This is a genomic window from Kribbella speibonae, from assembly GCF_004331375.1.
In the GTDB taxonomy this organism is placed as follows: domain Bacteria; phylum Actinomycetota; class Actinomycetes; order Propionibacteriales; family Kribbellaceae; genus Kribbella; species Kribbella sindirgiensis.
In genome coordinates, this window is record NZ_SJKC01000004.1 from 571,651 (window position 1) to 625,744 (window position 54,094).

Annotated in this window: 61 protein-coding genes (2 of these 61 running past the window's edge); 40 read left to right on the forward strand and 21 right to left on the reverse strand. The window is 68.5% G+C overall.

Features of this window, described 5'->3' with window-relative positions:
- Positions 1-82, forward strand: the final stretch of a protein-coding gene (gene dprA / locus E0H92_RS30765; RefSeq protein WP_131498708.1) for a DNA-processing protein DprA. Its footprint begins 1,145 nt before the window's first position; the window shows 82 of its 1,227 coding nt (coding positions 1,146-1,227); its start codon lies beyond the left edge, outside the window; its stop codon occupies positions 80-82.
- Between the two features lie 4 nt (positions 83-86).
- Here dprA and E0H92_RS30770 read toward each other — a convergent pair whose 3' ends face one another.
- A complete protein-coding gene (locus tag E0H92_RS30770; protein ID WP_131498709.1) occupies positions 87-428 on the reverse strand; it encodes a DUF2200 domain-containing protein in 342 nt (113 codons plus the stop codon).
- Positions 429-461: 33 nt separating this feature from the next.
- Positions 462-830, reverse strand: coding sequence for a hypothetical protein (locus E0H92_RS30775; RefSeq protein WP_131464036.1), 369 nt, complete (start codon positions 828-830; stop codon positions 462-464).
- A gap of 52 nt (positions 831-882) precedes the next feature.
- Here E0H92_RS30775 and E0H92_RS30780 point away from each other — a divergent pair, with 52 nt between their 5' ends.
- Entirely contained in the window at positions 883-1,779 is an 897-nt protein-coding gene (locus E0H92_RS30780) for a TetR/AcrR family transcriptional regulator (RefSeq protein ID WP_131498710.1), read from the forward strand.
- A gap of 22 nt (positions 1,780-1,801) precedes the next feature.
- On the opposite strand, the gene E0H92_RS30785 is transcribed toward E0H92_RS30780, so the two are convergent.
- Positions 1,802-2,383, reverse strand: a complete 582-nt coding sequence (locus tag E0H92_RS30785) for a dihydrofolate reductase family protein (RefSeq protein ID WP_131498711.1) — start codon at positions 2,381-2,383, stop codon at positions 1,802-1,804.
- A gap of 66 nt (positions 2,384-2,449) precedes the next feature.
- The gene (locus E0H92_RS30790; RefSeq protein WP_238173669.1) at positions 2,450-3,289 is read right to left on the reverse strand and encodes a helix-turn-helix domain-containing protein; all 840 of its coding nucleotides are present in this window, start codon (positions 3,287-3,289) and stop codon (positions 2,450-2,452) included.
- Positions 3,290-3,409: 120 nt separating this feature from the next.
- Between E0H92_RS30790 and E0H92_RS30795 the strand changes: the two genes are divergently transcribed.
- Complete coding sequence (locus E0H92_RS30795; RefSeq protein WP_131498712.1) at positions 3,410-4,045, forward strand: VOC family protein; 636 nt, start codon at positions 3,410-3,412, stop codon at positions 4,043-4,045.
- Between the two features lie 56 nt (positions 4,046-4,101).
- On the opposite strand, the gene E0H92_RS30800 is transcribed toward E0H92_RS30795, so the two are convergent.
- Positions 4,102-5,736, reverse strand: a complete 1,635-nt coding sequence (locus E0H92_RS30800; RefSeq protein ID WP_131464044.1) for an APC family permease — start codon at positions 5,734-5,736, stop codon at positions 4,102-4,104.
- Positions 5,737-5,872: 136 nt separating this feature from the next.
- On the opposite strand from E0H92_RS30800, the gene E0H92_RS30805 reads away from it, so the two are divergent.
- The 3 genes from E0H92_RS30805 to E0H92_RS30815 all read left to right on the forward strand — a co-directional run bounded on the left by E0H92_RS30805 (position 5,873) and on the right by E0H92_RS30815 (position 7,808).
- A complete protein-coding gene (locus E0H92_RS30805) occupies positions 5,873-6,814 on the forward strand; it encodes a tyrosine recombinase XerC (protein ID WP_131464046.1) in 942 nt (313 codons plus the stop codon).
- Positions 6,815-6,878: 64 nt separating this feature from the next.
- Positions 6,879-7,358, forward strand: a complete 480-nt coding sequence (locus E0H92_RS30810; RefSeq protein ID WP_131291929.1) for an RrF2 family transcriptional regulator — start codon at positions 6,879-6,881, stop codon at positions 7,356-7,358.
- Between the two features lie 51 nt (positions 7,359-7,409).
- A complete protein-coding gene (locus E0H92_RS30815; protein ID WP_131498713.1) occupies positions 7,410-7,808 on the forward strand; it encodes a VOC family protein in 399 nt (132 codons plus the stop codon).
- Between the two features lie 3 nt (positions 7,809-7,811).
- Here the strand turns inward: E0H92_RS30815 and E0H92_RS30820 are convergent, their stop codons facing one another.
- Complete coding sequence (locus tag E0H92_RS30820) at positions 7,812-8,429, reverse strand: murein hydrolase activator EnvC family protein (RefSeq protein ID WP_131498714.1); 618 nt, start codon at positions 8,427-8,429, stop codon at positions 7,812-7,814.
- 300 nt (positions 8,430-8,729) lie between these two features.
- Here E0H92_RS30820 and rpsB point away from each other — a divergent pair, with 300 nt between their 5' ends.
- From rpsB to E0H92_RS30850, 6 genes are all read left to right on the forward strand, one after another.
- Positions 8,730-9,707, forward strand: a complete 978-nt coding sequence (gene rpsB / locus E0H92_RS30825; RefSeq protein ID WP_131498715.1) for a 30S ribosomal protein S2 — start codon at positions 8,730-8,732, stop codon at positions 9,705-9,707.
- Between the two features lie 156 nt (positions 9,708-9,863).
- Positions 9,864-10,682: a translation elongation factor Ts gene (gene tsf / locus E0H92_RS30830; RefSeq protein WP_131464054.1), complete on the forward strand. Its 819-nt coding sequence runs from the start codon at positions 9,864-9,866 to the stop codon at positions 10,680-10,682.
- 49 nt (positions 10,683-10,731) lie between these two features.
- On the forward strand, positions 10,732-11,484 hold the full coding sequence (gene pyrH, locus E0H92_RS30835; protein ID WP_131291939.1) for a UMP kinase: 753 nt from the start codon (positions 10,732-10,734) through the stop codon (positions 11,482-11,484).
- A gap of 96 nt (positions 11,485-11,580) precedes the next feature.
- Positions 11,581-12,135, forward strand: a complete 555-nt coding sequence (frr, locus tag E0H92_RS30840; RefSeq protein ID WP_202868295.1) for a ribosome recycling factor — start codon at positions 11,581-11,583, stop codon at positions 12,133-12,135.
- Entirely contained in the window at positions 12,135-12,983 is an 849-nt protein-coding gene (locus E0H92_RS30845; RefSeq protein ID WP_131464056.1) for a phosphatidate cytidylyltransferase, read from the forward strand. The genes frr and E0H92_RS30845 overlap by 1 nt, the downstream gene beginning before the upstream one ends.
- Positions 12,980-13,570 (forward strand): GNAT family N-acetyltransferase, encoded by a 591-nt coding sequence (locus E0H92_RS30850; RefSeq protein WP_131498716.1) that lies wholly within the window; start codon positions 12,980-12,982, stop codon positions 13,568-13,570. The genes E0H92_RS30845 and E0H92_RS30850 overlap by 4 nt, the downstream gene beginning before the upstream one ends.
- On the opposite strand, the gene E0H92_RS30855 is transcribed toward E0H92_RS30850, so the two are convergent.
- Both E0H92_RS30855 and E0H92_RS30860 read right to left on the reverse strand, forming a co-directional pair.
- The gene (locus E0H92_RS30855; protein WP_131498717.1) at positions 13,560-14,525 is read right to left on the reverse strand and encodes an LLM class flavin-dependent oxidoreductase; all 966 of its coding nucleotides are present in this window, start codon (positions 14,523-14,525) and stop codon (positions 13,560-13,562) included. The genes E0H92_RS30850 and E0H92_RS30855 overlap by 11 nt on opposite strands.
- Before the next feature lie 28 nt (positions 14,526-14,553).
- Entirely contained in the window at positions 14,554-14,955 is a 402-nt protein-coding gene (locus E0H92_RS30860; protein ID WP_131291950.1) for a MarR family winged helix-turn-helix transcriptional regulator, read from the reverse strand.
- A gap of 61 nt (positions 14,956-15,016) precedes the next feature.
- Between E0H92_RS30860 and E0H92_RS30865 the strand changes: the two genes are divergently transcribed.
- The 5 genes from E0H92_RS30865 to E0H92_RS45595 all read left to right on the forward strand — a co-directional run bounded on the left by E0H92_RS30865 (position 15,017) and on the right by E0H92_RS45595 (position 18,753).
- A complete protein-coding gene (locus E0H92_RS30865) occupies positions 15,017-15,913 on the forward strand; it encodes an LLM class flavin-dependent oxidoreductase (RefSeq protein ID WP_238173670.1) in 897 nt (298 codons plus the stop codon).
- 97 nt (positions 15,914-16,010) lie between these two features.
- Positions 16,011-16,679, forward strand: a complete 669-nt coding sequence (locus E0H92_RS30870; protein ID WP_131498718.1) for a C39 family peptidase — start codon at positions 16,011-16,013, stop codon at positions 16,677-16,679.
- A gap of 92 nt (positions 16,680-16,771) precedes the next feature.
- Positions 16,772-17,089, forward strand: a complete 318-nt coding sequence (locus E0H92_RS30875) for an Rdx family protein (RefSeq protein ID WP_131498719.1) — start codon at positions 16,772-16,774, stop codon at positions 17,087-17,089.
- Positions 17,090-17,122: 33 nt separating this feature from the next.
- Positions 17,123-18,244, forward strand: coding sequence for a dual-specificity RNA methyltransferase RlmN (gene rlmN, locus E0H92_RS30880; protein WP_131464066.1), 1,122 nt, complete (start codon positions 17,123-17,125; stop codon positions 18,242-18,244).
- Positions 18,244-18,753, forward strand: a complete 510-nt coding sequence (locus E0H92_RS45595; protein ID WP_131498720.1) for a DivIVA domain-containing protein — start codon at positions 18,244-18,246, stop codon at positions 18,751-18,753. Before rlmN ends, E0H92_RS45595 begins: the two co-directional genes overlap by 1 nt.
- On the opposite strand, the gene E0H92_RS30890 is transcribed toward E0H92_RS45595, so the two are convergent.
- Positions 18,750-19,442: an alpha/beta fold hydrolase gene (locus E0H92_RS30890; protein ID WP_131498721.1), complete on the reverse strand. Its 693-nt coding sequence runs from the start codon at positions 19,440-19,442 to the stop codon at positions 18,750-18,752. The two genes, E0H92_RS45595 and E0H92_RS30890, sit on opposite strands and share 4 nt — an antisense overlap.
- 40 nt (positions 19,443-19,482) lie before the next feature.
- On the opposite strand from E0H92_RS30890, the gene E0H92_RS30895 reads away from it, so the two are divergent.
- Together E0H92_RS30895 and pdxY are read left to right on the forward strand one after the other, a co-directional pair.
- A complete protein-coding gene (locus tag E0H92_RS30895; protein WP_165550111.1) occupies positions 19,483-19,938 on the forward strand; it encodes a GNAT family N-acetyltransferase in 456 nt (151 codons plus the stop codon).
- Positions 19,939-19,980: 42 nt separating this feature from the next.
- On the forward strand, positions 19,981-20,832 hold the full coding sequence (pdxY, locus tag E0H92_RS30900; protein WP_131498723.1) for a pyridoxal kinase PdxY: 852 nt from the start codon (positions 19,981-19,983) through the stop codon (positions 20,830-20,832).
- Here pdxY and E0H92_RS30905 read toward each other — a convergent pair.
- A complete protein-coding gene (locus E0H92_RS30905) occupies positions 20,825-21,919 on the reverse strand; it encodes an LOG family protein (RefSeq protein ID WP_420843842.1) in 1,095 nt (364 codons plus the stop codon). The genes pdxY and E0H92_RS30905 overlap by 8 nt on opposite strands.
- A 50-nt stretch (positions 21,920-21,969) precedes the next feature.
- Here E0H92_RS30905 and E0H92_RS30910 point away from each other — a divergent pair, with 50 nt between their 5' ends.
- Positions 21,970-23,259: an aspartate aminotransferase family protein gene (locus E0H92_RS30910; RefSeq protein ID WP_131498724.1), complete on the forward strand. Its 1,290-nt coding sequence runs from the start codon at positions 21,970-21,972 to the stop codon at positions 23,257-23,259.
- A gap of 59 nt (positions 23,260-23,318) precedes the next feature.
- Here E0H92_RS30910 and E0H92_RS30915 read toward each other — a convergent pair whose 3' ends face one another.
- The 5 genes from E0H92_RS30915 to E0H92_RS30935 all read right to left on the reverse strand — a co-directional run bounded on the left by E0H92_RS30915 (position 23,319) and on the right by E0H92_RS30935 (position 28,487).
- Positions 23,319-24,236 carry an amino acid ABC transporter permease gene (locus E0H92_RS30915; RefSeq protein ID WP_131498725.1) on the reverse strand — a complete coding sequence of 306 codons (918 nt, stop codon included), beginning with the start codon at positions 24,234-24,236 and terminating at the stop codon, positions 23,319-23,321.
- Positions 24,233-24,922, reverse strand: a complete 690-nt coding sequence (locus tag E0H92_RS30920) for an amino acid ABC transporter permease (RefSeq protein ID WP_131296536.1) — start codon at positions 24,920-24,922, stop codon at positions 24,233-24,235. The genes E0H92_RS30915 and E0H92_RS30920 overlap by 4 nt, the downstream gene beginning before the upstream one ends.
- A 78-nt stretch (positions 24,923-25,000) precedes the next feature.
- Positions 25,001-25,843, reverse strand: a complete 843-nt coding sequence (locus tag E0H92_RS30925; RefSeq protein WP_131498726.1) for a glutamate ABC transporter substrate-binding protein — start codon at positions 25,841-25,843, stop codon at positions 25,001-25,003.
- A 49-nt stretch (positions 25,844-25,892) separates the two neighbouring features.
- On the reverse strand, positions 25,893-26,654 hold the full coding sequence (locus E0H92_RS30930) for an amino acid ABC transporter ATP-binding protein (RefSeq protein ID WP_131464087.1): 762 nt from the start codon (positions 26,652-26,654) through the stop codon (positions 25,893-25,895).
- 141 nt (positions 26,655-26,795) lie between these two features.
- A complete protein-coding gene (locus E0H92_RS30935) occupies positions 26,796-28,487 on the reverse strand; it encodes a sigma-54-dependent Fis family transcriptional regulator (RefSeq protein WP_131498727.1) in 1,692 nt (563 codons plus the stop codon).
- A gap of 141 nt (positions 28,488-28,628) precedes the next feature.
- On the opposite strand from E0H92_RS30935, the gene E0H92_RS30940 reads away from it, so the two are divergent.
- From E0H92_RS30940 to E0H92_RS30985, 10 genes are read left to right on the forward strand one after another with little or no spacing between them, the layout of a single operon-like run.
- Positions 28,629-30,266, forward strand: coding sequence for a ferritin family protein (locus E0H92_RS30940; RefSeq protein ID WP_131464091.1), 1,638 nt, complete (start codon positions 28,629-28,631; stop codon positions 30,264-30,266).
- A gap of 10 nt (positions 30,267-30,276) precedes the next feature.
- Complete coding sequence (locus E0H92_RS30945) at positions 30,277-31,305, forward strand: FAD-binding oxidoreductase (protein WP_131498728.1); 1,029 nt, start codon at positions 30,277-30,279, stop codon at positions 31,303-31,305.
- A 1-nt stretch (position 31,306) separates the two neighbouring features.
- Positions 31,307-32,404 carry an aromatic/alkene monooxygenase hydroxylase subunit beta gene (locus E0H92_RS30950; RefSeq protein WP_131464095.1) on the forward strand — a complete coding sequence of 366 codons (1,098 nt, stop codon included), beginning with the start codon at positions 31,307-31,309 and terminating at the stop codon, positions 32,402-32,404.
- Positions 32,405-32,406: 2 nt separating this feature from the next.
- Entirely contained in the window at positions 32,407-32,742 is a 336-nt protein-coding gene (gene mimD / locus E0H92_RS30955) for a propane 2-monooxygenase effector subunit MimD (protein ID WP_130387800.1), read from the forward strand.
- A gap of 7 nt (positions 32,743-32,749) precedes the next feature.
- Complete coding sequence (locus E0H92_RS30960; protein WP_131498729.1) at positions 32,750-33,763, forward strand: amidohydrolase family protein; 1,014 nt, start codon at positions 32,750-32,752, stop codon at positions 33,761-33,763.
- A complete protein-coding gene (locus E0H92_RS30965) occupies positions 33,760-34,485 on the forward strand; it encodes an iron-sulfur cluster assembly protein (protein WP_131498730.1) in 726 nt (241 codons plus the stop codon). Before E0H92_RS30960 ends, E0H92_RS30965 begins: the two co-directional genes overlap by 4 nt.
- The gene (locus E0H92_RS30970; RefSeq protein WP_131498731.1) at positions 34,482-35,507 is read left to right on the forward strand and encodes an NAD(P)-dependent alcohol dehydrogenase; all 1,026 of its coding nucleotides are present in this window, start codon (positions 34,482-34,484) and stop codon (positions 35,505-35,507) included. Before E0H92_RS30965 ends, E0H92_RS30970 begins: the two co-directional genes overlap by 4 nt.
- Before the next feature lie 12 nt (positions 35,508-35,519).
- The gene (groL, locus tag E0H92_RS30975) at positions 35,520-37,169 is read left to right on the forward strand and encodes a chaperonin GroEL (protein ID WP_131498732.1); all 1,650 of its coding nucleotides are present in this window, start codon (positions 35,520-35,522) and stop codon (positions 37,167-37,169) included.
- 10 nt (positions 37,170-37,179) lie between these two features.
- A complete protein-coding gene (locus tag E0H92_RS30980; protein ID WP_131464105.1) occupies positions 37,180-37,374 on the forward strand; it encodes an iron dependent repressor, metal binding and dimerization domain protein in 195 nt (64 codons plus the stop codon).
- Positions 37,371-37,757 carry an ArsR/SmtB family transcription factor gene (locus E0H92_RS30985; protein WP_131464107.1) on the forward strand — a complete coding sequence of 129 codons (387 nt, stop codon included), beginning with the start codon at positions 37,371-37,373 and terminating at the stop codon, positions 37,755-37,757. Before E0H92_RS30980 ends, E0H92_RS30985 begins: the two co-directional genes overlap by 4 nt.
- Here the strand turns inward: E0H92_RS30985 and E0H92_RS30990 are convergent.
- Positions 37,694-39,211, reverse strand: a complete 1,518-nt coding sequence (locus E0H92_RS30990; protein ID WP_131498733.1) for an amidohydrolase family protein — start codon at positions 39,209-39,211, stop codon at positions 37,694-37,696. The two genes, E0H92_RS30985 and E0H92_RS30990, sit on opposite strands and share 64 nt — an antisense overlap.
- Before the next feature lie 101 nt (positions 39,212-39,312).
- On the opposite strand from E0H92_RS30990, the gene miaB reads away from it, so the two are divergent.
- Complete coding sequence (miaB, locus tag E0H92_RS30995; protein WP_131498734.1) at positions 39,313-40,785, forward strand: tRNA (N6-isopentenyl adenosine(37)-C2)-methylthiotransferase MiaB; 1,473 nt, start codon at positions 39,313-39,315, stop codon at positions 40,783-40,785.
- A complete protein-coding gene (locus tag E0H92_RS31000; protein WP_131498735.1) occupies positions 40,782-41,471 on the forward strand; it encodes a phosphotransferase in 690 nt (229 codons plus the stop codon). Before miaB ends, E0H92_RS31000 begins: the two co-directional genes overlap by 4 nt.
- Here E0H92_RS31000 and E0H92_RS31005 read toward each other — a convergent pair.
- From E0H92_RS31005 to E0H92_RS31020, 4 genes are all read right to left on the reverse strand, one after another.
- Complete coding sequence (locus tag E0H92_RS31005; protein ID WP_165550113.1) at positions 41,468-43,309, reverse strand: LamG-like jellyroll fold domain-containing protein; 1,842 nt, start codon at positions 43,307-43,309, stop codon at positions 41,468-41,470. The genes E0H92_RS31000 and E0H92_RS31005 overlap by 4 nt on opposite strands.
- A 70-nt stretch (positions 43,310-43,379) precedes the next feature.
- Positions 43,380-43,835: an NUDIX hydrolase gene (locus tag E0H92_RS31010; RefSeq protein WP_131464115.1), complete on the reverse strand. Its 456-nt coding sequence runs from the start codon at positions 43,833-43,835 to the stop codon at positions 43,380-43,382.
- A gap of 405 nt (positions 43,836-44,240) precedes the next feature.
- Positions 44,241-44,483, reverse strand: a complete 243-nt coding sequence (locus tag E0H92_RS31015; protein WP_131464117.1) for an antitoxin — start codon at positions 44,481-44,483, stop codon at positions 44,241-44,243.
- Between the two features lie 122 nt (positions 44,484-44,605).
- Complete coding sequence (locus E0H92_RS31020; RefSeq protein WP_131464119.1) at positions 44,606-44,848, reverse strand: hypothetical protein; 243 nt, start codon at positions 44,846-44,848, stop codon at positions 44,606-44,608.
- Positions 44,849-44,970: 122 nt separating this feature from the next.
- Between E0H92_RS31020 and miaA the strand changes: the two genes are divergently transcribed.
- The 4 genes from miaA to ggt all read left to right on the forward strand — a co-directional run bounded on the left by miaA (position 44,971) and on the right by ggt (position 49,079).
- Positions 44,971-45,975, forward strand: coding sequence for a tRNA (adenosine(37)-N6)-dimethylallyltransferase MiaA (gene miaA / locus E0H92_RS31025; RefSeq protein WP_131498736.1), 1,005 nt, complete (start codon positions 44,971-44,973; stop codon positions 45,973-45,975).
- Complete coding sequence (locus tag E0H92_RS31030; protein WP_131464123.1) at positions 45,962-46,465, forward strand: SigE family RNA polymerase sigma factor; 504 nt, start codon at positions 45,962-45,964, stop codon at positions 46,463-46,465. Before miaA ends, E0H92_RS31030 begins: the two co-directional genes overlap by 14 nt.
- 42 nt (positions 46,466-46,507) lie before the next feature.
- Complete coding sequence (locus tag E0H92_RS44380) at positions 46,508-47,197, forward strand: hypothetical protein (RefSeq protein WP_165550114.1); 690 nt, start codon at positions 46,508-46,510, stop codon at positions 47,195-47,197.
- Between the two features lie 79 nt (positions 47,198-47,276).
- Positions 47,277-49,079, forward strand: a complete 1,803-nt coding sequence (gene ggt / locus E0H92_RS31045; protein ID WP_131498738.1) for a gamma-glutamyltransferase — start codon at positions 47,277-47,279, stop codon at positions 49,077-49,079.
- On the opposite strand, the gene E0H92_RS31050 is transcribed toward ggt, so the two are convergent.
- Entirely contained in the window at positions 49,071-50,153 is a 1,083-nt protein-coding gene (locus E0H92_RS31050) for a M20/M25/M40 family metallo-hydrolase (RefSeq protein ID WP_131498739.1), read from the reverse strand. The genes ggt and E0H92_RS31050 overlap by 9 nt on opposite strands.
- Positions 50,154-50,222: 69 nt before the next feature.
- Between E0H92_RS31050 and E0H92_RS31055 the strand changes: the two genes are divergently transcribed.
- The 4 genes in view from E0H92_RS31055 to E0H92_RS31070 are tightly spaced (at most 31 nt apart) and all read left to right on the forward strand, a layout consistent with a single transcriptional unit that may run on beyond the window.
- Positions 50,223-50,885, forward strand: a complete 663-nt coding sequence (locus tag E0H92_RS31055) for a GNAT family N-acetyltransferase (protein ID WP_131498740.1) — start codon at positions 50,223-50,225, stop codon at positions 50,883-50,885.
- Positions 50,878-51,522: a MurR/RpiR family transcriptional regulator gene (locus tag E0H92_RS31060; RefSeq protein WP_131464135.1), complete on the forward strand. Its 645-nt coding sequence runs from the start codon at positions 50,878-50,880 to the stop codon at positions 51,520-51,522. Before E0H92_RS31055 ends, E0H92_RS31060 begins: the two co-directional genes overlap by 8 nt.
- Positions 51,512-52,648, forward strand: a complete 1,137-nt coding sequence (gene menC, locus E0H92_RS31065; RefSeq protein ID WP_131498741.1) for an o-succinylbenzoate synthase — start codon at positions 51,512-51,514, stop codon at positions 52,646-52,648. Before E0H92_RS31060 ends, menC begins: the two co-directional genes overlap by 11 nt.
- A 31-nt stretch (positions 52,649-52,679) precedes the next feature.
- Positions 52,680-54,094: the 5' portion of an N-acyl-D-amino-acid deacylase family protein gene (locus E0H92_RS31070; protein ID WP_131498742.1), read on the forward strand. The gene runs 121 nt beyond the window's last position; 1,415 of the gene's 1,536 nt are visible here — the first part of the coding sequence; its start codon is at positions 52,680-52,682; its stop codon lies off the right edge, out of view.

Genomic DNA, 54,094 nt, shown 5'->3' on the forward strand with positions numbered 1-54,094 from the left:
CCTGACCCTCATCACCCAAACCCCCACTGGCTGGCGCCTAGCAACACCGAGTAGCAACCAGGAACCTGGTGATCGCCACTGATCCACTACGCGCGCAGGATCTTGTCCATCGGCTTGCCCTTCGCGAGTTCGTCGACCAGCTTGTCCAGGTAGCGGATCTTCTGCATCAGCGGGTCGTCGATGTTCTCGACGCGTACGCCGCAGACGACTCCCGTGATCGCCGACGCCTGCGGATTGAGCTCTGCCTCGGCGAAGAAGTCCTCGAAGGTCGTGCCCGCCGCGAGGTGATCCTTCAACGCCGCTGCGCCGAAGCCGGTCAGCCACTCGATGACCTGGTCGAGTTCGGCCTTCGTGCGTCCCTTCTTTTCGACCTTGGTCACGTACAGCGGATACACGGACGCGAAAGTGACGGTGAAGATTCGGCTCATCCCACAAACGTAAGGCTCGCCGGACCTGGTTGCTCAGAGGCCCGCTGGCTCGCGGCGGGTGCTGGCGGCCGCGGCGGCGGCTGCGAGGACCGCTGGGAGGACGAGGGCCAGGTGACCGAGACCGCGGCCCACTTCGCCGTCGACCAGCCAGTGGGCCAGCGAGGTCGCCCAGACGGCGGCGGACCAGGCAAGGGAGAAGATCAACGCCGGTGCGGCGATGCGGCGGGGGAGCGCGGCCGAACTGCCCAGCAACACGACGATCAGAAGGTCCGGCACCAGAAACGGATTGTCCAACCGACGGACCGAGCCGCCGCCGAAGTTGTCGGTCGCGAAGTACGCGGCCATAAACAGCGCAAGAAACCCGGCAACCAGCCGAGCAACAAGAACACCATGCCGACTCATGTCTACACCGTAGACATCAGATCCCACCTTGTCTACAGCGTAGATTTACACCATGACCGACGAGCGGACGGATGACGTGCGAAGGGGTGACGGGCGGGCGGGCGACGTGCGGGCGGGCGACGTGCCGGCGGGTGACGTGCCGGCGGGTGACGAGCGGAAGGGTGACGTGCCGGCGGGTGAGGTGCGGGCGGGCGACGTGCGAGAGGGCGACGAGTGGGTGGGCGACGAGCGGGCGCGTGACGTGCGGAAGCGTGACGAGCGGACGAGTGATGAGCGGGCGGGTCATTTGCGGAAGGGTGATGTGCGGAAGGGCCGGGTGGTTCGGGGGACCTTGTCACCCGGTTCGATCGCGGCGAGCGCGTTGGCGCTTGGTGACCAGGAGGGCCCGGAGGCGATGACGGCGCGGCGCATCGCGGCGTACGTCGGGTGCGACCCGATGACGCTGTACCGGCACTTCGCCAATCTCGTCGCGCTGCTCGACGCTGTCGCTGATCTCGCCGTGGGGGGTGTCGTCCTCCCCGACGACCGAGCGCCGTGGGTGGTGCGACTGCGGGAGACGCTCGCCAACTCGCGGGAGGTGGCCCTTGCGCATCCAGGCATCGCACCCCATATCGCGTCCCGTCCACCGCTCGGGCCGCATGGTCAGCAAATCGGCCGGATCCTGCTCGGCGCGTTGCGGGACGCCGGGCTCAGTGACGAAGACACGGTGGCGACGAGCCAGGTGCTGATCGCGTACCTCTCCAGCTCGCTCGCCATGGCAGTAGCGACCCAGGGGCAACGTGACGATCGCTGGACGGAGGCCGCACACGCCCTTAGAAGCATCGGTCAGAACTCCACCGAACAAATGCCGGCAGCCGGCTCGATCGAACAGTTCACCCTAGGACTCGACCTCCTGGTCGACGGCCTACGCATGCGAACGAACACAGCCCACCTCCCTTCTGCGCCTTGACGAGTTCGGGTGCGCGGAGCGGTTAGCGGCGGATCTGGTAGCGCAGGTGAAGGACTCGGTTGCCCTGGATTACTTCGTCTGGGTCTTCCAGCAGGTGCTGTGCGTCGACTGATCCGAAGTAGCGCTTGCCGGCCCCGAATACGACAGGTACGACGTCCATGCGCACTTCGTCGACCAGCCCGGCGGCCAGCGCCTGGCCGCCGACGTCGCCGGCGGCGATCTCGACGATGCGGTCACCGGCGAGCTCCTGCGCTTTGGCCACGGCTGCCTCGACACCGTCGACGAAGTGGAACGGCGCCTCGGGATCCCAGCCCTCGGGCGCCGGTCGGTGCGTCACGACGACCACGTGGTCGACCCCGGCTGGAGGCGTCCCGTCCCAGCCGTCGGTCAGATCGAAGACGTGGCGGCCGGCGATCGTCACGCCGATCTGGTCCCAGTACGCCCGGGTGTAATCGAAGGACACCTGCGCCACCTTCAGCACGCCGCTCTCGTCCAAGGGGACGTCACCGCTGGTCAACCAGTCGAACAGCGGTCCTGGCTGGTCGTTCTCGTCCGCGAGGAAGCCATCCACCGACACCGAGCTGTACATCACCACCTTGCCCACGGGGCTCTCCTTTGCTTTGGGGTGTCCTCAAATTAGCGTCTCGTGGGCTGTCGCTCTTGTAAGAAATCAATCGGCCGGCAGCGGCCAGTTGTCCAGCGTGTGGCCGGGATGTTCGCGCAGGAACCGCCGCCGGACTTCGACGTACTGGGTCGGCGTGAGCCCGGTGAACTCCCGGAACTCGTGACCGAAGTGGGCCTGGTCGAAGTAGCCCGCGCGAGCGGCGAGGTCGCCCCAGTCGATCGGTCCGGTGGGGTCGATGGCGAGCACGGTGGTGGTGAAACGGTAGGAGCGGGCCAGCCGCTTCGGGGTGACGCCGATGAGCTGCTTGAACCGGTGTGTCAGATGAGTGCTGCTGACACCGGCGGCCGCGGTCAGGTCGCCGACCGCCACCGCTCCACTGGTCGCCGCGATGACGCTGCTCGCGTGGCGAACGAGGCCCAATCCAGCGGTCTCGCGCAGCCGTCGCATCAGCTCCTCTTCGAGCAGCGTCAGCATCTCGCGCGGTCCGGCCGCCATGGCCAGCCGGTCTCCCAGCTCGGCGATGGCGGGCCGGCCCCAGACCTGCTCGATCGTCACTGGCCGATCACACAGCTCGGTCGCGGGCATCCGCACGAACGGCGCCAGCCCCCACGGTTTGAAGTGCACGCCGACGGACCGGGTCCAGGGTGGGTAGCCGAACTCCATTGCGCGCGTGGGTACGGTGACCACGCAACCGTCGGCGTACTCGGCCCTCTCGACGTCGGTGCCGCCGCGGATGCGGAACGGCGCCCCGAGGTTGACGATGAGCAACGCCGACGGACTCGGCGGCAGCATCAGCCAGGCGTACGGCGACGCGCCCTCCAGGTAGTAGAGATCGTCGATCAGCCCGTCCAGCGGCGGCCGCGGCACTCTGGACACGTACTCCATGCCCACAGCATCGCCGATACCAAGCCACTTCCGCAGCGGGGCGGATCAGTTTGAGCGGTCGGGTGGAGGTGGTCAGGAATCGAGAAGCGGAGGGCGGGCCGGCTGCATAGCTTTGTGGGCATGACAACTCTTCACTGTGTGGTTCTCGAAGTGGCCGACGGTGCGTCGGCGGAGCGGTTTCTGGCGGAGGCTTTCGGGCTGACCGAGCAGGTGCGGGTGCGTGAGTCCAGCGAGGAGACGGCCGGGTTCCGTGACTTCACGTTGTCCCTGACGGTGGCTCAGCCGAGTACGGTGAGCAGCCTGTTCGAGACGGCGGTCGACGCCGGCGCGACGGTGGTGAAGCCGGTGACCAAGTCGCTCTGGGGGTACGGCGGCGTTGTGCAGGCACCCGACGGCACGATCTGGAAGGTGGCCACCTCCGCGAAGAAGGACACCGGTCCGGCGACCCGCGAGATCGAGTCCGTCGTTCTGCTGCTCGGATGCGCTGATGTTGCCGTGAGCAAGAAGTTCTACGTGGACCACGGGCTGTCCGTTGCGCGGAGCTTCGGGCGCAAGTACGTCGAGTTCGCCACGACGGGCCCGATCAAGCTGGGTCTGTACGGGCGGAAGGCGCTGGCCAAGGACGCCGGTGTACCGGTCGACGGCAGCGGCTCGCACCGGATCGCCGTGAGCGCGGACGCAGGCACCTTCGTCGACCCGGACGGATTCGTCTGGGAACCGGTGCCGGCAGCGGTTGACGAGGGTCTCCGGGCCTAGCGCCGGCTGTCCCGAAGGGGCGATACAAGTGGTCGCCCCGGGGGTCTTGGGTGGGGTCAGTTGCGCATGTGTTTGCCGCGGGTGGGTTTTTGCGGTTGCTGCTCGGGTGGGGTGCGGATGGCGCGGAGTTCGGTCGGGCGGTCGTGCTCGGCGCGGATGGCCTGGAGGCCGCCGGTGCCAGGGTCGGTGTCGCCGAGGTCGAAGTCCCAGCTGTCCTCGTTGGCGAGGCGGCTGTGCCAGCGGCCGTAGAGGCCGTAGATCGCGATACCGATTACCATCCAGATGCCGAACTTGGTCCAGGTGCTCGTCTTCAGGTTGAGCATCAGCCAGACCGTCGCGGCGAGTGAGAGCAGCGGGATCAGCGGGACCATCGGCACCCGGAAGCCGCGCTCCAGGTTGGGCTCGGAGCGGCGCAGTGTGAGGACGCCGATCGCGCAGAACGCGAAGCAGAACAGGGCTCCGATGACGAGCAGTTCCTCGAGCTCCAGAACCTTCGGGTAGAGCGTGAGGGCCAGCGCGGCGATACCGGCGGCGGCTGCGGCGCGGGCGGGGGAGGAGTACACGCGGCTGACCCGGCCGAGGCTCTTCGGCAGCAGGCCGTCACGACCCATGTTGAACAGCACCCGGCTCTGCGCGATGAGGACCACCATGATCACTGTCATCAACGCCAGCAACGCACCTAGGTTGACCACCTTCGCGGCCCACCCGACCCCGACCGCGGCCAGCGCTTCCGAGACCGGCGCGCCGCCGCCCAGCTGGCCGTACGGGCGCATGCCGACCAGGACGACCGCCATCGCGATGTAGAGGATCGTCACCGCGCCGACGCCGAGCAGCATGCCCTGCGGGACGGTCTTCCGCGGGCTGCGGGCGTCCTCGGACGCGGTCGCGATCAGGTCGAAGCCGATGTAGGCGAACACGATCGTGCTCGCGGCGGTGAAGATGCCCATCGTCCCGAACGAGCCGAACGAGGAGTCCAGGATCCAGCCCAGCAACGTCGGGCTCGCGGTGGCGGGCGCGGCCCGGGCCGGCGGCACGAACGGGTGGTAGTTGTCCATGTTGATGTGCGCGGCGCCGACGATCACCACCAGCAGGATCACCGCGACCTTCGCGATCACGACGACGGTCAGCACGCGGGAGGAGAGCTTGGTGCCGGTCACGATCAGCGCGGTCAGGACGAGCAGCAGCAGCGGGGCCACCAGGTTCAGCTTGGCTTCGGGGCCGAAGAACTGCGCCACCCCGGCGGGCAGCGTCACGCCGAACCCGTCGAGCGTGGCCAGGAAGTACGCCGACCAGACCCGGGCGACGATCGCCGCCGCGGTGACGAGTTCGAGCACGAGCGCCCAGCCGACCAGCCACGCCCACGCTTCGCCGAAGGTGACGTAGCTGAACGTGTACGCGCTACCGGAAACCGGAATGGTCGACGACAGTTCGGCATAACAGGCCGCGGCCAGCAGACAGACGATCGCGGCGATGACGAACGACAGGATCACTGCCGGTCCGGCGACATTCGCCGCCTGGACGCCGCTGATGCTGAAAATGCCGGAGCCGATCATCACGCCCAGGCCGAGTACAACCAGGTCGCGACGACCGAACAAACGCGGCAGACGGTGCCGCGCGTCCTCGACTCGAGTGAACGCCGACTCGACCGGCAGGCGCCGGCCTACGGTCTGTCCGTTCGCTGAGGGGGCCATGGTCAGGGGTGCCTCCGTTGCTACTAGGGCAATCGGGCCGAACAGTAGTCGACCGTTGGGCTATCGACCAGCCCTCCTCTCGTCGGTCCCCGCGCGGTGGCTTGCGATGCAGGGCCACCTCACGCATCGTCGACCTATGACGCCGGACGAAGTCACCGGAAACCGTTCCTGGCCGGAAGGTTTCGCTGTGTTACTGGCTGACTACGAAAGGCATCTGACGGCGGAAAGAGACCTCAGCACTCACTCGGTGAGAGCCTACATCGGAGATGTCGCGGATTTACTCGAACATTTGATTCGGCTTGGTCACGATGATCTGGGGCAGCTGGATATCCGGAGCCTGCGATCGTGGCTGGCGAAACAGCAAAGTCTGGGGAAATCCCGCAGCACGATGGCTCGCCGGGCGACGGCCGCAAGGGTGTTCACGGCCTGGGCGCAGCGGACCGGGCGGATCAGTACTGATCCCGGAGCGTTGCTGGCCAGCCCGAAGGCGCACAAGAGCCTCCCGGGGGTGCTCGGTCAGGCAGACACCCGCGCGGTCCTCGACGCCGCCGCGGTCGCGGCGGACGACGGCAGTCCGGTCGGGCTGCGTGATCTCGCGATCATGGAGTTGCTCTACGCAACCGGAATCCGGGTCGGCGAGCTGTGCGCCCTGGATGTGGACGACGTCGACGACTCGCGACGCGTCGTCAGGGTCTTCGGCAAGGGACGGAAGGAGCGGTCGGTCCCGTACGGCGTACCGGCCGGGCAGGCGCTCGAGCGGTGGCTGGTCGAGGCGCGGCCGAAGCTGGCGCGTGAGGGGAGCGGGCCGGCGGCCTTTCTCGGAGCGCGAGGCGGCCGGATCGACCAGCGGGCCGTACGGCGGATGGTGCACGAGCGGATCGCTGTCGTCGACGCACCGGACCTCGCGCCGCACGGCCTGCGCCATACGGCGGCCACGCATCTACTGGAGGGCGGAGCAGACCTGCGGAGCGTGCAGGAACTCCTGGGGCACGCGTCGCTCGCGACGACCCAGATCTACACCCATGTCTCCACCGACCGTCTCCGCCAGGCCTATCAGCAGGCGCACCCCAGGGCATGATCCAGGGCATGACATGTGCCGGGGATGCGGCGCGTGAGTGCCGGGATGCGGCAGACTGCGGGACATGCGGGTTTCGGCGAAGTCTGACTATGCGTTGCGAGCTCTGATCGAGATCACCCAGCGGTGGGTGGCCGGCGATGCCGCGGTGGTATCGGCCGAGGAACTGAGCCGGGCGCAGGGCATTCCGCACGGGTTCCTGCAGGGCATCCTGGCCGATCTGCGGCGCGCCGGCGTCCTGTCCAGCCAGCGTGGGCAGTCGGGTGGCTGGCGGCTGGCCGTCGACCCGAACGAGATCTCCGTCGCCGACGTGATGCGCGCGGTCGACGGCCCGATCGTCAGCATCTCGGGCGTCCGGCCGGAGAGCGTCAGCTACAACGAGCACGCGGTCGTCCTGCAGCGGGTCTGGATCGCCGCCCGCGCGAGCCTGCGGGACGTCCTCGAGAACACCACGCTGATCGACCTCGCCAAGAACAAGCTCCCAGCCGGTGTCGAGCGCCGCTCCCGCGACGAGGACGCCTGGCAGGCCCGGGTCCCGGGCAGCTGACCGCGTGTTACAGTCGTGGCTTATATAAGCCGCGACTGTAGGAGATGAGCGATGCAGCAGATCAAGACGTTCCTCATGTTCGAGGGCGGCGCCGAGCAGGCGATGACCTTCTACCTGTCGCTGTTCGAGGACGCCGAGGTCGTGTCGATGGTCAAGTACGGCGCCGAGGGGCCGGGCCCCGAGGGATCCGTGATGGTGGCCGTGTTCCAGCTGGCCGGGCAGCAGTTCATGTGCAGCGACAGCTATCAGCGCCATGGCTTCACCTTCACTCCTTCGATGTCGTTGTTCGTGGACTGTGCGGATGAGGCGGAGCTCGACCGGCTGTACGGCGCTCTGGTCGAGGGCGGGGGTGCGTTGATGCCATTGGGTGACTACGGCTTCAGCAAGAAGTTCGGGTGGGTCAACGACCGGTACGGGGTGTCGTGGCAGCTGAACCTGCCGCACGCGTGAGCCCTATTCGCGTCTGATCAGCAGGCCGGCGGTGAGGGTCAGCGCCGCGGTGGCCGCGATGACGAGCTTGGCTGCGCGCCGGTTGCTGTCCGGTGGAACGTCAGGTGCCGAGGCAGGTGGATCGGCCGACCTGACGCGGGGTGCGGCCGCGGTCGGCTGGGTCTGTCCTTCGGTCAGTGGGAGCAGGCGGACGGGGCGGTTGGGGAGCAGGCTCAGGGGGTTGAGGTACTGCTTGCCCTGAAGTAGGCCCCAGTGCAGACAAGATCTGGGCAGGCAGTGCGAGCCCGCGGCGGACAGGCGGCCGATGACGGCGCCGGTCGTGACCGTGGCCCCGACCGAGACCGCGGGGACGACAGGTTCATACGTCGTACGGCGGGGGCCGGTGGTGATCGTGATGACGCCGCGGCCGGCGAGCGCACCGGCGTACGTGATCGTGCCGGGGGTGGCAGCGAGGACGGGTTGGCCGGGGCGGCCGGCGAGGTCGACGCCGCGATGGGCGGGTAGCCAGGGTTTCGTGGGTGGCTCGAAGCCGCGCACGATCTCCGGGCGGGGCTGGAGCGGCCAGGCCGCGGCGGCGGGTGGCGGGGGTGGGGCGGCGAGGGGGAGCAGGGCGAGGTTCATGCCAGGGAAGATGCCGGTTTCGGGGTGGTCGCGGACCGGCGATCCGGGAATTGTGGACAACCTGGCCCGGTTCGCGTTGGGCGCGGGTGGTCCCGTACACTTCCGGTGGCGCCACACCTAGGTGGGGCGACTACGCATGCCCGCACAAGTGTGCGACTCCAGCGGTCCCGGGGCGATCCGGGCGGAGCCGTACGACGGGCATCAGGCACGGTGCGCCATCCCGGCGCGCCGCGAGACAACCGAGAGACGCGCGGACCCGGAAGAGCACCCGGGGAAGCGTGACAGGAGACCTACACAGTCATGGCCGTAGTAACCATGAAGCAGCTGCTCGAGAGCGGCGTGCACTTCGGGCACCAGACCCGGCGCTGGAACCCGAAGATGAAGCGCTACATCCTCACCGAGCGCAACGGCATCTACATCATCGACCTGCAGCAGTCGCTGTCCTACATCGACCGCGCGTACGAGTTCGTCCGCAGCACGGTCGCGTCGGGCGGGGCGATCCTGTTCGTCGGCACCAAGAAGCAGGCCCAGGAAGCGATCGCCGAGCAGGCGACCCGCGTCGGGATGCCGTACGTGAACCAGCGCTGGCTGGGCGGCATGCTGACCAACTTCCAGACGGTGAACAAGCGGCTGCAGCGGCTCAAGGAGCTCGAGCTCATCGACTTCGACGACGTCGCCGCCTCCGGTGTCACCAAGAAGGAGCTGCTGCAGAAGCGTCGCGAGCACGACAAGCTGCTCAAGACCCTCGGCGGTATCCGCGACATGGCCCGGGTTCCGGCCGCCGTGTGGATCGTGGACACCAAGAAAGAGCACCTCGCCGTCGACGAGGCGCGCAAGCTGAAGCTGCCGATCATCGGCATCCTGGACACCAACTGCGACCCGGACGAGGTCGACTACCCGATTCCGGGGAACGACGACGCGATCCGCTCGGTCGGCCTGCTCACGCGGGTCGTCGCCGACGCCGTCGCCGACGGCCTGATGGGCCGCTCCGGCCAGGGCTCCGCCGCCGCCGGCGAGGAGCTGGGCCAGGAAGAGCCGCTGGCCGCCTGGGAGCGCGAGCTGCTGGAGAGCCAGAACGGCGCCGCCGAGGCCAAGACCGCCGAGACCCCTGCCGCTGCTGAGGCTCCGGCTGCCGCTGAGGCTCCGGCTGCCGAGGCGCCGGTTGCTGAGGCTCCGGCTGCTGAGGCTCCGGCCGCCGAGGCGACCGACGCCGCGACCGAGCCGGTCGCGACCGAGGCCGAGGCGAAGGACGACGCCCCGAAGGCCGACGAGGCCTGACAGCCACGGGTGCCGCCCGGTTCATCGCCGGGCGGCACCACCGCTGCGGACGTCCCGGCGAGCCCGGCCAGGCCACTGGCCGCCCGGCCGCCCGGTCCGCGGGTACCGAACAAGCCCCGCCCATCCAGCCGCATCGACAAGACGAGAGAACGAGGAATGGCGAACTACACCGCCGCTGACGTGAAGAAGCTCCGCGACGCCACCGGCGCGGGCATGATGGACGCGAAGAAGGCGCTCGAGACCACCGACGGCGACTTCGAGAAGGCGATCGAGGAGCTGCGCATCCACGGCGCGGCCAAGGCGGCCAAGCGCGGCGCCGAGCGGTCCGCCACCAACGGCCTGGTGGCCGCGGCGGAGAACGCTCTGGTCCAGCTGAACTGCGAGACCGACTTCGTCGCCAAGAACGAGCAGTTCCAGCAGCTCGCCGCCGACATCGTCGCGCACGCCGCGGCGAGCAAGGTCGGCGACGTCGAGGGTCTGCTCAGCGAGAAGCTGACCGACGGCAAGTCGGTCGCCGAGAACATCGAGGCCCTGGCCTCGGTCATCGGCGAGAAGCTGGAGCTCGGCAAGGTGGCCGTCTTCGACGGCAAGGTCACGGCGTACATGCACAAGCGTGCCGCGGACCTGCCGGCCCAGGTCGGCGTCCTGGTCGAGTTCGAGGGCGATGACGTGGAGGCCGCCCGTGGCGCCGCCATGCAGGCCGCCGCGATGCGCCCGCTGTACACCACCCGCGACGAGGTCCCGGCCGAGACGGTCGAGAACGAGAAGCGGATCGCCGAGGCGACCGCCCGCGAGGAGGGCAAGCCGGAAGGCGCCCTGCCGAAGATCGTCGAGGGCCGGGTGAACGGCTTCTTCAAGGACGTCGTGCTGCTCGAGCAGCCGTCGGTCACGGAGAACAAGAAGTCCGTGAAGGCTGTGCTCGACGCCGCCGGCGTCACCGTGAAGCGGTTCGCCCGCTTCGAGGTCGGCGCCTGATCCCGTAGCGGATCTGAGCGCACACGAAGCTAACGAGGAGGCCGGAATCGTGACGGAAACCCTGGGTGCCGAGACGAGTCCGGCCTCTTCGCCTGCCTATCACCGGGTGCTGCTGAAGCTGTCCGGTGAGGTGTTCGGCGGCGGCAAACTCGGCGTCGACCCCGATGTGGTGAACTCGATCGCCAAGCAGATCGCGGATGTGGCGCGGGCCGGCGTCCAGGTCGCCGTGGTGGTCGGCGGCGGGAACTTCTTCCGCGGCGCCGAGCTCCAGCAGCGCGGCATGGAGCGGAACCGGGCCGACTACATGGGCATGCTCGGCACCGTGATGAACTGCCTGGCGCTGCAGGACTTCCTGGAGAAGCTCGGCATCGAGACGCGGGTGCAGACCGCGATCACGATGGGCCAGGTCGCCGAGCCCTACATCCCGCGCAAGGCCGAGCGGCACCTGGAGAAGGGTCGTGTGGTCATCTTCGGCGCCGGCTCCGGTATGCCGTACTTCTCCACCGACACGGTCGCCGCCCAGCGCGCGCTGGAGGTCGGCGCCGAGGCGCTGCTGATGGGCAAGCAGGGTGTTGACGGTGTCTACGACTCCGACCCGAAGAAGAACCCGGACGCGGTGAAGTTCGACCAGTTGTCGTACGACGACTTCCTGGCCCGCGGGCTCCGGGTCGCCGACGCGACCGCGATCAGCCTGGCCCGAGACAACGCGCTGCCGATCGTGATCTTCGGTCTCGACGAGGGCAACATCGCCCGGGTGATCCACGGCGAGAAGATCGGTACGGTCGTCTCCCGGGGGCAATAACCGGCGGTGGAGCGGCGTACCACTAGGATCGGTTGTCACAAGGCGCAGTAGGAGTGGCCGCATCGGCGCGGCCCAGAGGAAGCGAGGAATGTCGTGATCGACGAAGCTCTCCGCGATGCCGAGCAGAAGATGTCGAAGGCCGTGGAGGTTGCGAAGGACGACTTCGCCGCGATCCGCACCGGCCGGGCGCACCCGCAGATGTTCGCCGGCATTCTGGCCGACTACTACGGCAGCCCGACTCCCCTGCAGCAGCTGGCCGGTTTCCAGGTGCCGGAGCCGCGCACCGTGCTGATCTCGCCGTACGACAAGGGCGCGATGGCGGCGATCGAGAAGGCGATCCGCGACTCGGACCTGGGTGTGAACCCGGGTAACGACGGCGCCGTGATCCGCGTGGTGATGCCGCAGCTGACCGAGGAACGCCGCAAGGAGTACATCAAGCTTGCGAAGACCAAGGCCGAGGAGGCCAAGGTCTCGATGCGGAACATCCGCCGGCACGCGATGGACCAGGTGCACAAGACCGTCAAGGACGGCGAGGCGGGCGAGGACGAGGGCAAGAGTGCTGAGAAGCGGCTCGACGGGTTGACGAAGAAGTACGTCGATTCCGTCGATGACCTGCTCAAGCACAAGGAAGCCGAACTGCTCGAGGTGTGATGGGCGTCGAAAGCACGCCCGCGGCGAGTCCCAGCCCGAGCCGCGCCGGGCGCAATCTGCCCGCGGCGATCGCGGTCGGGGTCGGGCTCGGCGCGCTGATCCTCGGATCGCTGTACTGGCAGAAGGTCCTGTTCACCGTCCTGGTGCTGGCCGTCGTGCTGGTCGCCGTCGACGAGATGATCAAGGCGCTGCGCACCGGCGGGGCGGTGATCCCGAGGATCCCGCTGTTCGCCGGTACGACGGCGATGCTGGTGGCGGCGTACTTCGGTGGGCCGATGGCGTTGCTGGTCGCGCTCGGGGTCACCGTGCTCGGCACGATCTTCTGGCGGATGCCGGGCGGGTCGATCGGGTTCGTCCGGGACGTGAGCGCCGGGGTGTTCCTGATCGGCTACGTGCCGCTGCTGGCCGGGTTCGCGATCCTGCTGGTGCAGCCGGACGCGGACGGTCCCGGGCGAGTGGTCACGTTCTTCGTGGTCGTGGTCGCCAGTGACGTCGGCGGGTATGCGGCCGGTGTGCTGTTCGGCAAGCACCCGATGGCGCCGACGATCAGCCCGAAGAAGTCCTGGGAGGGCTTCGCCGGCTCGACGCTCGCGTGTATCGGCGCCGGGATCGCCGCGGTCGTGTTCCTGCTGGACGGGAACTGGTGGGTCGGAGCGATCGTCGGTGCCGTCGCCGTGCTGACCGCGACGGTCGGTGACCTCGGCGAGTCGATGATCAAGCGCGACCTGGGGATCAAGGACATGTCGAACCTGCTACCTGGTCACGGCGGTGTCATGGACCGCCTCGACTCACTGCTCGCGACTGCGCCGATCGTCTGGCTCCTCCTGCACCTGTTGGTGAAGGCATGACGGTCGCACCGGACGGACGCTCCATGGTCGGCGATGTCGTGCGCCTGGACCGGCTGCAGGCGTCCGATATCGACGAGCTGTACGCCGCGATCGGCAACGAGCAGGTGTACGCCGGCGGCTTCGGTGGCGGCCCCGCGGCGATGCCGGCCAGCGCGGAGGACATGCGCGCGAAGTGGATTCCGGCCGCGGCCAAGCGGTTCGCGTACGTCGTCCGACTGGTGGCCGACGGCACCGTCGTCGGTACGTCGAGCCTCGCGGACGTTGACGTGGCCAACGAGCGGATCCACCTCGGCTACACCGGCTACGCGCCCGCGGTGTGGGGGACCGCGGTCAATCCGGCGACCAAGCTGCTCCTGCTCGAGCATGCCTTCGAGGTGTGCGGGTTCGGCCGGGTGAAGATCCAGACCGGCTCGAAGAACACTCGGTCGCAGGCCGCGATCGCGAAGCTCGGGGCGACCCGCGAGGGCGTGCTGCGACGGCACATGCGGACGGCTGACGGCTCGTTCCGGGACACGGTGGTGTTCTCGATCCTGGCCGACGAGTGGCCCGATGTCCGGAAGCGGCTCGAGGACCGAATCAGCCGGTGAGCTTCGCCAGCGCCGCGTAGGTCGTCAGGAGCGCGGCGCGGTCGTACGTGTTCGTGGTGATCAGGAGTTCGTCGGCCGCGGTACGGCGTACCAGGCTGTCGAGCTCATGGTCGACCTCGGCGGGCGTGCCGTAGATCTGGCCGCGGAGCGCGTTCTCGAAGAACTCCTGCTCGCGGGCGGTCATCTCATCCGGTACGTCGGGCTGCAGCGGCGGGAACACGCCCCGCGTCCGCGAGTACGCACTGGCCCATGCCTCCGGCAACAAGAGCTCGCGCGCTGCCTCGGTGGAGTCGGCTACCGCGGCGGTGACCGCGAGGATGACGTAGGGCTCCGATGCCCACGCAGACGGCCGGAACGTGCTCCGGTAGTCCTCGAGCAGGTCGGCCGAGTCCGGGCGAGCCGCCAGCACCACGGGCAGGCCCAGCGCCGCCGCGATCGTCGCGCCTTCGCCGACCGCGAGGATGAACGGCGGGATTCGCAGTCCCTCGCCCGGTCGCGCATGAACCTGGTCAGTAGAAGTGCCCGCGAGATAGTCCAAGAGCTCGCGAACCTGTGTGGCGAACTCGTCGGCGGCATCCTTCGAGACACCGAGCGCCCGCCGTACGCCGTTGGTGAAGCCGACCGATCGGCCGAGGCCCATGTCGATACGGCCGGGGTACAACGACTCCAGTACGCCGAACTGCTCCGCCACGACCAATGGCCTGTGGTTCGGCAGCATGACCCCGCCCGTGCCGACGCGGATCCGATCGGTGCGGGCGGCAACAGCCGCAGCCAGCACCGTCGGCGCGGAGCCGACCACTCCTGGCACGCTGTGGTGCTCCGAGACCCAGAAACGCTTGTAGCCAAGCTCTTCCACCTGCTGCGCCAGCTCCACGGTCGCGCGCAGTGTCTCCGCCTCTGACTCGCCTACTCGCGTCCGGGAGCGGTCCAGGACTGACAGCGGGACGGAAAGCATGCAGAGTCCAACGGCCCTGCCGGAGCGCTCATTCCCCGAGCAGCAGCCTCAGGTCGTCCCGGAAACGGTCAGCCGAGGGCAGGGGAGCGAGGAACTCCCGCTCGACCTCCAGCCGGATCCGCTCCGCGGTCTCGAAGGTGGACTCGCCCAGCGACGTCAGGACGACGACGTTCCGGCGGCGGTCCTCCGGGCTGCGCCGGCGTTCGACGAAGCCGCGTTCCTCGAGCCCGTCCAGCAGGTCGCCGATCGATGTCCGGTCGACTCGCAGCCGCGCGGCGACCTCGAGCTGCGACAGCGGCTCACCGGACACGATCGCGGCCAGCACCGCCAGGTCGCGCCCGTTCAGGCCGTGCGGCGCCAAGGCGGTCGTCTGCGCCTCGGTGAGCTGCGCGAGGACGTGTTTGAGCAGGTACCCGAGCCGGTCAGACATACCGTAAATCTACCGGCTGGCTGATCGTCAGGAGAGCTGATCATCAGTTACCCTGATGATTATGGAACCGACCTTCGGTCTGAAGACCACTCCGATGCACGTCCCGTACGCCGAGATCCGCCGCGTCTGGCTCGAGGCCGACGAAGAGCCGCAGATCCGCGACGCCTGGCTCTGGGACCACTTCCTCCCGCTCGCCGGCCCGAAGGACGGCGACGTACTCGAGGGCTGGACCCTGCTCACCGCGCTCGCCGCCCAAACGGCGAGACTCCGCCTCGGTCTGCTCGTCACCAGCAACCGGATCCGCCCGCCGGCCGTGCTCGGCAAGATCGCCAGCACCCTCGATGTGATCTCCGGCGGCCGCCTGATCATGGGCCTCGGCGCCGGCGGCACCCATCAACCGGCCGGCCTGAGTGGCATCCCGGGCCCGAATCCGGCGATCGAGGAGTACGCCGCCTACGGGCTGACGCTCGTCCCGCCGGGGGAGGGGGTCGACCGGCTGCGCGAGACGATTGAGATCCTGCGCCGGATGTGGACCGAGGACGAGTTCGACTTCCACGGCAAGTACTGCACGCTCGAACGCACCCGCAACGCGCCGAAGCCGGTCCAGAAAGGCGGCCCACCGCTGCTGATCGGCGGCTGGGGCAACCGCATGCTGCGGCTCGTCGCGGAGCACGCCGACACCTGGAACATCAGCGGACCGCCGCATGTCGACCTCGACACCCTCGCGGATCGAGTACGCCGCCTGGACGCGGAATGCGAGCTGATCGGGCGGGACCCGTCGACGATCAGCCGCTCACTGCAGCAGATCGTCTCGTACGACGACCCGGCCGGGACCCGTGAGATCGTCCGGAAGGCCGTTGCGCTCGGCTTCGATCACATCGTGCTGTCGCTGCCCCGCCCGTACCCGGAGCACGCCGTGCGCTGGCTGGTCCGCGAAATCATCGACCCTTTCCACTGAGATGGAAACGGGTGGTGATTTTTTCACCACGACTCAGCGCATTGTGTCAGGATCAAACACAGGACGACCCGCCCCGGTCGTCGAGTGAGGAGCTGACATGACCCTTACGACGAAGTTCAAGGCCGCTCTGAGCGGTCTCGCCCTCATCACGGCCGCAGTCCTCCCGGTGGGCGCGGCCACCGCCGTACCGCAGACCGTGTCCGCGGAAGCGGTCGCAGCGGCCAAGCCGGTCCCGACGCTCGGCTACTCGACGCAGACCGTCAAGACGCTGAACATCGACTTCCAGTACCAGCAGACCGGCTACTGGTGCGGCCCGGCAGCGACCCGGATCGCGCTCTCGGCCCGGATCTCGCCGCCGAGCCAGCAGCAACTCGCCAACGAGTTGCCGACCACAACGAACGGCACCGACTGGATCGGTCAGGTCACCCGGGTGCTCAACAACCACCTCGGCACCGGCTGGTACGAGACCAAGGAGATGCCGAACGACCCACCCACCCAGGCGCAGCGGGACCTGCTCTGGCGGGACGTCGTTCTCGACATCAACAACAACTACCCGATCGTCGCCAACATCGTCGCCCCGGCCAGCAACCACCCGCCGGGCTACCCGAACTACACGATCTACCACTACTTCACGGTGATCGGGTACGACGACAGCGACCAGACCGTCCTGATCGCGGACCCAGCCGGCTTCGCCCCCACAGCGACGTACTGGCTCACCTTCAACCAGCTGGCCACCCTGATCCCACCCAAGGGCTACTCGGCCTGAGCACTTTGAGAAGCCACCGATCATTTTGCCGCCCCGAGAATGGTCGGTGGCTTCTCAAAGTTGGGAGTGGCGGGTCAGCGATACTGGTGCGTGTGAGTCGAGCGCCGCGGTTGGAGATCGAGTACTGCACGCAGTGCCGGTGGTTGATGCGGGCGGCGTGGACCGCCCAGGAGTTGCTGACCACGTTCCCGAAGGAGCTGGGCGAGGTGGCGCTCGTTCCGGGCACCGGGGGAGTGTTCGACGTCAGCCTCGACGGGGAGCTGCTGTGGTCGCGGAAGGCGGAGGGCGGATTCGCCGAGGTTCCGTTGCTGAAGCAGATGGTCCGCGACCGGATCGCGCCGGACCGCAAGCTCGGCCACTCGGACCGCAAGGAGAGTGATCCGCAGCACGCCGGGGATGTGAATTTGTGAAGCGCCGTACCGGCGGGCGACAATAGGGCGGTTATGGCTACCTCCCTTCCCCTTGTGTTCGATGAGCCGCGCCGTGCCAAGAAGCCGCCGCGGCACCTGGCCGATCTCTCCGGGGAGGAACGGCGTACGGCGGTCGAGGCGCTGGGCGAGCCTGCGTTCCGGGCCAAGCAGCTGTCCAACCACTACTTCTCCCGGCTGGTGTCCGACCCGGCCGAGATGACCGACCTGCCGGCCGCGACCCGCGACAAGCTCGTCGCGGACCTGATGCCGCCGCTGCTGACCCGGGTCCGGGACCTGGAGTGCGACAACGGCGAGACCCGCAAGACGCTGTGGAAGCTGCTCGACGGTTCGCTCGTCGAATCGGTCCTGATGCGGTACCCGGGCCGCGTGACGATGTGCGTGTCCTCGCAGGCCGGCTGCGGGATGGCGTGCCCGTTCTGCGCGACCGGCCAGGGCGGTCTGACGCGGAACATGACGACCGCGGAGATCGTCGAGCAGGTCGTCGACGGTGCGCGGGCGCTCGCGCGCGGCGAGGTCGCCGGCGGGCCGGGACGCGTCTCGAACATCGTGTTCATGGGTATGGGCGAGCCGATGGCCAACTACAAGGCCGTCATGGGCGCCGTCCGGCGGTTCACGGACCCGTCGCCCGAAGGTCTCGGGATCTCCGCGCGCGGTGTGACCGTGTCGACGGTCGGTCTGGTGCCACGGATCAACCAGCTGGCGACCGAGGGGATCCCGGTCACGCTCGCGCTGTCGCTGCACGCGCCGGACGACGAGCTGCGCGACGAGCTGGTGCCGATCAACAACCGCTGGAAGGTCGACGAGGTCCTGGACGCGGCCTGGGGCTACGCGCAGCAGACCAAGCGGCGGGTCTCGATCGAGTACGCGATGATCCGCGACATCAACGACCACGCCTGGCGGGCCGACCTGCTCGCCGAGAAGCTGAACGCCCGCGGCGACTGGGGCTGGGTGCACGTCAACCTGATCCCGCTGAACCCGACTCCGGGCTCGAAGTGGACCGCGTCCGACCCGGCCGACGAGCGCGAGTTCGTCCGCCGTCTCGAGGCCGGCGGCATCCCGGTCACGGTCCGCGACACCCGCGGTCAGGAGATCGACGGCGCCTGCGGCCAGCTCGCCGCCGCGAGCAAGTCCTGATGCTGAAGCCCGCCTTCGGCGTACGGCGGCTCGGGCAGCGGTACGACCGCGGCGAGGTCGACGCGTTCGTCGACCGCATCATCGCGACGGCCGAACGCCGCTCGGTCGGCCCGGACGTCACCGGCGACGACGTCCGCAACGCCGCGTTCAGTACGCCGCTGTTCGGCCCGGGCTATCCGGTCGAGGAAGTCGACACCTTCCTCGCCGAGGCGGAGCGCTGGCTGCCCGGCGGTCCGAGCACCACTGGTACGCCGGATGCGCGCGGAGGTACCGCTGGCGTGTCGGCGCCGCAGTTCTCCACGGTCCGGTGGCGTGAGGGCTACGCGATCGAAGAGGTGGACGAGTTCGTCGAGCGGGTGCTGGCGACCGCGAACGGCCTTCCGGTCAGTCGGCCGGTGACCACTGCGGAGATCCGCAACGTCCAGTTCAGCCCCGTCCGCCTCGCCGAGGGCTACGACATCGAGGAAGTCGATATGTTCCTCGACACAGCCGAAGGCTGGCTCGCCTAGAGCGTGGTGAGGATCTTCGCGAGGGCGGCTGGCTGGGAGAACATCGGCCAGTGTCCGGTGTTGAGCTCGACGAGCTCCCAGGACGGCGACTCGAGTTGCTCGGCGACCGCGGATGAGGGTGTCGCGCCGTCCATCAGACACTTGATGTACGTCGTCGGCAGCTCGCCGATCGGCCTGGTCAGCTGAGCCGGTTCGGAGATCGCGCGCCCGGGATGCGGCGTACCGCGCTCGAGGATCAGTGCGACAGCTTCCTCGGACAGATCCTGGTCGACATAGTCCTCGGCGCTCAGCGGCGGCCAGTACCCGCCTGAGGTCGCCAGTTGGTCCCGCACCCACGCCTGGCCCTCCTCGGACCAGCTGTCCACGAACGACTCCCCGTCGGCCGGAATATTCGAGTCGACGTACACCACACGCCGCAACCGGTCCCCGATCCGTCCCGCCGCCTGTCCCACCGGGACACCGGAGTAGCTGTGCCCCGCGAGCACCACGTCCCGCAGGTCGTTCTCCTCGACCACAGCCACGACGTCGTCGACGTGCTGCTGCTGACCGGCATCCACACCCTGCCGCTCGGCGAGTCCACTGAGCGTCACCGGGTAGACGTCATGCCCCTCACTCCGCAGCACCTCTGCGACCTCATCCCAAGCCCAAGCCCCCAACCAGGCCCCCGGCACCAACACGAAGTTCGTCATGCCCCGCACGGTAAACCACCCCACCGACAAACTGAGCCCCATGCACCTACGCCGGTACGAAGAGGCAGACCGCCCAGCCGTCCTCGCCCTCGCCCCACGCCTGACCGAAGGCGTAGCGCCCTGGCGCTCCTCCGAGAAAGTCCTGACAGCCGTCACCGAATGGGTCGCCGACGCCCTCGAACGCTCCGGCGACCCGGCCAGCTTCGTGTATGTCGCTGAGGACAGCGACGGCATTGCAGGCTTCGTCTCCGGCGAGCAGCGCACGCACTGGTCCGGTGATCCGGAGCTGTACGTCGGTGAGTTGGTGGTCGCTCCGGCGTATGAGGGTCGTGGTGTCGGGCGGGCGCTGATGGATGCCGTCACCGCTCACGCCAGACGATGTGGTCTGAGCACGATCTCGCTCGAGACCGGGGCTGCCAACGCCAACGCCCGTGCCTTCTACGGCCGGCTCGGGTTCGCGGAGGAGGACGTGAAGCTTACGAAGACCCTCAGCTGACCGGGGCGGCAGCTGCTGCTGGAGCAATGGGATGATCGGGGGGTGAAGATCCTCTCGGTTCAGTCGGCGGTGGCGCTTGGGCATGTGGGTAATTCGGCGGCTGTGTTTCCGCTTCAGCGGATTGGGGTGGAGGTGTTGCCGGTGTACACGGTGAACTTCTCCAATCACACCGGGTACGGGGCGTGGCGGGGGCCGATGATCAGTCCGGAGGACGTGCGAGAGGTTCTGCTCGGGATCGAGGATCGTGGGGTGCTTCCGCAGATCGACGTGGTGCTTTCGGGCTACCAGGGCGGTGACGGGATCGCTGACGTGATTCTTGAGACGGTGGAACGGGTGAAGGCGGCCAACCCCGCTGCGGTGTACTCCTGTGACCCGGTGATGGGCAACGCGAAGTCCGGGTGCTTCGTCGCTCCGGCGATCCCGGTGCTGCTGCGCGACCGGGTGGTTCCGGCTGCCGACATCATCACGCCCAACCAGTTCGAGCTGGGCTTCCTGACCGGTACCGAGCCTGACACGCTCGAGTCCACGCTGGCCGCGGTGGAGCTGGTCCGCGCGACCGGACCGCGCACGGTGCTCGTCACCAGCGTCGAGCGCCCTGAGCGCGAGGACGGCACGATCGAGATGCTGGCCGTCGACGACAGCGGCGCGTGGATCGTGCAAACGCCGTACATCCCGATGAAGGCGAACGGCTCGGGTGACGTGACGGCCGCGCTCTTCACGGCGCACTACCGCAGTACGGGCGATCTCGCGGATGCGCTCGCACGTACGACCTCGAGCGTCTTCGAGCTACTGACGCGCACCCACGAGTCGGGTGAGCGCGAGCTGCAGCTTGTCGAGTCACAGGACGCGTACGCCAACCCGCAGATGCAGTTCAAGCCACAGCAGGTCAGCTGACGAGTTCTGCGGCCTCGTCGATGGTGTCGACGAGGTGGATGGAGCCGGTCAGCGGGCGGTTGGCTGCCAGGGATGTCAACAACGGCCAGACGGGGAGCTTCACCGTCCAGTGGTCCACTCCCACCAGCACGAGGGGGATCTGGGTGGCCGCGTCGCCGTAGTAGTTGGGTGTGACGGCCTGGAAGACTTCCTGGACGGTGCCGGCGGCGCCGGGGAGGTAGATGATGCCGCCGCGGGCGCGGCCGAGGAGGACGTCCTCGCGCTGGGCGTTCGAGAAGTACTTCGCGATCGAGCCGGCGAACACGTTCGGCGGCTCGTGCCCGTAGAACCAGGTCGGGATCGACACCCCGCCGTTCCCCGGGAACCGGGCGCGCACACCGAGCCCGGCGGCCGCCCACGCGCCGATCGACGGGCGGAACGACGGTACGGCGGCCAGCTCGGTCAGCGCGGTGTCGACATCGGCCTCGTCGTACGACGCCAGCGACGCTCCGAGGTTGGCGGCCTCCATCGCCCCCGGACCGCCGCCGGTGACGACCAGGTGGTTGCGCCGGGCAAGCGAGCGGCCGAGCAGCACGGCGGCGCGGTAGTTGGCGTCGCCCCGCTGTACGCCGTGACCGCCCATCACCCCGACCCACGGCTCGTCGTCGGGCAGTTCCGCCAGCGCATCCGCGATCGCGTGATCGTGCAGCGAGGTGGCGAGCGTACGGCTCGTGTCGCCCTTCTCGTCGTGCTGCCGGGACCACGCGTAGATTCGGGCGTCCGGCGTGGCCTCGTACCCGTACTCGAGGCCGGCGTACAGCTCGTCCGCGTCGTACAGCCGCCCGCGATACGCGTCGAACGGCAGCTCCGGGATCGCCGGGAACACCAGCCCGCCGCCGTCCCGGACCCAGCCGTCGGCCTTGTCCTCCAGCAAGCAGCCGAGGAACACCGAGCCGGTCGGCTGCAGCCCCAGGAGTTCCGCCGTACGGCCGGTCAGATCCACCGACTGCACCCGCCACCCGGCCATCGCGGTGGCGCCCGCGGCCAGCAGCCGGTCGAACTGCTCCAACGACTCGATATCCACATGCGGAATGCTCGGCAACGTCACGGGGAGCACACTAATAGACGCCCGCTATCACCTGAGGTAATGCTTAGGGCATGACACATGCGGAGCTCTGGGAGCGTCACAAGGCCGTTATGCCGGCTTGGCTCGCGTTGTACTACGAGGAGCCGATCGAGATCGTGCAGGGGTCCGGGCGCCGGGTCACGGACGGTGAGGGGAACACGTACCTCGACTTCTTCGCCGGCATCCTGACCAACGCGATCGGGTACGACATCGCGGAGATCTCCGACGCGGTCCGCGAGCAGCTCTCGTCCGGGATCGCGCACACGTCGACGGTGTACCTGATCCGCAAGCAGATCGAGCTGGCCGAGCAGATCGCCGAGCTGTCCGGGATCCCGAACGCCAAGGTCTTCTTCGCCAACAGCGGCACCGAGGCGAACGAGACGGCGCTCCTGCTCGCGACCCAGAACCGCCGCTCCAACCAGGTGCTGGCGATGCGCAACTCGTACCACGGCCGCGCGTTCGGCACCGTCGCGATCACCGGCAACCGCGGCTGGTCCGCGAGCAGCCTGTCGCCGGTGAACGTGCAGTACGTGCAGGGCGCGTACCGGTACCGCAGCCCGTTCCGCGACCTGCCGGACGCGGAGTACATCAAGGTCTGCGTCGACGACCTGCGCAACGTCATCGAGACCACGACCGCGGGCGACGTCGCCTGCATGATCGCGGAGCCGATCCAGGGCGTCGGCGGGTTCTCGTCACCGCCGGACGGTCTGTACGCCGCGTTCAAGGAGGTCCTGGACGAGTACGGGATCCTGTTCGTCTCCGACGAGGTGCAGACCGGATGGGGCCGCACCGGCGACCACTTCTGGGGGATCCAGGCGCACGGCGTCGTCCCGGACGCGATGACGTTCGCGAAGGGCCTCGGCAACGGGTTCGCGATCGGCGGAGTGGTCGCGCGCGGTGACCTGATGGACAGCGTCAAGGCGAACTCGCTGTCGACGTTCGGCGGCAACCCGATCTCGACGAGCGCGGCGAAGGCCACGATCGACTACCTGCTCGACAAGGACCTGCAGGCCAACGCGGCCAAGCGCGGCGCGCAACTCGTCGACGGCCTGCGCGGCATCTCCGACGAGTTCCCCGAACTCGGCGACGTCCGCGGCAAGGGCCTGATGCTCGCCGCCGAGCTCGTCAAACCGGACGACAAGACCCCCGACGCTGCCGCGACGGCCAAGCTCCAGCAGGAAACCAAGAACCGCGGCCTCCTGGTCGGCAAGGGCGGCCTCTACGGCAACGTCCTCCGCATGGCACCCCCCATGACCCTCACCGAGGACGAGGCCGCCGAAGCCCTGGAAATCATCCGCGACTCCTTCAACACCCTCCGCTGACCAGCACACGAGCAAGGCCCCGGGACGAAGCGTCCCGGGGCCTCGGAAGTGAAGGCTGTTCAGCTGCCGGTGTCCGACGTGTCGTCGGCGCCGGTGGTGACACCGGTGAGGCCGGCACCGCCGGTCTGATCGATCGGGTCGGCGGTGAGCGGGCCGCCGGCCGAGCGGCCGCGGCGGCGCATCATGGTCTCGACCCGGTTGGCGAGCAGGCCGAGCAGGTAGTTCACAATCACGAAGATCGCACCCACGACGATCAGGGCCGGCAGCAGGTTCACCTTGAAGTTGCCGATCTGCTCCGCCTTCCGGAGCAGTTCCTCGTAGGTGATGATGTAGCCGAGCGCGGTGTCCTTGAGGATCACCACCAACTGGCCGACGATCGCCGGCAACATCGCCGTGATTGCCTGTGGCAACAGCACCAGCCGCATCGTCTTGCCGCCGGTCAGGCCGATCGCCAGCGCCGCCTCGCTCTGGCCCTTCGGCAGCGAGAAGACGCCGGAGCGAACGAGTTCGGCGACCACCGAGCCGTTGTACAGCGTCAGGGCGGTGACGACGGCCGCCAGGGCGTACCGCTCCGGCGGGAACACCTCGTAGTGCGCGTACAGCGCGAAGGTGAACAGCATCATCAGCAGCACCGGCACCGCGCGGAAGAACTCGACGATCACGCTGCAAGGCCACCGGATCCAGACGGCGGCCGACAGTCGCCCGACGCCCAGCAGGACCCCGACGATCATCGCCAGGACGACCGAGATCGCGGCTGCGGTCAGCGTTCCGGCCAGGCCGGGGAGCAGGTACGCGGTCCAGATCTCTCCGGTCAGGAACGGCTTCCACTTCGCCGCGGTGAGCTGCCCCTTCTCGTTGAACCTGTCGATGACGAACCAGAGAGCCAGGAGCAGTGCGACGATGCTGGCGACACCGACCGCGGCGTACAGGCGCTTCGACCGCGGGCCGGGCGCATCGAACAGAACGCTGCCGCTCATCGCTTCACCGCCAGCCGCTTGGACATCGAGGTGAACAGCATGCCGACCGGTAGCGTCAGGATGACGAAGCCGATGGCGAAGATGCCGAACACCACGAAGAGCACGTCGGGCCGGTTCTCGATCATCACCTTCATCACCGCGGAGGCCTCGGTGACACCGATGACGGAGGCGACCGTCGAGTTCTTGGTCAGCGCGATCAGCACGTTGCCCAGCGGCGTGATCGCACCGCGGAACGCCTGCGGCAGGACGACGTACCGCAGCGTCTTCAGGAACGGCAGGCCGATCGCGCGGGCCGCCTCGGCCTGTCCGAGCGGCACGGTGTTCACACCGCTACGGATCGCCTCGGCGACGAACGACGCGTGGTACACCGACAGGCCGAGGACGGCCAGGCGGAAGTTGTTGTCGTTGATGAAGGTGTTCGAGTCCTTGTTCGCCAGCGAGACACCGAGTTGCAGGAACAGCCCGAGGTTGCAGAACACGATGACCAGCGTCAGCGGGGTGTTCCGGACGATGTTCACGTAGGCGGTGCCGATCAGCTGCAGCACCCGGACCGGAGAGACCCGCATCACCGCCACGACAGTGCCGATCAGCAGTGCGAGCACCGCCGACAGCAGTGTCAGGTAGATGGTCGTCCGGAACGCCGCGAGACCGTCGTACTCGGAGAAGAACTCCGAAATCACGTCCATGTTTCTCCTGCTGGGGAACGAGGTGGAGATCAGCGCGCCGGGGAGGGACCGCGAACGGTCCCTCCCCGGCGGCGTCGATCAGGCGCAGGCGTCGAAGGTCTTCGGCGGGTTCGTCGCCGCGTCGAGCTTCAGCCCGGACGGGCCGAGGTTCTTGTCGAAGGCCTTCTGCCACTCGCCGGAGTCGACCATCTTCTTCAGCGCGTCGTTGACCTTGGTGCAGGTCTCGGTGTCGCCCTTCTTCAGGCCGACGCCGTAGCGCTCGGTCGAGAAGGTCTTGCCGACCACCTTGAACTTGCCCTGGTTGGCGGCCTGCGAGGCGTAGCCGGCCAGGATGGTGTTGTCCGTGGTCAGTGCGTCGACCGCGCCGGCGCCGAGGGCCTCGACGCACTTGGAGTAGCCGTCGTACTCCTGCAGCTGCACGGTCTTGGCGAACTTGTCCTTGACCTTCTGCGCCGACGTGGAGCCGGTCACCGAACACAGCTTCTTGCCGTTCAGCGCGTCCGGACCGGTGATGTCGGTGTTGTCGGCCTTGACCAGCAGGTCCTGGCCGGCGGTCAGGTACGGACCGGCGAAGGAGACCTTCTCCTTGCGCGCGTCGGTGATCGAGTACGACGCGAAGATCATCTTGACCTGCCCGTTGGCCAGCAGCGTCTCGCGCTGGGCCGACGGGGACTCCTTGAACGTGATGTTGTCCTCGGAGTAGCCGAGCTCCTTGGCGACGTACTTCGCCACGTCGACGTCCATGCCGGTGTAGTTCGTGCCTTCCTTGAGGCCGATACCGGGCTGGTCGTACTTGATGCCGATGGTGATCTTCTCACCACCGCTGGAGCCGGAGCCCGAGCCCGAGTCGTCGCCGCAAGCGACCAGTCCGGTCGCAGCCAGCCCCGCGATGCCGAGGGCAGCGATGATTCGCTGTCGCATTGTCTTTTCCTCCGTTGTTTCGGTACTGCGCTGAGAACGGCCGGTGCGGTCAGTGGGTGAGGATCTTCGAGAGGAAGTCCTGCGCCCGCTTGGTCTGCGGGTCGGTGAAGAACTTCTCCGGCTCGGCTTCCTCGACGATCTGCCCGTCGGCCATGAAGACGACCCGGTTCGCCGCCCGGCGGGCGAAGCCCATCTCGTGGGTCACCACGACCATCGTCATGCTCTGGCCGGCGAGGTCGACCATGACGTCGAGGACCTCCTTGATCATCTCCGGGTCCAGCGCCGAGGTCGGCTCGTCGAACAGCATCACCTTGGGGTCCATGGCGAGTGCGCGGGCGATCGCCACGCGCTGCTGCTGACCGCCGGACAGCTGAGCCGGGTACTTCGCCGCCTGGGCGCCGACGCCGACGCGGTCGAGCAACGCCTTCGCGCGCTCGTCCGCCTCTGACTTGGACTTGCCGCGGACCTTGGTCGGGCCGAGGGTGACGTTCTGCAGGATCGTCTTGTGCGCGAACAGGTTGAACGACTGGAACACCATGCCGACGTCGGCCCGCAGCCTCGCGAGGGCCTTGCCCTCGCTGGGCAGCGGCTGGCCGTCGAGCATGATGCTGCCGGAGTCGATCGGCTCCAGCCGGTTGATCGCGCGGCAGAGCGTCGACTTACCGGACCCGGACGGCCCGATCACCACGACGACCTCGCCCTGATCGATGGACAGGTTGATGTCCTTCAGGACGTGCAGTTCGCCGAAATGTTTGTTGACGTCGGTCAGCGCTACCAGACCGGTGTTCGTCAAGGTGCCGGAATCGCTCATGGCCAGAACCTAGCGGAGCCGGGGGTGCGGTCGCAGGCCCGGGTGGTTCCACGGTGGTAACGATCTGCAATAAACGCAGCGGATCGTGACCCCTCGATCACAGACTGCTCGGGTTTGTCCGTTTCTGATCGGGGCGCCCCGTCAGGTGACGATTCCGTACTCGCGGATCTTGCGGTAGATAGTTGCCCGGGACATCCCGAGCGCGGTGGCGGAGGCCTTCTTGTCACCGTCGTACGTCGACAACGCGTCGACGATCGCGTCCCGCTCGAGGGCTTCGATCGGGGTCAGCTGCCGACGGGTCGTGGCCCTGCACTCGGGCGGCAGATCGGCCAGCTCGACCACGCCGGACCGGCGGCGCCTGGCGACCGCCGCGAGGACCGACCGCAGATGGGTGATGTTGCCCGCCCACGGCAGCCGCATCAGCTGGTTCATCGTGGCGGTGGAGAACGTCAGGCCGTTGACCCCGGCCTTCGCGAGCAGCGCCCGGACGAGCGCCGGGACGTCCTCGACGTGATGCCGCAGCGGCGGCACTTCGACGGTGCGCGGAAAGAAGGCCAGCAGTTCGTCGGCGATCTCGGTGCGGTCCGCGGGCAGCGTGAGCGCGACCCAGGCGTCCCCGGCCGTCGCGCCGTCGCGGACGCTCTGCAGGAGCTCGGTGAAGCCGTCGAGAACCTCGCCGGTCAGCAGGTGCGCCCGGCGGATGATCAGGTCGGCGCCGGACTCCAGCTCCGCGCGGGCCTCGGCCACCAGGTCCTCGCCCGTCACCGCCGGATCGAGGACCGCGAGCCGCCGGTCGGGCGCCACCTGCCGTCGGACCGCGCGCAGCAGCGACAGCTTGCCCGCGCCCGGCTCGCCGTCGGCGATCAGCCATTCGGCCCGGCTGCACGCGTGCAGCATCTCCTGGATGATGTGCTGCCAGACCGCGCTGGTTCCCGTCGTTCCGGGCACCACCGGGAAGCGCGTCACCTGATGCCCGCGGGCCGGGAGACGTTGCTCCTTGATCTGGATCACCCCGCCGGCGAGGGTGTCGCCGACGAAGGTCGGCCGGTAGGCCATCCGGGCTGTGGTCCCGCTGGGCAGATCGGTGAGGAAGATCTGCGGTTTCGTGCCGCCGCGCGCGTCGCGGGTGCGGTCGATCAGGGCCGCCTGGTCGACGGCGTCGAAGCGCGCCTGCACGTAGGCGTTCATCATGAAGACCTCGTCGCCGAGTGCGAGCACCGGTCCGCCGCTGTGCCGGCAGGCGGCGTAGTAGTCACTGAGCAAGGCGTGGTCGAGTGCGTTCGCCTCCTCGACGACCCGCTCGTGGATCCGCCGCGCCGCGAGTTTCGCGAACGACAGCAGGATCGAGTTCGAGTTCCTGGCCTGGGTGGTGATGTCCAGTACGCCGAGCAGGCCGCCGGTGACCGGATGCGTGATCGGGGCGCCGGCGCAAGAGAACATCCGCAGCTTCCCGTTGTAGTGCTCGGCGCCGTCGACCAGGATCGGTCCGCACACCTCGAGCGCCGTACCGATCCCGTTGGTCCCGACCGCGGACTCGGCGTACTGGAATCCGGGGGCGAGGTCGACCGAGTCCAGCCGCCGGAGCAGGGCGGGGTCGCCGCCGCGGCGGTCCAGGACGACGCCTTTCGCGTCGGTCAGGATGATGCAGACCGGCTCGTTGTGGAGCTCCGCGGACAGCGCGTCGATGACCGGCCGGGCCGCCCGCATCAGCGTGGTCTCCCGGTCGATCCGGTCGAAGTACACGGGCGCCGGGCGATCGATGTCCACCTGGGAGGCGTGTGAACGCTCCCACGAGAACTTGATCGGATCGCGGACCGGTTGCACAGCACCCATGACCGTCTCCTTCACGTCCGTCACCAGCGGAACTGCTCCCACGGTAGCCGCCTGACACCGGACCGCCATCTCACATTGAGACACAGAGACCTCCGATCGGCGGCTTTCATCTCTTCTCAACCCCGATGATGGAGGCCCCAATTGAGCAGGCAGAGTCTCACCAAGGCGCACGCCAAGATCACCGAGCTGTCCTGGGAACCGACGTTCGCGACCCCCGCGACCCGGTTCGGCACCGACTACACGTTCGAGAAGGCGCCGAAGAAGGACCCGCTGAAGCAGATCATGCGGTCCTACTTCCCGATGGAGGAGGAGAAGGACAACCGCGTGTACGGCGCCATGGACGGCGCGATCCGCGGGAACATGTTCCGCCAGGTGCAGCAGCGCTGGCTGGAGTGGCAGAAGCTGTTCCTCAGCATCATCCCGTTCCCGGAGATCTCGGCCGCGCGGGCGATGCCGATGGCGATCGACGCCGTACCGAACCCGGAGATCCACAACGGGCTCGCCGTGCAGATGATCGACGAGGTCAGGCACTCGACGATCCAGATGAACCTCAAGCGCCTGTACATGAACAACTACATCGACCCGGCCGGGTTCGACATGACCGAGAAGGCGTTCGCGAACAACTACGCGGGCACCATCGGCCGGCAGTTCGGCGAGGGGTTCATCACCGGTGACGCGATCACCGCCGCGAACATCTACCTGACCGTGGTCGCCGAGACCGCGTTCACCAACACGCTGTTCGTCGCGATGCCCGACGAGGCGGCCGCGAACGGCGACTACCTGCTGCCGACCGTGTTCCACTCGGTGCAGTCGGACGAGTCGCGGCACATCAGCAACGGGTACTCGATCCTGCTGATGGCACTGGCCGACGAGCGCAACCGGCCGCTGCTGGAGCGCGACCTGCGGTACGCGTGGTGGAACAACCACTGCGTCGTGGACGCGGCGATCGGCACGTTCATCGAGTACGGCACAAAGGACCGCCGCAAGGACCGCGAGTCGTACGCCGAGATGTGGCGGCGCTGGATCTACGACGACTACTACCGCAGCTACCTGCTGCCGCTGGAGAAGTACGGGCTCACGATCCCGCACGACCTGGTCGAGGAAGCGTGGAACCGGATCACCAACAAGGGCTACGTGCACGAGGTGGCGCGGTTCTTCGCGACCGGCTGGCCGGTGAACTACTGGCGGATCGACGCGATGACCGACAAGGACTTCGAGTGGTTCGAGCACAAGTACCCGGGCTGGTACTCGAAGTACGGCAAGTGGTGGGAGAACTACAACCGGCTCGCGTACCCCGGCCGGAACAAGCCGATCGCGTTCGAAGAGGTCGGGTACCAGTACCCGCACCGCTGCTGGACGTGCATGGTGCCGGCGCTGATCCGCGAGGACATGGTGGTCGAGAAGGTCGACGACCAGTGGCGTACGTACTGCTCGGAGACCTGCTACTGGACCGACGCGGTCGCGTTCCGCGGCGAGTACGACGGCCGGCCGACGCCGAACATGGGCCGCCTGACCGGGTTCCGCGAGTGGGAGACCCTGCACCACAACAAGGACCTCGCCGACATCGTCCAGGACCTCGGGTACGTGCGTGACGACGGCAAGACCCTGATCGGCCAGCCGCATCTCGACCTCGACGACCCGAAGAAGCTGTGGACCCTCGACGACGTCCGGGGCAACACGTTCATGAGCCCGAACGTGCTGCTGAACGAGATGTCCGATACCGACCGCGAGGCCCACGTGGCGGCGTACCGGGCCAACGGCACCAAGCCCGCGGCCTGAGGAGGTCCCGGTGGCCGATAAACACCGTATCCAGTTCGAACCGGTCGGCATCGAGATGGAGGTCGGCGAGGAGGAGAAGATCCTGGACGCCGCGTTCCGGCAGGGGATCCATCTGATGCACGGCTGCCGGGAAGGGCAGTGCTCGGCGTGCAAGTCGTACCTGCTCGAGGGCGACATCCAGATGGAGCGCTACTCGACGTTCGCCTGCAACGACGCGGAAGTGGCCGAGGGGTACGTGCTGCTCTGCAAGTCGCACGCGTACAGCGACTGCACGATCGAGCTGCTCAACTACGACGAGGACGAACTGCTCGGCGGGATCCCGATCCGGACCGTGAACACACGGGTCGTGGCGATCGAACCCGTCACCCGCGACATCGTGTCGCTGCGGCTGGAACCCGCCGAACAGTTCGACTTCAAGCCGGGGCAGTACGTCGACCTGACCATCCCCGGCACCGACGAACACCGCTCGTTCTCGATGGCGACAACACCCGGGACACCCTCGGGCGAGATCGAGTTCCTGATCAAGAAGTACCCCGGCGGCCGGTTCTCCGGCTTGCTCGACGACGGCCTGGCGGTCGGCGACGAGATCTCCATGACCGGTCCGTACGGGTCGTCGACGCTGAAGGACGGCCACGTGCTGCCGGTGGTGTGTGTGGCCGGCGGGGCAGGGATGGCGCCCATCCTGTCGATCCTGCGGCACCTGAAGGAGACCGGCAGCACGCGTCCGGTCCGCTTCTACTACGGCGCCCGTACGGCGGCTGACCTGTTCTACCTGGACGCGATCGAGGAGCTCGGCTTCGAGTTCATCGCGTGCCTGTCCGAGTCGGCTCAGGGCGCGGACGGTCTGCAGGTCGAGGAGGGCAACGTCACCGACGTCGTCGAGCGGCGGGAGGCCGAGCTGCACCGCAGCGAGGTCTACCTGTGCGGCCCGCCGCCGATGGTCGACGCCGCCTTGGCGTTGCTGGAGGCAAGCAACGTGCCGAAGGACCAGGTCTTCTACGACAAGTTCACCAGTCCAGCGACTACCGATGGAGCCTGAGATGACAGAAACCAAGCAGCGCAGCTTCCCGACGATCGAGTTCACCGACTCCGAGGCCGGCGCGCTGGAGTTCCCGAGCTCGACGAGCCGCGCGTACAACTACTACAAGCCGGCCAAGCTGCGGGCGACGATGTACGAGGACGTCACCGTCGACGTACAGCCGGACCCTGAGCGGCACCTGAGCCAGGGGTGGATCTACGGCTTCGGCGACGGTCCCGGCGGCTACCCGAAGGAGTGGACGGCCGCGAAGTCGTCGAACTGGCACGCGTTCCTCGACCCGAACGAGGAGTGGAACCAGACGATCTACCGGAACAACTCCGCGATCGTCCGCCAGGTCGACCTCGGGCTGCAGAACGCCAAGCGGGCCAGGGCGTACGACGCCTGGAACCCTGCCTGGCTGACGTTCATCGAGCGCAACCTGGGCGCCTGGATGCACGCCGAGAACGGCCTCGCCCTGCACGTGTTCACGAGCATCCAGCGGTCCGGCCCGACGAACATGATCAACACCGCGGTCGCGGTCAACGCTGCCCACAAGATGCGCTTCGCGCAGGACCTCGCGCTCTTCAACCTGGACCTGTCGGAGGCCGACGTACCGTTCGACGGCGCCGCCCACCAAGAGGTCTGGAAGAGCGCGCCGGAATGGCAGCCGACCCGTGAGGCGGTCGAGCGGCTGACGGCCGTGGGCGACTGGTGCGAGCTGCTCTTCGCCACCAACATCGTCTTCGAGCAGCTGGTCGGATCGCTGTTCCGGACTGAGCTGGTGATGCAGATCGCCGCGCGGAACGGCGACTACATCACGCCGACCATCGTCGGCACCGGCGAGCACGACTACGACCGCGACCTCGGGTACACCCGCAACCTGTTCCGGCTGCTGACCCGCGACGCCGAGTACGGCGAGGCCAACAAGGCGCTGTTCGGCGAATGGATGGCGACCTGGGTTCCGCGCTGCCTCGACGCCGCGCACGCCCTGCAGCCGATCTGGTCGCAGCCGGCCGAGAAGTCCGTCACGTTCGCGTCCAGCCTGGACGCGGCCAAGCAGAAGTTCCGTTCGCTGCTCGAGGATCTCGGGCTCGACTCTCCGAAGGAGCTGGACCAGTGAGCATGCAGTTCGGATCGGCCACCGAGTTCTCCAACAAGTGCGGCGTGACCTTGATGAACACGCCGATCGGCCGGGTCGTCGCGGAGGTGATGGGGGCCAAGGAGGGCGTCGAGCTCACCGAGTACCCCTCGATGATCCGGGTCGACGGCGTGGGCCTGCTGAACTTCGACTACGCCGAGCTGACCGACGCGCTCGGGTCGGAGTTCGACGGCTCCGTCTTCGAGGAGATCAGCTCGACCCACTACGGCCGGATGGTGCACCTGGACGACAAGACCATCCTGTTCGCCAGCCCGGAGGACGCGGCCGAGTACATCGGCTTCGACCTCACCACGAAGTGAGGAAGCGATGTACGAGAAGAACGGCGAGAAGTACTTCATCGTCGACGCGCACATCGCCCTGTGGGACGCCCGCGCCGCGAACCAGAAGAACATCCACGGCAAGCAGTTCATCGACTGCTTCTACGACTACCACAAGAACCTCAGCCCCGAGGCCGAGGTCTGGGACTACGACACCTACACCTACTACGGCGGCCAGCGGTTGCTGAAGGACCTCTTCGAGGACGGGTACGTCGACCACGCGATCTTCCAGCCCGCGATCCTGAACGACTTCTACGTCAGCGGTTTCGGGCAGACCGAGGACGCCCTCGCGCTGACCCGGGCGAACCCCGGCAAGCTCACCTACAACCACGCCTGGGACCCGCGGCACGCCGAGGCCGGGCTCGAGCAACTGCGCAAGGACGCCGCGCGGATGAACCTGCAGGGCGTCAAGCTCTACACCGCCGAGTGGTACGGCGACTCGCGCGGCTGGAAGCTGGACGACCCGTGGTCGCGGCGCTATCTCGAGGAGTGCCTCGAGCTCGGGATCAAGAACATCCACGTCCACAAGGGCCCCACCATCCGGCCGCTGGACCGGGACTCGTTCGACGTCGCCGACATCGACAAGGTGGCGACCGACTACACCGAGCTCAACTTCATCGTCGAGCACGTCGGGCTGCCCCGGCTGGAGGACTTCTGCTGGATCGCGACGCAGGAGCCCAACGTGTACGGCGGTCTCGCGGTGGCGATGCCGTTCATCCACACCCGGCCGGGGTACTTCGCGCAGATCATCGGCGAGCTGCTCTACTGGATCGGCGAGGACCGGATCCTGTTCTCCAGCGACTACGCGCTCTGGACGCCGAAGTGGCTGGTGGAGGCGTTCGTCGACTTCCAGATCCCGGCGGAGCTGACCGAGTACGCGCCCATCACCGTTGCGCAGAAGAAGAAGATCCTCGGGCTGAACGCGGCCGCGCTGTACGGCCTCGACGTACCTGAGGAGCTGCAGCTCCCCGCCGGGGCGACCGAAACAGCCGTGGCTTCATGACCGCGGTCGTCACCTCGCTGCAGTCCGAGGTAGTCGCGGCCCTGGCGACCGTTGTCGACCCGGAGCTGGACCAGCCCATCACCGACCTCGGCTTCGTCCGGTCGATCCGTATCGACCGGACCGGTGTGACGGTCCATCTCCGGCTACCGACCTCGTTCTGCGCGCCCAACTTCGCCTACCTGATGGCATCCGACGCGGTTGACGCCCTGCGTCGGGTGCCGGGCGTGGGTGTGGTGAGCGTGCTGCTCGACGATCACCACGACTCGGACAAGATCAACGCCGGCCTGGCCGCGGACGCGGGGTACGTCGGCACCTTCGGATCCGAGGCGGAGCAGGACCTGGACGAGCTGCGCAGGATCTTCCAGCGCAAAGCGCACACGGCCGCGATGGAGCGCAGCGTGATGGCGCTGCTCAGGTCCACCGGTACGACCGTGGAGCAGTTGCCCGGGCTCACGCTCGGGCAACTGCCCGGCGGCCCGCACACCGAAGCCCTGTTGCGTCGTCGCGCCGCCATCGGACTGGGCATCCGGCCGGACGACCTGGTGTTCGTCGACGACGACGGCGTACCGGTGCCGCCCGAGGCCGTGCCGGCGCGGTTGCGCTTCGCCAAGGCCGTGCGGATCTCGGTCGAAGGCAACGCGCACTTCTGCCGCGGCCTGCTGGCCACCAGGTACGACAACGAACCGGGCGGCATCGTCACCGACACGAGGAGGACCACATGAGAGCGGTGCAGGTGATCGGGTACCACACCAAGCTTCAGCTCACCGAAATCCCGGAACCGAAGATCACCGGGCCGCTGGACGTGATCGTGCGGGTCGGCGGCGCGGGCGTCTGCAGGACCGATCTGCACATCCTCGAAGGACAGTGGGCGGAGAAGAGCGGCGTACGGCTCCCGTACACGATCGGGCACGAGAACGCGGGCTGGGTGCACAAGGTCGGCGACGCCGTCACGAACGTCGCCGTCGGCGACAAGGTGATCCTGCACCCGTTGATCACCTGTGGACTCTGCCGCGCCTGCCGGTCCGGCGACGACGTGCACTGCGAGGCGTCGGCGTTCCCTGGCATCGACACCGACGGCGGGTACGCCGACTACCTGCGGACGACGGCCCGCTCCGTCGTACGGATCGACGACGGACTGGAGCCGGCCGACGTCGCCGCGCTCGCGGACGCCGGGCTGACCGCGTACCACGCGGCGGCGAAGGCTGCGCGCATCTTGCGCCCGGGGGCTGTCTGCGTGCTGATCGGCGCGGGCGGGCTCGGGCACATCGGGATCCAGGTATTGAAGGCGATCTCGGCCGCGACCCTGGTCGTCGTCGACCGCAACCAGGCGGCGGTCGACCTGGCCGTCGAGATCGGCGCCGACCACGGAATCGTTGCTGACGGCACCCATATCGAGCAGGTCCGGGCGCTGACCGGCCGGCACGGTGCGGAAGCCGTGATCGACTTCGTCGGCGAAGGCGGCGCGACCGCCGACGGGATCGAGATGCTGCGCCGGGCCGGCACCTACTACGTGGTCGGGTACGGCGAGAACCTCGACGTACCGACCATCGACGTCATCTCGAGCGAGATCAACTTCGTCGGGAACCTGGTCGGGTCCTACAACGACCTGCAGGACCTGATGGAGCTCGCGGCGCGCGGCAAGGTCGCGCTGCACACCACGAAGTACCCGCTGGAGGACTTCCAGCAGGCCCTCGACGACCTCGACCGCGGCCGGGTCCGCGGCCGGGCGATCCTCATTCCCTAGAAGGAGCTGACCATGGCGAAGGAACTCCGGTTCAACACCGACGCCCGGCGGTTGCTCGAGTCCGGCGTGAACGCGCTGGCCGACGCGATCAAGGTGACGCTCGGGCCGAAAGGCCGCAACGCGGTGCTCGAGAAGCTCACCGGCCCGCCGACCATCACGAACGACGGCGTCACCATCGCCCGCGAGATCCAGCTGCGCGAGCCCTTCGCGAACATGGGCGCCCAGCTGGTGAAGGAAGTCGCGATGAAGACCAACGGCGTGGTCGGCGACGGCACCACCACCGCGACCGTGCTGGCCCAGGCGATGGTCCGCGAAGGGCTGCGCGAGGTCGACGCCGGTGCGAACCCGATGCGGGTACGGCGCGGTATCGAGCAGACCGTTCCGGTCGTGATCGAGACGCTGCGCAGCTGGGCCGTCGAGGTCGGCGGCCGCGACGAGCTGCGGCACATCGCGACGCTGGCGGCCAGCGACGACGAGACCATCGGCGCGGTGATCGCCGACGCGGTCGACTGGGTCGGGCGCAACGGCGTCGTCACCACCGAGGAGTCCGACACGCTCGGCATGTCGGTGGAGGTCGTCGACGGGATCGAGTTCGACCACGGGTACGTCTCGGCGTACATGGTCACCGACCGGGAGCGGATGGAGACCGTCTACGACAACCCCGTGATCCTGCTGACGAACAAGAAGATCACGCAGGTCCAGGACATGATGCCGACCGTCGAGATCGCCAAGCGTATGGACCGTCCGCTCGTGGTCCTGGCCGAAGACGTCGACGGGCCGGCCCTGCAGCTGCTGGTCGGCGGGAACATGCACAACACGATGCGGTCGGTCGTCGTGCACGCTCCCGGCTTCGGGCACCGCCGGATCGCGGAGCTGGAGGATCTCGCCACCGCGCTGGGCGGCACCGTGATCGCGAAGGACACCGGCCTCGACCTGCACGAGGTCACCCGGGACCACCTGGGTTCCTGCGACCGGATCACGATCACCGAGAACAACACCACGATCGTCGGCGGTCACGGCGACGCGTCCCTGGTGGAGGCGCGGATCGCCCAGCTGGAGAAGCAGTTCGAACGGGCCAAGATCGACGCCGACCAGGACAGTCTGCAGCTGCGGATGGCGCGGCTGGCCGGCAAGGTCGCGGTGATCCGGGTCGGCGGCGCGACGAGCGTCGAGCTGAAGGAGCGGATGCTGCGGGTCGACGACTCGCTGGCCGCGACCCGGGCCGCGCTAGAGGAAGGTGTCCTCCCCGGCGGGGGAACCGCTCTGGTCCAGGCCCAGGCGGCGTTGTCGGAGCTGGAGCTGACGGGCGACGCGGCGATCGGCAGGGAGATCGTCCGGCGGGCCCTGCCGGAACCGCTGCGGTGGATCGCGATCAACGCCGGGTACGACGGCGACGAGGTGGTCGCCCAGGTCGCCGGACTGCCGCGCGGCCACGGCTTCAACGCCCTCACCGGCCAGTACGGCGACATGATCGCCGAGGCGGTCATCGACCCGCTCAAGGTCACTCGGGCCGCTCTGGAGAGCGCCGCCTCGATCGCGGCGCTGCTGATCACCACCGAGACCGCGGTCGTCGAGGAGATCCTCGGCAACCCCGGCGCGATCATGGCGCCCGGCTTCGGCGACCTGGCCGAGGGCATGGTGCGTCCGTCGAACATCTATTGAGGGGCCGGCCATGAATCGACGACACCAACTGCTGGAGACGTTCCTGTACCGGGTTCTCGGCGTACCCCTGGACGAGGTGCACGGGGAAGCGCTCCTTCTCGAGCACGGGCTGAGTGACCGCCTCGAGGAGCTGATCGACGCGGCGCTCGGGCATCCCTCGCTGGATCCGTTCGGGACGCCGATCCAGCCCAGGGTGCGGGTGTGATCGAGCCGACCTCGCCGCAGCTCGCCACCGCCGCTCGGACCTTCGGGCTGTTGCTGGCGCCGGTCCGCTTGCACCTGGTGGCGCTGGCGAGTTGCGGTGAGTACGACGTCGGCACGCTGGCGTCCCGAGTGGGCGTCAGCGTGCCGACGGCGAGCCAGCATCTGGCCAAGCTTCGGCTGGCGGGTCTGCTCAGTGCGCGACGCGTGGGTCGCCGGCAGTTCTATACGGTCCAGGATCCGCACGTGATCGCACTGGTCGAGCAGATCTTCGCCCACGTGGCTCCGGACGGCTCACTCGCGCCGGACCCGGTGCCTAGTGATCAGCGCCGAGGGCCGGTGCCGCAGCAACCACCTGCGGCGATGGTCGCCGCGGTCGGCGGCTGACGGACCGCGGCCTCGACGTCGGCGAGCATCCGCTGACGTTGTGCGGGAGAGATCACTCGTCCGCGGGTGACCACTGTGTGGATCTTGCGGGTGTTGCGGATATCGGTGAGCGGGTCGGCGTCGAGTACGACGAGGTCCGCGATCTTCCGGGGCCGCACCGCACCCGTCTCCGAGCCGAGGAACTTGGCCGGCTCCACGGTCGCGGCGTACAGGGCCTGGCGTGGGGTCGCGCCGGCGTTCACCAGGTGCTCGAGTTCGTCGTGCAGCGCGAAGCCCGGGACGGAGTACGGCGTACCGGTGTCGGTGCCGGCCAGGATCGGGACGTCGTGCGCGAACAGCTCCCGCACGAACCGCTGCCGCCATGCCCACATCTGCCGCTGGTGCGAGATCTCGTCCGCGGTCCGGTTGGGCTTGTAGAGGGTGTTGATGGCGTAGTCGTAGACATCGAGCTCTTCCGCGCTCATATACTTCGCGACCGCCGGGTCCATCGCCGTGTAGTCGGGCATGTCGAGAACGCGATGCATCGTGAGCGTCGGCGTGACCCGGGTCCGGTTGCGCCGCAGCGTGCCGAACACGTCGGCGGCGCGGGCCTGGCTGAAGGTGTTCGCCGCGATCCACTCGATCGGGTGCATCTGGCGGAACCAGGCGTTGTAGTCGCCGGTCTTCACCGTGATCGCACGGACCATCCGGCGTACTTCGGTCTCCCGCGTGGACACGGACAGGCCGAGGGAGTGGATGTGCTCGATGCTGCGTTGTCCGGCGTTGCTGACCTCCTTCGAGGTGAGACTGTCCGGCCCGTGGCCGTGGACGGTCAGCCCCAGCTTGCTGGCCTCGTCGACGATCGCCCGGTATGCCGTTGCGCTCAGCCGCGAGTACACCTTGACGAAGTCGGCGCCCTCGGCCCTGACCTGACGGACCGCGGCCCGAGCGGCGGCCTCGTCGTTCACCACGAGCACCCGGAGCAGGTTCGGGTCCCACAGGGTCGGATCGCCGTCGATGATCTGACTCCCGACGATCATCCGCGGGCCGAGTAGGTCGCCGGTGGCGATCCGGTCGCGCCACTCGTACAGCTGCGGGTTCGTGCCGGCCATTTCGCGGATCGTCGTGAGGCCGTTCGCGAGGTACAGCGGGGGAGAGATCCGCTCGTCGCCGAGGCTGTGGGCGTGCATGTCGGCGAGCCCGGGGACGACGTACTTCCCGGAGAGGTTGATCTCCACGGCGCCGCGGGGGACCGGGATCCGGCCGACGCCGACGATCCGGTCGCCGCTGATCAGTACGGTCTGGTGCCGGTCGCGGCGGCCGGTGGCGACGTCGATGACGGTGACGTCGGTGAGTGCGGTGATCTTGCTGGTGCTGTGGGCGGCCGAGGCAGCCGTCGTGGTGAAGGTGCCGCCGGCGAGCACGGCGGCTCCGGCGGCGGTACGGGCGAGGAACTGACGGCGAGAACTGTTCATACCCTCCACTGTTGTGCAGCGGGAGCATCGGCACAGGGGCGGCAGGCAGCCGGTCCCAGGTAGGGAAATGTCTACCGCGGCACGTACTCTAGGTGGCTGTCATGCGTACTTACGAGGTCCGCACCTACGGGTGCCAGATGAATGTCCACGACTCCGAGCGGCTGCGCGGTCTGCTGGAGGACGCGGGCTATGTCCGCGCGCCCGAGGGCGACGAGGCCGATGTGGTCGTCTTCAACACGTGCGCGGTCCGGGAGAACGCCGACAACAAGCTGTACGGCAACCTCGGTCACCTGGCGCCGGTGAAGGCGCGCAAACCCGGCATGCAGATCGCCGTCGGCGGCTGCCTGGCGCAGAAGGACAAGGCGTCGATCGTTCGTAAGGCCCCGTGGGTCGACGTCGTGTTCGGCACCCACAACATCGGCGCGCTGCCGGTGCTGCTGGAGCGGGCGCGGATCGCCGAGGAGTCCCAGGTCGAGATCCTCGAGTCGCTCGACGTGTTCCCGTCGACGCTGCCGACCCGCCGCGAATCGCCGTACTCCGCCTGGGTGTCGGTCAGCGTCGGCTGCAACAACACCTGCACGTTCTGCATCGTGCCGGCGCTGCGCGGCCGCGAGAAGGACCGCCGGCCCGGGGATGTGCTGGCCGAGGTCGAGGCGCTGGTCGGCGAGGGCGTGCTCGAGGTGACACTGCTCGGCCAGAACGTGAACTCGTACGGCGTTGAGTTCGGCGACCGGTTCGCGTTCGGCAAGCTGCTGCGGGCCTGTGGCGGGATCGAAGGGCTGGAGCGGGTCCGGTTCACGTCGCCGCACCCGCGGGACTTCACCGCCGACGTGATCGAGGCGATGGCCGAGACGCCGAACGTGATGCCCTCGCTGCACATGCCGCTGCAGTCCGGTTCGGACGCGGTGCTGAAGGCGATGCGGCGGTCGTACCGGCGCGATCGGTACCTTCGCATCATCGAAGACGTGCGCGCGGCGATGCCCGACGCGGCGATCACCACCGACATCATCGTCGGGTTCCCGGGGGAGACCGAGGAGGACTTCCAGGGCACGCTCGACGTGGTCCGGCAGGCGCGGTTCGCGGGCGCGTTCACGTTCCAGTACTCGAAGCGTCCCGGGACGCCGGCCGAGTCGATGGCCGACCAGGTCCCGCGCGACGTCGTCCAGGACCGGTACGAGCGGCTCGTCGCGCTGCAGGACGACATGGCCTGGGCCGAGAACAAGCGGGTCGTCGGCCGGTCGGTCGAGGTGCTCGTGGCCGAGGGGGAGGGGCGCAAGGACGCCGCCACCCATCGGCTCAGCGGTCGCGCCGCGGACAACCGGCTCGTCCACTTCGCCGTACCGGAAGGCGTCGAGCCGCCGCGGCCGGGTGACCTGGCCACGGTCGAGGTCACGTACGCCGCTCCGCATCACCTGGTCGCGGACGTGTTCGGCGCCGTACGCCGGACGCGCGCCGGCGACGCCTGGGAACGCTCGCTGGACGCACCCGCCGCCGCCCCCGGTGTGATGCTCGGAATGCCGACCGTCGGCGCCCAACCCCTCGAGCCGTCGACCGGCGGCTGCCAGGTCGGATGACGGAGAAACCAGCCGGCGCCGGGGGCCTCCTGCCGGCGGACGCCGAGCCGTTCGCGTTCGGGCGGGACGCGGACATCTACTCGATCGACGACGACTGGGTGTTGCGGCGGTACCGCAACGGGCATCCGGTCCGTGACGAGGCCGACTTCATGCGGCACGTGGCGCGGCACGGCTACCCGGTGCCCGCGGTGCGTGAGGTCGAGGGCGCGGACATGGTGCTGCAGCGGCTCGACGGCCCGACCCTCGGTGACGCCGCGATCGCGGGCGATTTGAGCGCGACCGAGATCGGCCTGATCCACGCCGACCTGCACCGCCGGCTCCAGGCCATCCCCGCCCCGAGCGGTACGCCGGGGCGCGTCGTCGTCCACGGTGACCTGCACCCGCTGAACGTGATGGCCACCGCCGACGGCCCGGTCGTCATCGACTGGCGGAACGCGGAGGAGGGCACCCCGGAGTTCGACGTCGCGATGACCGCGATCATCTTCGCCCAGGTCGCCCTCGACCCGACGTACGAGAACCTCACCGACCTGCTCCGCGACGCGCTAGCGACGTACCTCGCGAACTCGATCGACCCAGGACCAGGCCTCCCCGACGCACTGGAGCGCCGCGGCAACAACCGGACCCTGACCCCCGCCGAACTCGCCCTCCTCCCCGCCCAGGAAGCCCTGATCCGCTCCCACCTCTAAGCGTTCAGGAACTGCGACGGCTTGAGGGCGCGGGTGACGATGCGGAGTTCGCCGATGTGGCCGGCGAAGCCCTGGTCGATGTTGTTGGCGTAGTGTCCGGCGGCGACCAGCCACGGCTTGCCGGCCGTCGCGAGACCGTTTGACGCGGTCGCCGGGTTGCGGAGCAGTTCCGACGAGTCGACGTACACGACGCTGTGCCGGCCGTCGTTCACGATCGCCAGATGGAACCACTCGCCGGCGCGCTGCTCGTGACCCCAGTTGGTGAACGTGTCGTTCTTGTCGGCCGGGTACACCGCCCACTGCACCTGCAGACCGCCCGAGAACCCGAGCTTCGCGGCCGGCTCGTCCGGGTCGCTGCCCGTCTTGCCCGCGTCGCGTCCCGTCCCGAGCCGGGTGAGCAGACCCTCCCACGAGTGGTCCTGCCCGTCGTCGGCCAGCTTCACGAACGCCTCGATCGTGTAGCCGCCGGCGAACGTCATCGCGTTCAGCGGCGCGCCGTCCGCCGTCTTCAGGTAGCCGCCGCGCGCCGGGTTCTTGCCGCCCGGGAACAGCCAGCTCGCATGCCCCGGCTGGTCCGGGTGGTACTCCGCTGACGCCGTCGGCAGGTCGTTGCTCAGCTGCACGCGCGTCAGGTCGTTGCCCTGCCCCGACTGGTCGACGACCTTGTCCGCGACCGGCCCGTCGAAGCGCCAGTACGCCGCCGTACCCGGAATTACCAGCTGCTTCGCCGGACGCGCCGGGCGGACCGGCTCCGGGGCGAACCCGGCGAACCGCTCCGCGAAATCGATCGGGACACTGAACCGGTTGGTGTCGTCGCTCAGCTCGATCTCCGCCTCGGCGAGCTCGTTGCGCCGGGCCGGGTCCTGCTGCATGATCCACGGCGCGACCGTCTCGACGTCGATCGTGTTGCGGGCCAGGTCGAAGTGGTACAGCCGGACCATGCCCGAGCCGCCGTAGTACCGGTCCTGGTAGTTCGTGATGTGCAGGTGCACGTCATGATCGGCGGCGTTCTTCCGGGTGACGCGGCCGGGCGGCCAGTAGTGGCCGTTGAGGGTCAGGAAGATCTGGTCGCTGTCGTCGACCAGTTGATCCCAGACGCGGTTGCCGTGGTCGCTGAAGTATGCGACCGGGTTGCCGTGATCGGCGTTCACCAGCTCGTGGATGGTCAGGATCACCGGCAGCTTCGGGTGCGCCTTGATCACGGCGCGGGCCCACGCGAAGCTCGCGTCCGACGGGCGCCAATCCATTGCCAGCAGCAACCACTGCCGCCCGGCCGCGCGGAACACGTGGTACGAGTTGTAGCCGTTCGCCGTCGACCCGCCGTACGTCGGCATCCAGCGGAACCGTCGCGGGCCGAAGGTGTCCAGGTACGGCGACGGGCCGCGGGTGTCGTCCTTCGAACCGTCGATGTCGTGGTTGCCGGCCAGCACCGAGTACGGGAACCGGGCGCGGTCGAGGATCTTGAAGACCGGGTCGGCCAGTGCGAACTCGCTCGCCAGCGCGTTCTCCACCACGTCACCCAGATGCGCGATGAAGACGATGTTCTCCTCGCCGCGCTGGTCGATCAGGTGCTTGAAGGTCGCGGTGAGCGGCGCGGCATCGCCCCGGTCCTGGTCGAACTGGTACTGCGTGTCCGGCACGACCGCCAGCGTGAACCGCGGATGCTCCGTGTCGATCCTGGTGCTTCGGGTGCTCTCCGTGGTGCTCTTCGTCGCCCCGATGCCTGTCGCGGCCGCTTCGCCGGTGCTGAGCACACCCGGCATGACCACCGCGCCGGCGCCGAGTGCCCCCGCCTGCAGGAGCCGCCGCCGGCTCGTCCCGTCGTACCGCTCGTCCATCGCCCCACGCTCCCAAGATCCGTTGACAACGTTGGCACCTTAGGGCGTGGCGTCCTGCTGGGCGGTGAACTCAGGCGAAACCCTGGGCGATCACCGCAGGAAGCGCGGCACCGTCGGCCACCGCGCCGAGCACCCGCGCCTCGTGCGGGACCAGCGGCTCGGGCAGCTTGTCCAGCGGATACCACTCGAGACCGGCCGCCTTCTCCGGCTCCATCAGCCGCGGCTCGCCCGTCCACCGCTCCGCCGTGAAGAAGAAGTCGACCCGCTCGTCGATCGGATCGCCGTTCCCGCCCGTCCGGTGCATCGCCGTCACCGGCACCAGATCCTCCGGCGCGACCTCCAGCCCGACCTCCTCCCGGAGCTCCCGCACCGCCGCCTCCACCACCGACTCCCCACGCTCCACATGCCCCGCCGGCACCGCCCAATGCCCGTCCATGTACCCGGTGCCGTCCCGCAGCATCAACAACACCTCATCCCCCCGCCGAACAATCACATAAGCCGCAGGCACCACCCGAAACCGATCCATACCAAGCACCCTAAACACCCCCACCGACACATCGGACACCGCTTCGCGGCGGCTGCTTGTTGGCCGGCTTCGCCGGCGAGCGAACTGTTGTCCGGCGCGAGTGTGCCCGGCGAAACAGCTGTGGTGATGGGCGGAGCTGGTTTGTCGAGTCGTGGATTGCGGTTGTGCTTTCCCGCCGTGATTCACGACTCGAGGAGGGGCCTCAGAGCCGAACACCACGACTCGGGGAACCTAGGCGGTCGCGTTGGGCGACGCGCATCACAGGAACTGGGGACAGGCGCTGGCGACTGGGCACAAGCAATTGCGTGTTCCCAGTCCCCGCGGCCTGTCCCCAGTTCTCCCCGAACGGGCCGGGTATGACGAAGGGCCGCAAGCGTGGTGCTTGCGGCCCTTCGTGCGGGTACGTCAGGCGGGGTTCTGCCGGTCCGGGATGTCGTCGTTCTGGCCGTCCAGGTTGTCCAACCCGTCCTTGGCCTTGTCGACGCCCGTGTCGATCTTGTCGCCGTACTTGCCGCCCGTCTTCTCGTCGACGAAGTCGCCGGCCTTGTCCAGGCCTTCACCGACCTTGTCGCCGTGGCCGTCGACCAGGTCGGTGGCCTTGTCCTTCAGGTCCTCGGCCTTGCCCTTGAACTTGTCGAAGATGCCCATCTCGGGGCTCCCATTCCTGCGTAGTTGAGTGCTTACAGACAGCTAGCGGTGATCTTCGCACCTGCAACGCCTCAACTGTGGGATCTCCGCGAGCGCCGTACCCAAAACGATGCCGACGGCATTTACTCTACGTCGCCGCCGCTGTCCGAGCTGCCGCCGCCGGATTCGACGTCGCCACCCGACTCCACATCGCCGCCGGACTCGACGTCGCCGCCGGAGTCACCGCCGGGGTCCACGTCGCCGGCGCTGAACTCGACATCGCCGCCGCTGCGCTTCGCGGCGGACAGGGCGTCGGCGTCGTCGCCGAGCGCGTCCTTGGCCGCGTCCTTGGCCGCGTCAGCCCCTTCATCGAACGGATTCGTCACGTGCGTTCCTCCCGTAGAAATGTCTCGAACTCCAGATTTCCTACCGCTCTTCCCGGGTCATCCACAAGGCTGGTAAAGACCTCTTGGCCAAGTCTTGAGCGGGGAGCTGCCAGACTGGAGCGATGCCTGCTGCACTCGTCGTCGCGGTCGTCGGTCCCACCGCGGCCGGGAAGTCCGATCTCGCCGTCGCCCTGTCCCGACATCTGGGTGGCGAGGTGGTGAACGCGGACGCGATGCAGGTGTACCGCGGCATGGACATCGGGACGGCGAAGATCAGTACGGCGGAGCGCGCCGGCGTACCGCATCATCTGCTGGACATCCTGGACGTCACCGAGACCGCGACCGTGGCCGAGTTCCAGGAGCTCGCCCGGCACGCGATCGACGACTGCATCAACAGGACCAAGGTGCCGGTGCTCGCCGGCGGCTCGGCGCTCTACGTCCGCGCGATCCTGGACGACTTCGTCTTCCCCGGCACCGACCCGGAGGTTCGCGCGCGACTGGAGGCCGAGCTCGAGGCGAGGGGCTCCGGGGCGCTCCATCAGCAGCTGGCCGAGCAGGACCCGAAGGCCGCCGAGCAGATCCTGCCCAGCAACGGGCGGCGGATCGTCCGCGCGCTGGAGGTCATCGAGATCACCGGCGGCCCGTACGTCGCCACGCTGCCGGAGCACCGCTACGTCTATCCGGGCGCGATCCAGCTCGGTCTCGACGTACCGCGGCCGGTGCTCGACGAGCGGATCGACCGCCGGGTGGACCGGATGTTCGACGCCGGATTCGTCGCCGAGGTGCGCGGACTGCTGAACAAGGGTTTGATTGAAGGCAGGACTGCCAACCGTGCCCTCGGGTACTCGCAGGTGATCGCGTTGCTGAACGGTGAGATCGACGAAGAGCAGGCCCGGGAGCGGACCGCCCAGGCCACACGCAGGTTCGCGCGCCGGCAGGACTCGTGGTTCCGTAAGGACCAACGCATCACCTGGCTCCCGTACGACGCCCCCGATCTCGTGGAGAAGGCTTTTCAAGTGCTCCGTAGAACTGTGGTGGCCGAAGGCAACCGCGCAGGCGCCCCCGGCGTAGTCGAGGTGAACAACGGCCAGAGCCCGAATGCAGGGGCCGTAGATGCGAGGGGGTGACCGTGAGGCCGAGTTCCGCGAGTACCTGCTCGCGGACCGCACGCGGCTGATGCGCACGGCGTTGCTGCTCACCGCGGGGGATGTGCACACCGCCGAAGATCTGGTCCAGACCGCCTGTACCCGGGTGTACGTGCACTGGCACCGGATCAAGCACGAAGGCGCCGGACCGTATGCGCACCGCATTCTGGTCAACGCCTTCCTCGACGAACGCCGCCGGGCCGGCCGCCACCCGGAGGTGGTGACCGCGGACGCTGTCGAGCCGCGGTTGAGCGACGTACCGGACCAGGCGGACACGCTCGCCATCCGGGATGCACTGCTGGACCTGGCGCCACGGCAGCGGGCGGTCCTGGTACTGCGGTATTTCCAGGATCTCGATGTGGCCAGCTGCGCGCGGATCCTGGAGTGCACCGAAGGAACTGTGAAGAGCCAGACAGCCAAGGCGCTCAAGCGCCTGAAGGAACTGATGACGGAAGAGACGGGGAGTAGCTGAGATGACCGACCGGGGCGGCGGGGTGGGGAGGATATAGAACAGGTGGACGAGGTCAAGAGATTGTTGGAGGGGTTCGCGGACAGCGCCGCCGAAGGGCTGCCGGACGCGGATATCGACGCGGACGTCGGCCGGGGACGGCGGGCGCTGCGCAGGATCAAGCGCCGGCGGCGGGTCACCGGGGTGCTGTGTGTCGCCGCTGCGTCGGCGCTGGTGCTCGCGATCGGCAACCAGGTGAAGTGGTGGGGAAACGGCACCGAGGTGGCCGGTGGGCCGCCCGAGAAGGAGACGGCCTCCGCGTCGGCGAGTCCCGCGAAGGTGCCGTCCGCCGCGCCGTCGAGCGGTCAGACGATGTCGATGTTCGGTGCGTCCGTCGTCGAGCTGGTCGCCAACAAGGAGGCGTGGAGCACGTTCAACTGCACGCTGGCGCCGAAGGGGTGGAGCCCCGAGGTCCCGATGACGGCCACCCGTGTCGTGCTGTCCCAGCCGGAAATGCGGACCGCGGACAGTGCCGCCAAGGTGGTGCTTCAGGCCGCGCCGCAGGCACGCAGCCTGCAGCAGGTCCGTGTCACCGACGCGAGCGGCAAGACCTTCCACATCGGCACTCTTGACGGCCGTCTGTCCGGTCAGGTGAAGCTGTCCGACCAGTGGTTGCTGGTCGAGCTGCCCACCGGCACGGTCGAGTGGCCGGACGACGTACTCCGCCGCTTCTTGAACTCTTGTACGGTCAACTAGACGCGCTGCGACTGGCGCACAACCCCCAGGTGAGATAGGCAGGGGCTGTCCCTGTCCCCGAGTCCGTGTGGGGGAATTCGTGAAGAAGCTGGTCGCATCACTGTCCGCAGGAACCCTCGTTCTCACTGCCTTCACCGCCACAACCACCGCAGAAGCGCAGGCGCCGACGCGGCAGCCGACCTCGATCGGGTACGGCGGCGCGGTGTCGTCGGTCGATCCCGACGCGACGAACATCGGCCTCGACGTCCTGCGTCGCGGCGGTAACGCGGTCGACGCCGCGGTCGCCACGGCCGCCGCGCTCGGCGTCACCGAGCCGTACTCGGCCGGTATCGGCGGCGGCGGGTACTTCGTGTACTACAACGCCAGGTCCCGCATGGTGTTCACGATCGACGGCCGCGAGACCGCGCCCGCGACGATGCCGTCGGACGCGTTCGTCAACCCCGCGACCGGTACGCCGTACCCGTTCGCGCAGCTCGTGACGTCCGGTGTGTCGATCGGCGTACCGGGAACGCTCGCGACCTGGGACAAGGCCCTGAAGCAGTGGGGTTCGCTGTCGCTCGGGAAGGCGCTGAAACCGGCCGCCGAGCTGGCCGACCGCGGCTTCGTGGTGGATCCGACGTTCCGCCTGCAGACCTTGGAGAACAAGGACCGGTTCGCTCAGGTGGTACCGACCGCGAAGCTGTTCCTGCCGAACGGCGACGCGCCCCAGGTCGGCTCGGTGTTCAAGAACCCCGAGCTCGCCGCCACCTACAAGCTGATCGGTCAGCAGGGCTCGTCGGCGTTCTACCACGGCGCACTGGCCGGTGAGATGGCGGCCGTCGCGAAGAACCCGCCGAAGACACCGGACGCGACGCTGCCGTTCTTCCCCGGCTACCTGGAGACCAGCGATCTCGCGTCGTACAAGGCGCTCAACCAGGCCCCGACCAAGGTCAGGTACGACGGTCTGGACGTCTACGGGATGGCACCGTCGTCCTCCGGCGGCACCACGGTCGGTGAGGCGTTGAACATCCTGCAACCGCAGCACCTGCGGCAGCAGTCGACGACGCAGGCACTCCACACCTACCTCGAGGCGTCGGCACTGGCGTTCGCGGATCGCGGCGCGTACGTCGGTGACCCGGCGTACGTCGACGTACCTGTCAAGGAGCTGTTGTCCAAGGGATTCGGGGCCGAACGGTCCTGCCTGATCGACCCGCAGCATGCGGCGCCCAAGCCGGTGCCGGCAGGATCACCGGACGGCGACTACTCGCGGTGCGGCAAGAGCACCGCGGTGGAGGAGCGCCCGGACACCGAGGGGCGTTCGACGACGCACATGGTCGCGGCCGACAAGTGGGGCAACGTCGTGTCGTACACGTTGACGATCGAGCAGACCGGCGGCAGCGGGATCACCGTGCCGGGTCGTGGTTTCCTGCTGAACAACGAGCTGACGGACTTCTCCGCCGCACCGAACCCGGCGGACCCGAACCAGGTCGAGGCGGGGAAGCGGCCGCGGTCGTCGATGTCGCCGACGATCGTGGTGCGGGGCGGCAAGCCGTACCTCGCACTCGGTTCGCCGGGCGGTTCGACGATCATCACGACCGTCCTGCAGACGTTGACCAACCGGCTCGATCGCCGGATGACGCTGCCGGAGGCAATCGCGGCGCCGCGGGCGTCGCAGCGCAACACCGCGTCGGTGACGGCGGAGCAGGCGTTCATCGATCGGTACGGCGCGGCGCTGACGCCGTACGGGCACACGTTCACGCCGGCGGGTGCTCCGGGGAGCTCGGCCTCGGAGATCGGAGCGGTCGCGGCGCTCGAATTCCTGCCGGGAGGCGCGATCCTCGCGGCCGCGGAACCGAGCCGACGCGGCGGCGGAGCGGCCGGAACCGCGTGGCCCCTAAAGTGACGTGATGATGGCGGCGACCAGGGCGGCTCGTTCCGTCAGGGTCGCCGCGATCACCTGCTCGTGGACGGCGTGGGCGCCCTGGCCGATCGGGCCCAGGCCGTCCAGCGTTGGGATGCCCAACCATCCGGTGAGGTTGGTGTCGGCCGCGCCGGTCGCGGCCGCACCGCCGACCTCCTGACCGACGGACCGCCCGGCCGCAACCACCTGCGCCAGCAACGCGTCGGTGGCCGCCGATGGCTGCCAGGCCGGCCGGTTCGACATCACGCGCACGGCCAACTGGGCGTCCCGCTCCGGCTGCAGTTCGGCGACGGCCTGCAGCACGGCCTCTTCGGTCGCCGGATCGACGAAGCGGAACCCGATGTCGGCCGCCGCCGATCCCGGCACGACGTTGGTGCGCCCGCCGCCGGTGATGGTGCCGACGTTGCACAGCACCTCGTCGTACCCGGCGACGATCCGCCGTACGGCGAGCAATTGGTCGACGAGCTCGTCGATCGCGGACACGCCGCTCGCCGGATCGAGAGCGGCATGCGCCTCGCGGCCGGTGACCTCGATGCGGACCCTGGTGCTGCCCCAGCGTGAGGTCTTCAGGTCGCCGTTCGGATGCGGCGGCTCGAACCCGAACGCGGCGTACGCGCCCTGCGCCTCGGCTGTCACGAGCGAACGCGCCGACGGCGAGCCGACCTCCTCGTCGGCGACCACGACGACCCGCAGCGGCCGGTGATCGCGGCCGGCTACCTGCTCCAGGGCGGTCTCGAGGACGACGAGTCCGCCTTTCATGTCGAAGACGCCGGGTCCGTGGATGATGCCGTCCTGCTCGCGCCACGGCATCGCGTCCCGCAGTTGCCCGATCGGCCAGACGGTGTCGTGGTGGGCGAGGAACAGCAGGGGAGCCGCACCGGCGCGGCCGGGGAAGTCGGCCACCAGATGGTCTCCGGTCGGCGTCGGCACCCGGCGGACGGTCGCGCCGAGCTCGGCGTACCGCGTCCCGAGCCGGTCGGCGAAGGCGTTCAGCGCGGCCGCGTCGCCGGTCGGGGTCTCCGCGCCGACGTACTCCCTGAGTCGCTCGATCATCATAGATAGTCAACGTATCATCATCCGATCGGCGATTGACCAGCGATGATCTTCCGGGGATAGGATCAGGATATGAATCGTATCTCTGAGGTGAGCTTCCGCGCGGTCTCGCTCACCACGGCGTCCCGGTTCGCCGAGGCCTCGGCGCTGTACCGCGAGGTCTTCGGCTACCTCGACCCGGCGTACGGGCTGAACCCACGGCTGCTCGGCGCGCTGGCGAGCAACGGCGGCTCGGTGGTCGGCATCCTCGACGAGAGCGACCGACTGGTCGCGTTCGCGTACGGCTTCTGCGGCACCGACCGGCGCGGTTTCTACCACTACTCGCAGTCGGCCGTGGTGGCCGCCGAGCAGCAGGGCCACGGTCTGGGCCGGATGCTGAAGCACGCGCAGCGCGAAGTTGCCCTCAGCCACGGGATGTCGCGGATGCGCTGGACCTATGACCCGGCGCAGATCCGCAACGCGCACTTCAACCTCGACGTCCTCGGCGCCCGCGGCCGCTGGTTCGCGCCCGACATGTACGGCCCGGGCACCGACCGCGTGGTCGTCGAGTGGGACCTGACCCGCGAGCACCCCACCACCCCGGAGGCTTTGACCGAGCTGATCGTGCCGGCCGACGCGGGCGAGCTGCGCAGGTCGTTCGAGGAGCTGCTCGGCAAGGGCCTCGTCGCCGTCTCGTGCCGGCGGCTCCCGGACGGCAACGGCGCCTACTACTTCGGGCCGGCCGACCATGCCTGACGATCCCCTCAACCGCGAGCTCGCGAGCCCTCACGAGCGGTACGACGCCCGGCTGCAACGGCGGTCGTCGACGCTGCTGCAGCGCCGCGTGGTCGAGCAGGAACGCGCCTCGATCGACGAGGCCCTGGACCAGATCCTCACCGACGAGTCGATCGCGCAGGCCGCGGCCCGGATCGTCGCCGCCCGCCGGCGCTTCATCATCGGCTCGGCGAAGTCGTACTCGTACGCGTCGCTGCTGGCCTTCGACCTCGGCGTCGGCCTCTCGCAGGTGACGCTGATCGACGGCACCGTCGTCCGCGGTGTCGACGTGCTGTCCGATGTCCGGTCCAACGACCTGATGGTCGCGTTCTCGTTCCGCCGCTATCGGCGCGACACTGTCGAGATCGCCCGCCGGTTCGTCGAGGCCGGTGGTGAACTCGTCGCGGTCACGGACTTCGAGGACGCGCCGCTGGCGAAGCTCGCCGACCAGAGCATCTACGTCGCGACCGGGAGCGCGTCGTACGTCGACTCGCCGACCGTCGTCGCGTCGGTGCTGCACGTGCTCGCGACGCTGACCACGGCGAGCTCGAAGGGCGCCCGCCGACGGCTGATGGAGCGGGACCGGTTGAACACGGAGCTGGGGTTGTATGTCAACTGAGCTGACGATCGTGGCCGCCCGGCTGCATCGGGTGCGGATGCCGTTGGTGCACGAGTTCCAGACCAGTTCGCACCGCAAGACGTACCTCGATCACATCCTGGTCGAACTGGAGGACGCGTCGGGCGCGATCGGCTGGGGCGAGATCGCATCGTCCTCCGACCCGTTCTACGCCCCCGAAACGGTCGAGTCCTGCTGGCACATCGCGTCTCAGTACCTGCTGCCCGCGATCCTCGGCCGCCCGTGGAACCACCCCGAGCAGCTGACCAACCGAAAGGTCCGCGGCAACAACTTCGCGAAGGCCGGTGTGGACACGGCCGCCTGGGCTCTCTGGGCAGAGACCCGTTCGTTGCCGCTCGCAACGGCCCTTGGCGGGACCCGGACCGAGGTCGTGGCGGGTGTCTCGCTCGGAATCGAGCCGACGATCGACGAGCTGCTGACGCAGGTACAGCAGCAGGTCGACGCCGGGTATCCGAGGGTCAAGCTGAAGATTGCCCACGACTGGGACATAGAGCCGGTCCGTGCGGTGCGTACGGCGTACCCCGAGCTGGATCTGCACGTCGACGCCAACGGGATCTACACCGCCGGCGACCTGGAGCACCTGCGGAAGCTCGACGAGTACCGGTTGACGATGATCGAGCAGCCGTTCGCGCCGCGGGACCTGCTGACGCATGCCGAGCTGCAGCGGACGATCGGTACGCCGGTGTGCCTGGACGAGAGCGTGGAGACGGTCGCCGATCTGGAAACCGCGCTGAAACTAGAAGCGCTGCAGGTCCTCAACATCAAGGTGTCCCGGATGGGCGGCCTGACCCCAGCGCGTGAAGCGCACGACCGGGCGCGGGACGCGGGGATCGCCGTCTGGTGCGGCGGCATGCACGAGTTCGGCATCGGCCGGCTCGCGAACGTCGCCCTGTCCAGTCTCCCCGGGTTCACCCTCCCATCGGATGTGTCCGCCTCGGAGAAGTACTACGCCCGGGACCTCGTCGTACCCGCCGTGGCCGCCGTCCAAGGCGTCGTACAGGTGCCCCAGGCAACCGGTCTCGGCCATACCGTGGACCGCGACCTGATCACCGCCAACACGATCGCCGAACTGTCCCTCCAGCTGCCCCTCGGGCCAGACGTCGCCTAGCTGCCCCTCGGGCCAGAACAGGAGTGATTCGATGCGTGTGGCACTGACCGGCGGCCTGATCGCGGACGGCACCGGCGCCGATCTGGTGCGCGGGACGGTGCTGGTCGAGGAGGATCGCATCACCGCGGTGCTGCCACCTGGTGAGCCGGTCGCCGAAGCCGACGTCATCGATGCCACGGGCAACATTGTGGCACCGGGTTTCGTCGACCTGCACTCACACGCGGATTTCAGTCTCGGCGCGAGTCCCGCCGCCGAATCGCAACTCGCCCAGGGCGTCACCACGCTGGTCGCGGGGAACTGCGGCTGGTCACCGTTCCCGATCACCGACCTCGAGACACTACGAGCAGGTACGGCGTTCTTCGGACCGAAGCACGACTGGACGTGGATCGATCTCGCCGGATTCGCCGCGACGTTGCGGCCGGCGGTGAACCTGGCGTTGCAGGTCGGCCATTGCACGCTGCGGATCGCCGCGATGGGCAGCGCTCGCCGAGCGCCGTCGCCCACGGAACTCCGGACGATGCAGGACCTGCTGCGCGCGGCTGCCGACCAGGGCGCGGTCGGCTTCTCCACCGGTTTGATCTACGCGCCCGGCGCCTACGCGGCCTCCGAGGAGGTCGCTGCGCTCGTCGCCACGGCGGCTGAATGCGGCCTGCTGTACTCGACCCATATCCGCAACGAGGGCGCCGGACTGCTGGCCGCCCTGGACGAGGCGATCGCGGCGGCGCGGGCAGGTGGCGCGCGGCTGGAGATCTCGCACCTCAAGGCCGTTGGCAAGGCCAACTACGGTCTCGTCGACGCCGCCCTCGAACACCTGGATCAGGTCGACGACATCGACCTCGGATGGGACGCCTACCCCTACACCGCCACGAGTACGACGCTCACCACCAGGCTCCCGACCTGGGCCCTGGCCGGCGGCGCTCTGCTCGACCGGCTCGACGATCCGGCCGAACGCGCGCGGATCGCCGACGCCCTCCGCGCCGACGTACTGCTCTCGCCGGATTCGGTCGTGATCGCGTCGCTGCCGCCCGGTCGCTACGAGGACAGCCGTGGACTCAGCCTCACCGAGATCGCGCAGCGCGACGGGGTGGACGCCGCCGAGATCGTGCTCCGCATTCTCGAGGCCCACCAGGCCGCGGTCAGCGTGGTCAACCACGCGATGAGCGAGGACGACGTGACGACCGTTCTCGCGCATCCGCGAACGGCGGTCGCCAGCGACGGCTGGATCATGGACGCCACCGGCCCGGGCCATCCGCATCCCCGCAACTTCGGCACGTTCCCCCGCGTCCTCGGCCACTACGCCCGCGACCGCGGCATCGTCACCCTCCCCGAAGCCATCCGCCGCATGACCTCCCTCCCCGCAACCCGCCTAGGCCTCGCCGACCGCGGCGTCATCAAGCCAGGCGCAATCGCCGACCTGGTGGTCCTGGACCCGCACACGATCACCGA

What these genes read in the sequence shown, in the direction of transcription:
- E0H92_RS31050 (WP_131498739.1), bottom strand. Translation starts at nt 50,153, where the DNA reads ATGATGATCGAGCGACTCAGGGAGTACGTCGGCGCGGAGACCCCGACC.
- E0H92_RS30810 (WP_131291929.1), top strand. Translation starts at nt 6,879, where the DNA reads ATGCGGGTTTCGGCGAAGTCTGACTATGCGTTGCGAGCTCTGATCGAG.
- E0H92_RS31060 (WP_131464135.1), top strand. Translation starts at nt 50,878, where the DNA reads ATGCCTGACGATCCCCTCAACCGCGAGCTCGCGAGCCCTCACGAGCGG.
- E0H92_RS31000 (WP_131498735.1), top strand. Translation starts at nt 40,782, where the DNA reads ATGACGGAGAAACCAGCCGGCGCCGGGGGCCTCCTGCCGGCGGACGCC.
- rpsB (WP_131498715.1), top strand. Translation starts at nt 8,730, where the DNA reads ATGGCCGTAGTAACCATGAAGCAGCTGCTCGAGAGCGGCGTGCACTTC.
- E0H92_RS45595 (WP_131498720.1), top strand. Translation starts at nt 18,244, where the DNA reads ATGCTGAAGCCCGCCTTCGGCGTACGGCGGCTCGGGCAGCGGTACGAC.
- E0H92_RS30845 (WP_131464056.1), top strand. Translation starts at nt 12,135, where the DNA reads ATGGGCGTCGAAAGCACGCCCGCGGCGAGTCCCAGCCCGAGCCGCGCC.
- E0H92_RS30965 (WP_131498730.1), top strand. Translation starts at nt 33,760, where the DNA reads ATGACCGCGGTCGTCACCTCGCTGCAGTCCGAGGTAGTCGCGGCCCTG.
- E0H92_RS30950 (WP_131464095.1), top strand. Translation starts at nt 31,307, where the DNA reads ATGACAGAAACCAAGCAGCGCAGCTTCCCGACGATCGAGTTCACCGAC.
- E0H92_RS31030 (WP_131464123.1), top strand. Translation starts at nt 45,962, where the DNA reads ATGCGAGGGGGTGACCGTGAGGCCGAGTTCCGCGAGTACCTGCTCGCG.
- E0H92_RS30915 (WP_131498725.1), bottom strand. Translation starts at nt 24,236, where the DNA reads ATGAGCGGCAGCGTTCTGTTCGATGCGCCCGGCCCGCGGTCGAAGCGC.
- E0H92_RS31055 (WP_131498740.1), top strand. Translation starts at nt 50,223, where the DNA reads ATGAATCGTATCTCTGAGGTGAGCTTCCGCGCGGTCTCGCTCACCACG.
- E0H92_RS30780 (WP_131498710.1), top strand. Translation starts at nt 883, where the DNA reads ATGACCGACGAGCGGACGGATGACGTGCGAAGGGGTGACGGGCGGGCG.
- E0H92_RS30855 (WP_131498717.1), bottom strand. Translation starts at nt 14,525, where the DNA reads ATGCTTTCCGTCCCGCTGTCAGTCCTGGACCGCTCCCGGACGCGAGTA.
- E0H92_RS30790 (WP_238173669.1), bottom strand. Translation starts at nt 3,289, where the DNA reads ATGGAGTACGTGTCCAGAGTGCCGCGGCCGCCGCTGGACGGGCTGATC.
- E0H92_RS30935 (WP_131498727.1), bottom strand. Translation starts at nt 28,487, where the DNA reads ATGGGTGCTGTGCAACCGGTCCGCGATCCGATCAAGTTCTCGTGGGAG.
- E0H92_RS30870 (WP_131498718.1), top strand. Translation starts at nt 16,011, where the DNA reads ATGACCCTTACGACGAAGTTCAAGGCCGCTCTGAGCGGTCTCGCCCTC.
- E0H92_RS31005 (WP_165550113.1), bottom strand. Translation starts at nt 43,309, where the DNA reads ATGGACGAGCGGTACGACGGGACGAGCCGGCGGCGGCTCCTGCAGGCG.
- E0H92_RS30805 (WP_131464046.1), top strand. Translation starts at nt 5,873, where the DNA reads ATGACGCCGGACGAAGTCACCGGAAACCGTTCCTGGCCGGAAGGTTTC.
- E0H92_RS30815 (WP_131498713.1), top strand. Translation starts at nt 7,410, where the DNA reads ATGCAGCAGATCAAGACGTTCCTCATGTTCGAGGGCGGCGCCGAGCAG.
- E0H92_RS30925 (WP_131498726.1), bottom strand. Translation starts at nt 25,843, where the DNA reads ATGCGACAGCGAATCATCGCTGCCCTCGGCATCGCGGGGCTGGCTGCG.
- mimD (WP_130387800.1), top strand. Translation starts at nt 32,407, where the DNA reads ATGCAGTTCGGATCGGCCACCGAGTTCTCCAACAAGTGCGGCGTGACC.
- E0H92_RS31015 (WP_131464117.1), bottom strand. Translation starts at nt 44,483, where the DNA reads ATGGGCATCTTCGACAAGTTCAAGGGCAAGGCCGAGGACCTGAAGGAC.
- menC (WP_131498741.1), top strand. Translation starts at nt 51,512, where the DNA reads ATGTCAACTGAGCTGACGATCGTGGCCGCCCGGCTGCATCGGGTGCGG.
- E0H92_RS30910 (WP_131498724.1), top strand. Translation starts at nt 21,970, where the DNA reads ATGACACATGCGGAGCTCTGGGAGCGTCACAAGGCCGTTATGCCGGCT.
- E0H92_RS30775 (WP_131464036.1), bottom strand. Translation starts at nt 830, where the DNA reads ATGAGTCGGCATGGTGTTCTTGTTGCTCGGCTGGTTGCCGGGTTTCTT.
- E0H92_RS30970 (WP_131498731.1), top strand. Translation starts at nt 34,482, where the DNA reads ATGAGAGCGGTGCAGGTGATCGGGTACCACACCAAGCTTCAGCTCACC.
- E0H92_RS30920 (WP_131296536.1), bottom strand. Translation starts at nt 24,922, where the DNA reads ATGGACGTGATTTCGGAGTTCTTCTCCGAGTACGACGGTCTCGCGGCG.
- E0H92_RS30860 (WP_131291950.1), bottom strand. Translation starts at nt 14,955, where the DNA reads ATGTCTGACCGGCTCGGGTACCTGCTCAAACACGTCCTCGCGCAGCTC.
- E0H92_RS30990 (WP_131498733.1), bottom strand. Translation starts at nt 39,211, where the DNA reads ATGAACAGTTCTCGCCGTCAGTTCCTCGCCCGTACCGCCGCCGGAGCC.
- E0H92_RS30895 (WP_165550111.1), top strand. Translation starts at nt 19,483, where the DNA reads ATGCACCTACGCCGGTACGAAGAGGCAGACCGCCCAGCCGTCCTCGCC.
- E0H92_RS30850 (WP_131498716.1), top strand. Translation starts at nt 12,980, where the DNA reads ATGACGGTCGCACCGGACGGACGCTCCATGGTCGGCGATGTCGTGCGC.
- E0H92_RS30820 (WP_131498714.1), bottom strand. Translation starts at nt 8,429, where the DNA reads ATGAACCTCGCCCTGCTCCCCCTCGCCGCCCCACCCCCGCCACCCGCC.
- E0H92_RS30865 (WP_238173670.1), top strand. Translation starts at nt 15,017, where the DNA reads ATGGAACCGACCTTCGGTCTGAAGACCACTCCGATGCACGTCCCGTAC.
- rlmN (WP_131464066.1), top strand. Translation starts at nt 17,123, where the DNA reads ATGGCTACCTCCCTTCCCCTTGTGTTCGATGAGCCGCGCCGTGCCAAG.
- E0H92_RS30890 (WP_131498721.1), bottom strand. Translation starts at nt 19,442, where the DNA reads ATGACGAACTTCGTGTTGGTGCCGGGGGCCTGGTTGGGGGCTTGGGCT.
- E0H92_RS30800 (WP_131464044.1), bottom strand. Translation starts at nt 5,736, where the DNA reads ATGGCCCCCTCAGCGAACGGACAGACCGTAGGCCGGCGCCTGCCGGTC.
- E0H92_RS30795 (WP_131498712.1), top strand. Translation starts at nt 3,410, where the DNA reads ATGACAACTCTTCACTGTGTGGTTCTCGAAGTGGCCGACGGTGCGTCG.
- groL (WP_131498732.1), top strand. Translation starts at nt 35,520, where the DNA reads ATGGCGAAGGAACTCCGGTTCAACACCGACGCCCGGCGGTTGCTCGAG.
- miaB (WP_131498734.1), top strand. Translation starts at nt 39,313, where the DNA reads ATGCGTACTTACGAGGTCCGCACCTACGGGTGCCAGATGAATGTCCAC.
- E0H92_RS31010 (WP_131464115.1), bottom strand. Translation starts at nt 43,835, where the DNA reads ATGGATCGGTTTCGGGTGGTGCCTGCGGCTTATGTGATTGTTCGGCGG.
- E0H92_RS30980 (WP_131464105.1), top strand. Translation starts at nt 37,180, where the DNA reads ATGAATCGACGACACCAACTGCTGGAGACGTTCCTGTACCGGGTTCTC.
- miaA (WP_131498736.1), top strand. Translation starts at nt 44,971, where the DNA reads ATGCCTGCTGCACTCGTCGTCGCGGTCGTCGGTCCCACCGCGGCCGGG.
- E0H92_RS30930 (WP_131464087.1), bottom strand. Translation starts at nt 26,654, where the DNA reads ATGAGCGATTCCGGCACCTTGACGAACACCGGTCTGGTAGCGCTGACC.
- E0H92_RS30960 (WP_131498729.1), top strand. Translation starts at nt 32,750, where the DNA reads ATGTACGAGAAGAACGGCGAGAAGTACTTCATCGTCGACGCGCACATC.
- tsf (WP_131464054.1), top strand. Translation starts at nt 9,864, where the DNA reads ATGGCGAACTACACCGCCGCTGACGTGAAGAAGCTCCGCGACGCCACC.
- E0H92_RS30770 (WP_131498709.1), bottom strand. Translation starts at nt 428, where the DNA reads ATGAGCCGAATCTTCACCGTCACTTTCGCGTCCGTGTATCCGCTGTAC.